This is a genomic window from Arcicella rosea (genome assembly GCF_014204325.1).
GTDB classification, from domain to species: domain Bacteria; phylum Bacteroidota; class Bacteroidia; order Cytophagales; family Spirosomataceae; genus Arcicella; species Arcicella rosea_A.
Genome location: NZ_JACHKT010000022.1, coordinates 1 through 57671 on the forward strand (window position 1 = coordinate 1; position 57671 = coordinate 57671).

A 57671-nucleotide genomic window follows, 5' to 3' on the forward strand; every position below is an offset into this window, starting at 1 on the left:
TTGATGATTTTTCTCATCCTTAAAGGCTGTTTTGATGCTTGGTCGCTCAAATTTCAGCCTTTTTGTTTTCAAGAACAAAATCTTCGGGTAGAGTAAAAATGTCATTGTTGGTTTGCAATGTTTTCATTTATAGCGTTTTATAGAATTTTGTAAATGAAAATCTCATAATTCATAATTCAAAACTCATAATTCACTCACACTGTTTCTACTTCTTCTGTTGCCAAAAGCGTTGTATATGCCTCTGTGGTGAGGAATAAATCAAAGTTTTCTTGCGTAACGAGTTTGTCGAAAAGATTGATAGCATCGAAGAATTTTCCGTTAAAGTACTGTTCATCGCCTACCATATCTTTGATTTTCTGGATTTCGTCAGCCAATAAAAACTTAAACATCGAAATATCAATCGTTACGCCATAATAGGTTTTTGCTTTGTGGTGAATCCACTGCCAAAGTTGAGCTCTCGAAATTTCGGCAGTCGCTGCATCTTCCATCAAGTTGTGAATGGCTGCCGCACCGATTCCTCTCAACCATGATTCAATGTATAAAATGCCTACTTGTATATTCATTCTAATACCTGCATCGGTAATTGAAGCGTCTGGAATGTTAAAATTGGTCAATTCTGAGGCTTGAATTACTTCGTTTTCAAGTAAAATATGTTTTTGATTCGGTTTGTCTCCTAAAGCTTCATTGAACGGAATCAATGCCACAGCTACTAAGTCTGGATGTGCCACCCAAGTACCATCAAAACCCGTTTTGGCTTCTAATTCTTTATCGGCATTTACTTTCTCGAAAGCAAGTTTATTAATATTTTCGTCCTTACGGCTTGGAATATACGCAGACATTCCGCCCATGGCATGAGCTTTTCTTCTATGACAAGTTTTTACTAAAAGTTTAGCATAAGCTCGCATAAATGGCACTGACATTGTTACTTGCGAACGGTCGGGCAAGATGCAGTCTGAAAAACGATGGAATTTTTTGATACACGAGAAAATATAATCCCAACGTCCAGCATTCAAGCCTGCAATGTGTTGGCGGAGTTCGTACAAAATTTCGTCCATTTCAAAAGCTCCCGTAATGGTTTCAATCAAAACGGTTACTTTAACCGTGCCTTGTGGCATTTCTATTGCTTCTTGTGCGAAAATAAATACTTCGTTCCAAAGTCTTGCTTCGAGGTGACTTTCCATTTTTGGAAGATAAAAGTATGGACCACTTCCACGTTTTACCAATTCCCAAGCATTATGAAAAAAGAATAAACCAAAGTCAAAAAGGGAAGCTGAAATTGGTTCTCCGTTAATCAAAACATGGTTTTCTTCCATGTGCCAACCTCTTGGACGTACTTTTAAAACCGCTACTTGTTCTTTCAATCCATAGAATTTTCCGTTTTCTGCGGTGAAATCTATTTGTTTTCTGATGGCATCGTACAAATTGATTTGTCCGTCTAAAACATTATTCCAAGAAGGCGTATTGGCATCTTCAAAATCTGCCATGAATACTTTTGCACCTGAGTTCAGGGCATTAATCACCATTCTGCGGTCAACTGGGCCAGTAATTTCAGTTCTCCTGTCTTGTAAATCGTTAGGAATAGGAGCAACCGACCAGTCGGCTTCACGAATGGCTTTTGTATTATTTAAGAAATCTAATTTTTTACCGTGGTTGATTTCCTCTTGCAATGACTCACGATTTTGTAAAAGTTTTTTCCTTTGTTTATTAAATATTCTGTGGAGGTCTCTCACGAAAGTCAAGGCTTCATTCGTGAGAATTGCTTCGTAGGGTAATGTTATTTCTGGTAATAGCACTACGCCTTCAATTGGCTTTATCATGGTTTTATTTTGTTTTGTTAAAATTGCTATACTTCTCTTAATGTTTAGGCTATTCTTTGAGCTATACAGTTTAGTTTTTGATAGGTATAAGTGTTTGTTTTTCTGATACAAACATAATATTGCGAAAAATATAAAACAAGCGAAATTTCGCTAAATTAAGAATACATGAGTTTCTATTGTAAAGTTTATATGTATTATTGATAAAGTTGAATTAATGACAGAAAGGTACTCCTTTTTTGGATTTTAGTATGAGTTGATTAGTTTTTGAAAACAAGCGAAATTTCGCTAAAAATATTTTTTTGTTTGTTCGTTATAGATAAATATCATTAGCTTTGTAAAAATTATATAGCTATGAGCGTTAACAGTGATAAAGTAAAAATAATATTCGGTCTTAAAATCAGACAATTGCGTTTGGATAAAAAACTTTCTTTGAGCGAGGTTGCCGAAAAATCAAGCCTTTCTATTTCTTACTTAAATGAGATTGAAAAAGGAAAAAAGTATCCTAAAACCGAAAAAATAATGGCTTTGTCAGAAGCCTTAGAAATTGATTATGATTCACTCGTTTCTTTGAAATTGAGTAAGCAATTGGAGCCAATAGCCGAATTGCTAAATTCTAATATTTTAACAGAATTACCTTTAGAAATCTTTGGCGTTGAACCTTCCGACTTCATCGAGTTGATGTCTGAAGCTCCTGCTAAAATCAGTGCATTTATCAGTACGATTATTGAAATTAGTCGTAATTACGATATGCGTGTGGAGCAGTTTTACTTTTCGGTATTGCGTTCCTATCAAGAAATGTATGATAATTACTTTGAAGATTTAGAACAATCCGCACAGCAATTCAGAAAGCTTTTTGAAATTTCAGCCACTACTTCGCCCAATGAAAAACTGTTGGCGGAAATCTTAGAAAATTTTTATGGCTATCATATTGAAGAATTTTCAAAAGAAGAACAACCTGAACTTGTTACAATTCGCTCGGTTTATAATCCATCTACTTCTAAATTGTTGATAAATAAAGATTTAAGTACTGAGCAAAAGACTTTTACTTATGGTCGTGAAATTGGTTATCAATTTTTACAGCTTAAAAAACGTTCGTTCATCTCGTCGGTAATTGAAGTAGATTCTTTTGAACAAGTACTTAATAATTTCAAAGCTTCGTATTTCGCTGGTGCAATTTTGATTAACAAAGACATTCTGATAGACAGGCTAACGTATTTCTTCGCATCGCCAAAATGGGATGAAAATATGTTTTTGAGTATCATGCGTTTGTTTAACGTTACTCCAGAAGTATTTATGCACAGGTTGTCGAATTTGATGACCAGTCATTTCAAGATTAATAATCTTTTCTTCTTACGTTTTAATAATCAGATTGATGACGATTTATTTTATCTAACCAAGGAAATGCACTTGGCAAAATTACATACGCCACACGGAACGGCTTTGAATGAACATTACTGTAGAAGGTGGATGTCGTTAACGATATTGAAGGATTTAGAGAAAATCCAGAAAGAAAAAGGCTATGATGCAGAGGAGGTTTTGTGTAAAGCACAAGTGTCTGAATATATAGATACGGGTAATCATTATTTAGTGATTTGTCTGGCAAAGCCATCGCCACCGAATTTGAGAATGAATAGTAGTGTTACTTTGGGTTTTGCGATTGATGATAACCTGAAAAGTATGGCACAATTTCTACCAGATTCGTCGCTGATTCATCGAAAAGTAAATGAAACTTGTGAGCGTTGTGGTGCGATTGATTGTGCAGAAAGAATGAAACCACCTTATGTACTACAAAAAAGACAAGCCAGAGAAAAAATAAAAGAATCGATTGCCAAATTAAGCTAAGTGTTCTTGGAAAATTAATTAAATCGATTTGAAAAATTTCAACCGCTTGAAAATCAAAATCTATAGAAGCTTTTAGGTTTGAAATCTTTGAAATGTACAAGGCTTCACTTGTTTTGTTGTACAAAAAGAATAAAATTTTGATATTCTGGATATTTCAGAATATAATTTTGAAATAAAATGATTTTAATCTTTTTTTAGCTTAAAAAATAAGTTTACTCAATGTGTTGTATTGTTGCTTAATTGATATATATTTGCTAAATATACTATATCGTATTATTTCTATGAAAAATCCAAATTGTCCTCGTTGTGACTCTCAAAATGTTACGAAAAGTGGTGTTATTAAAGAGAAACAACGTTTTAAATGTAAAGACTGTAATTATAATTTTACAGTTGAAAAACTAGGAAAAGGTATTTCGACATATTATGTCATAAAGGCTCTACAATTGTACATTGAAGGAGTAAGTTATCGTGAAATTGAGCGACTTTTGGGGGTTTCACATGTATCGGTTATGAATTGGGTGAAAAAATATCAAATCAAAATACCTAAAAATTCTGATTATTATCCTACCTATAAAATTATGAATCATAAAGAGTTAGCAGCTTTTTATGCAGACAGAGAGAATTTGAGGGATTCGGGAATGATTGTAACTGAGCTTGGTGATAAGTTTATGTTGATAAAGTGGGAACGCTTAAAACATTAATGATTTTGATATTGAAAAAATATACTAAATATATAAAAAAGGGTTCAGGAAAATATTCTGAACCCTTTTTTATATTTAGCTATACTTAAATAGCATTGCTATATCAAAGCTATTGACAGTATAGTTTTTTTTGTGACCTTTGGATTGTACTTGTGCAATAAAAACATGTTAAAGTACAAATGAGAAGCAAGACAAAACAAAACCACAAAAAACCATTGCCATGATAAAAACAGTGATAATCTGTTTGGTGGGCGGAGCGTTGGCTAGTCCCCAACTTTTTGCTCAACAAGCAAAACCTGCTGAACCGCCAGCAGAGCAAAAAGTAAGTTTATATGGGTTTATTAGGAATGACGTTTATTTCAATTCAAGAAGAAACTTAGATTTAAGAGATGGCGTGTTGAATTTGTATCCATTAGATGCAAGCAATTTACCAACAAGGACAGGAACAAGCCTGAGTGCTAATCCTAACGATGATGCAAATGCGATTTCTCAGTTGGGATATTCGGCTATTGTAACAAGGTTAGGAGTAAAAATTGGAGGAATTACCGCTTTTGGGGCTAAAGCATCTGGTATATTGGAAACCGATTTTTTCGGTATATCAAATGGGGCAGCTGGAACATCAGGAGGAGGTACAGAAAATTTACTTAGACTCCGTCACGCTTATGTAGCTTTAGATTGGACGAAAAGTCAATTATTGATTGGACAATTTTGGAATCCAAATTTTATTCCAAAGTGTTTCCCCGGAACAGCGAATTTCAATACTGGCATACCTTTTAATCCTTTTTCGTTTGTGCCGCAGGTGCGTTACACGCACAAACTTGGCAAGGCGATGACGGCTCAAGGAATGTTGTTTGGATATGATTTGGCTGGCTTTAGCCCCGCAGGAACTTTTGCCGTAGGTACAGGAGTAGATGCCCAAAAATTAACTGGCATTCCTTCTTTTTCAACACAATTGGGCTTCGAAAATAAGAAAGTACTGGCATCGGTTGGCATTGAAGGAAATGCGATTAGTCCAAGAGTGACCGATACCCAAAATGCAAGTTCAGGAGTATATGGAGGAACTGGAACAGGAAATGTACAACGTAATATCAATACAAAGATTCTTACGGTTAATTTTTTAGCTTTTGCTAAGTTGACAAGTACTAATACTACGCTGAAGTTTCATACTACTTATGGGCAAAGCTATACGCAGTATGTAGGAATGGGAGGTTTTGCAGAATATAGAGATGCTACCACAGGCGAATGGAAGTATGAAGCTCAAAATCAATTGAATATGTGGGGAGAATTTATTTCTACTTCTTCCAAAAAAGTTCAGCCAGCCATTTTTATTGGTTATTTAAAGAATATGGGATTAGCCAACGCCATTGATGTGAACAAAGTAAAGGCTGGAACTTTGGCTTTTCAAGGAAGAGGAATCAGTACTGCCACTGGGCGTACTTTTGATGATATGCTAAGAATCTGTCCGAGATTGGATTTTTATTCAGGGAAAATGAAAATCTCTTTTGAATATGAATTATCAATGATGAAATGGGCTGATATAGACGGAACTGTACCAAATACAGAAGGCATATTGCCAAGCACAGTTTCTTTTAAAGCAGGAACAAGCACTTTGGCAAGACCATTCAATGCAACCAATGGGCGTTTAGCCGCAGTAATGGTTTATAACTTTTAATACTAACAGTAAAAATATTCACTCAAAATAAACCCCTTATCTAATTAACACTATGAATTCAGTAGAACCCACAGTAAAGAAAACATCCACTAAAGCATTGGCTGCCATTATTGGAGCGTCGTCAGTAGGAACACTCATCGAATGGTACGATTTTTATATATTCGGAAGTTTAGCAACCATTATTTCAACTCAGTTTTTCCCGAAAGATAATCCTACAGCGGCTTTTCTTTCAACATTAGCCACTTTTGCAGCAGGTTTTGTTGTACGTCCGTTTGGAGCTTTATTTTTTGGTCGTTTAGGCGATTTAATTGGTCGTAAATATACTTTTATGGTTACTCTGGTCTTGATGGGTGGTGCTACATTTGCCATCGGTTTAGTGCCAAAGTACGAAACCATTGGTTTTTTTGCACCACTTATTGTATTAGTGCTTAGACTATTACAAGGTTTAGCTCTTGGTGGTGAGTACGGCGGTGCAGCTACTTATGTGGCAGAACATTCACCAGCAAATGCAAGAGGTTTCTGGACTTCATGGATTCAGATTACGGCTACCGCAGGTTTGTTTATTTCTTTAGGAGTAATCTTGTTGACCAAAAATTCGATGTCGAAAGAATCTTGGGAAGATTGGGGTTGGAGAATTCCTTTTATGGTTTCAATCATCATGGTGTATGTTTCGGTACTGATTCGTAAAAATATGTCGGAATCGCCTCTTTTTGCCAAAGCAAAAGCAGAAGGAAAAACATCTACGAACCCGCTAAAAGAATCTTTTGGAAATAAATTAAACTTCAAATTTGTATTGTTAGCACTTTTTGGAGCAACAATGGGACAAGGTGTAGTTTGGTACACAGGTCAGTTTTATGCACAAACATTCTTATTAAAAATTATGAATGTTGATTTTGACCAAGCTAATACATTGTTAATCATAGCCTTAATTATGGGAACACCTTTGTTCGTATTTTTTGGTTGGTTATCCGATAAAATTGGTCGTAAGCCAATTATGTTAGCAGGTTTGTTGTTGGCTATTTTCGCTTATCGTCCGATTTACGAAAAAATGTATCAAACCGCTAATTTGAAAAATAAAGAAGAAATCACGGCTCAAACAAAAGTAGAAGTAAATGCAACTTTACTCGCTAATTCAAGTACAGATTCATTAGTTACGACAACGACGAATAAAGTTTATACAGACGGAACTACTTATAAAGAAGTAAAAAAACAAACAATTTTAGCAGGAAAAACTGAACAACCAAAAGCAGAAGTAGCGAAAACCGTTAAAATCAATAATGGTGATTTATGGACACTTATTTGGCTAGTTTTTATACAATTGGTTTTTGTAACGATGGCTTATGGTCCAATTGCGGCTTTCTTGGTAGAAATGTTTCCAGTAAAAATTCGCTATACTTCAATGTCATTACCATATCATATTGGTAACGGAGTATTCGGTGGCTTGATGCCAGCTATTGCAACGTATTTAGTAACGAAAGCTAAAGATGCGAATGAAATTGCTGAAAAAGCAGGCGAAGCCATCAAAAATACACAACCATATTTAGAAGGTTTGAATTACCCAATTTTGATTGCTGGAGTATGTTTTATAATTGGTCTGTTATATATCAAAGAAGATAGAAGTATCAGGGATTAAGCATTTTAGTATCAAGTTTGAAATTTATTTTAAAACATTTTTTCATAAAAGACATGAACGGAATTAAAAAAATATTAGGTATCGTGTGGATAGTTTTTGGTTTAGCTACCGCTTATTTTGGAATCTTTGAATTGGGTATTCCTAACTTTACCTCGGGTAAACAAGACGATTTAGTGTTTGGTATCATCGTTATGATTGTACTTACACCAATCATTACTGGAGGATTATTGATTTTTGGAAAGTATGCTCTTTCTGGGGAATACGATACAGATAACTAGATAGAATTGTTAGGTAATTATGCTTTTAGTTTAGGCTATTAGTAGTTTTTAGGGATAGGTGTTTCAGTAAATGTATGCCATTGATGTAAGATATTATACTTGGCATACATTTTTTTAATGTCATATCTATAAATTCTTAGCAAGTATAGTTCTTTCTTTCTGAGAAGAGTTAAATTTTTACCTTAAATTGTGATAAAATTTGGTACATATTTAAAGTTAAAATCTTTTATCATTCATGAAAGAAAAGTTAAAAAATCAAAAGCTTTTGGTACTAGGAATCGTATTTATGATTCTTTTTAACTTTCCTATTTTGTCGATTGTCAATCATGATACAAAGATTAAAGGTATTCCAACACTTTATTTTTATGTTTTTGTAATTTGGATATTATTCATTGGTATAATTTACTGGAGCGTCCGTAACGAAGAGCAAGAAATTAATAAAGATGAATAGTATAGTATTAATATTAACTTCTTTACTCTATTTGGTCTTCCTTTTTGGAGTAGCCTACTGGGCAGAAAAGCGTTCGAAAAAGGGTAAAAGTATTGTTACCAATCCATACATTTATGCTTTATCATTAGCAGTTTATTGCACCGCATGGACTTTCTACGGTTCTGTAGGCAGGGCAGTTACCAATGGAATTGAATTTATTGCGGTTTTTATAGGCCCTTCACTAATGATGCCTTTGTGGTGGATTGTACTTCGTAAAATCATCAGAATCTGCAAAGTACAACGCATTACTTCAATTGCCGATTTTATTTCTTCTCGTTATGGCAAAAATGCCACCTTAGGTGTACTGGTAACGATTATCTGTATTTTGGGTATTTTACCGTACATCGCTATTCAACTTAAAGCCATTTCAAATAGTTTTTTAATCGTAGAAAAAGCCTCTGGAGAAATCAGCAGTAGTAGTTTTTTTACAGGAGATTTAGCTTTTTATATTACGATTGTTCTGTCTATTTTCACCATTATTTTTGGTACCAGAACTATTGATTCTACCGAACGCCACGAAGGAATGGTAGCCGCCATCGCAGCAGAATCAATCATCAAACTGGTTGCTTTTTTAACAGTAGGTATTTTTGTTAGCTATTTTATTTTTGATGGGATTCCTGATATTTTTCAGAAAGCATCACAAGTACCATCATTAAAAAATGTTTTTGTATTCAATTCAGAACAAGACATTTCAGGTTGGTTTTGGCATTTATTGTTATCGATGATGGCCATTATGTTTTTACCTCGTCAATTTCAAGTTTCAGTTATCGAAAATGTTGATGAAAAGCATTTAAACAAAGCACTTTGGCTTTTTCCTTTATACTTATTGCTGATAAATATTTTTGTAATTCCGATTGCGATGGGTGGCGTATTATTATTTCCCAGCCATACTATCAATCCAGACGAATATGTATTGGCAATTCCATTAAAATTCAATCAAGCATTTATAACTATATTTACTTATATCGGTGGTTTCTCTGCGGCTACCAGTATGATTATTGTGGAGACAATTGCACTCAGTGTAATGATTTCCAATAACTTAGTGATGCCAGTAATTCTAAAAAGTGCTTATCTACAAGACAAATTAGCTGGAAATCTGAGTTTGCTTGTAAAGACAATCAGACGTACTTCTATCGTCTTGATTCTTTTAATGGCATATCTATATTATAAAACCATAGCGGGACATTACTCTTTGGTTTCTAACGGAATGGTTTCTTTTGCGGCAGTTTCTCAATTTGCACCAGCCATTATTGGTGGGATTTTCTGGAAAAATGGGACACAAAAAGGAGCTTTAATCGGCTTGTTGGTAGGCGTTTTGATTTGGTTTTATACATTAGTTTTACCTTCAATGGTTGGTGCTGGTTTTTTCCCACAGTCTATAATTGACCAAGGTTTTATGGGCTTATCTACCTTAAAACCTCTAGCCTTGTTTGGTTTAGAAGGCATGGATAGTATTTCGCATGGTATATTTTGGAGTTTACTGTTGAATATTTTTTGTTATGTATGTTTTTCACTTAACAGTCATCAAAGTTCGATAGAACATAATCAAGCGGTCATTTTTGTCGATATTTTTGAATATTCCGAACAAGTAGAAAGTCCAACAATTTGGCGTGGAACTGCCTATTTGTCTGATATTCAGTTATTACTCAGTAATTTTCTTGGAGAAAAAAGAGCAGAAAAAATATTGAAACTTTATGCTCAAAAACATAAAATTAAGCTGATTGCTGATAAGGCAGATCCTCAAATCGTTAGTTACGTTGAAAAAATTCTTGCTGGAATTGTAGGAACAGCTTCTGCTAGAATCATGATTTCATCGGTTTCAAAAGAAGAAAAAATTTCTACAGAAGAAGTAATCAGTATTTTAAAATCATCACAGAGTTTATTGTCGGCTAATAAAGAACTCAAACGTAAATCAGTAGCTTTAGAAAAAGCAACCGAAGAATTAAAAGAAGCAAACGAAATTCTTCAAAAAACAGATAAACTCAAGGATGACTTTCTATCAACTGTTGCCCATGAAATCAGAACGCCACTTACTTCTATTAGAGCTTTATCTGAAATCGTTTTTGATAATCCTGAAATGGATTTAAGTGAAAGAGAACACTTTTTAGGAACAGTCGTAAAAGAATCTGACAGATTGAGTCGATTAATTAACCAAGTACTTGATTTAGAAAAATACGAGTCTGGAAAACAAAAATTGATTTTGGAAGATGTTGATATTCAAGAAATTGTAAAAGATTCTATTGATGCACTTTATCAACAAGCCAAAGAAAAAGAAATAAAAGTAGTTTTTATTCCCGACCGTTTTACACCAAGGTTTCAAGCAGATAAAGATAAATTAATACAAGTAGTCGTGAATTTGTTATCCAATGCCATTAAATATTGCGAACCACAAAAAGGAGAAATTATTTTGGCAACACATTATGTGGAAGGCTGTGTTTATACAAATGTTCATGATAATGGTGCTGGAATTGATAAAAATTTTCAGCGACTTATTTTTGATAAATTCTTCCAAGCTGAAGACCAAACAATCAAAAAACCTAAAGGAAGTGGTTTGGGGCTGGCAATTTCCAAAAAGATTGTAGAATTACACAACGGACAGATTTGGGTTGAAAGCCAAGTTGGTAAAGGTTCTAAATTTACCTTTATGATACCCATCGTTTAAATTACCTTAAAGAAAATCAACATTTACTTATTTTATACGATATGAAAAAGACAATAAAAGTATTAATCGTTGATGACGAACCTAGCATTTTGATGTCTCTTGAATTTTTAATGAAGAAAGAAGGCTACAGTGTTTTCATCGCCCGTGATGGTTCAGAAGCTTTAGAAATTATTGAAAAAGAAGTGCCTTCTATTATTTTATTGGATATTATGATGCCCCATGTAGATGGTTATGAAGTATGCCGACTTATTAAGGAAAGTATTCGTTTTCAACATATTAAAATCGTTTTTTTAAGTGCTAAAAATAAAGAAGCTGATATTGAAAAAGGGTATTTAATTGGGGCGGATTTATATGTTTCTAAACCTTTTTCTACTCGAAGTTTAGTCGCAAAAATTAATACTTTGGCATTGGGGATTGTTTCAACTTAAAGAAGGGAGAAATTTAATGATTTGATTTTAACTTATAGATAGTATCAAAAAACAAAATTCAGTAAAATAGTACTTAATTATAATAAAAGTTCAAAATATCAACAGAAAAACTATACTTTGTTTAGTAAGGATAGCTATATTATTTTAGCGTAAAACCTGTAAAACAGTATTCAAATAAAGAAAATGTCTTGTACTTTTACAGTAGAAAATATTACAATCTGAAGCGAATCAATACCAACATAATTTCTAATATCCAAATTAATCATGAATTTACAAATTAGCTCCTTTGATGATTACGAATCAGCATATAACCATTCGGTATCAGACCCTGAAAGCTTTTGGGCAGAAATAGCACAAAATTTTCAATGGCGTAAACCTTGGAAAAAAACGTTAGAATGGGACTTCACCGCAGGAACTACCAAATGGTTTGCTGGCGGTAAAATGAATATTACTGAAAATGCACTCGACCGCCATTTAGCTACTCGTGGCGACCAGCCTGCTATCATTTGGGAATCTAATGACCCACAGGAAGAGTCTATAACGCTTACTTACAAAATGCTTCATCAAAGGGTTTGTCAGTTTGCGAATGTGTTGAAAAAGCATGGAGCTAAAAAAGGAGATAGAATTTGTATTTATATGCCAATGATTCCAGAATTGGCAATTGCAGTATTGGCTTGTGCTAGGATTGGCGCTATTCACTCAGTAGTTTTTGGAGGATTTTCTGCACAATCAATTGCTGATCGTATCAATGATGCACAATGTAATATTGTCATTACTTCTGATGGTTCTTTCCGTGGGAATAAAGAAATTGGCTTGAAATCTACCGTGGACGATGCTTTAATTCAATGTCCATCAGTACAAAAAGTAATCGTTTCTACTCGTACACGTACACCAGTTTCAATGTTGAAAGGACGTGATGTTTGGTGGGAAAACGAAGTAAAAACAGTTTCCTCTGATTGCCCAGCAGAAGAAATGGATGCAGAAGATATGCTTTTCATTCTTTATACTTCTGGTTCAACAGGTAAACCAAAAGGCGTTGTACATACTTGCGGAGGCTATATGGTTTATACCACTTATACCTTTGCGAATGTTTTTCAATATCAACCCGGACAAGTACATTTTTGTACGGCAGATATTGGTTGGATTACTGGTCACTCATATATCGTTTATGGCCCATTATGTTATGGTGCTACATCTTTGATGTTTGAAGGCGTGCCGACGTATCCAGATGCTGGTCGTTTCTGGGATGTAATTGATAAACATAAAGTAGATATTTTATATACCGCACCAACAGCGATTCGTTCGTTAATGGGTTTTGGACTTGATTATGTCAATGGGAAAGATTTAAGTTCATTAAAAGTCTTAGGTTCTGTTGGTGAACCAATCAATGAAGAAGCTTGGCATTGGTATAACGATAATATTGGTAAAGGGAATTCACCGATTGTAGATACTTGGTGGCAAACAGAAACTGGTGGAATTATGATTTCGCCAATTGCTGGAATTACCAAAACTAAACCTTCTTATGCTACGCTACCTTTACCAGGTATTCAGCCTATTTTGGTGGATGAAAAAGGAGAGGAGATTGTTGGAAATGACGTTTCTGGAAATCTTTGTATTAAATTTCCTTGGCCAGGTATTATTCGTACTACTTATGGCGACCACGAACGTTGTATTCAAACCTATTTTTCGACTTACAAAAACTTGTATTTCACTGGCGACGGCTGTCTGCGTGATGAAGACGGATATTATAGAATCACAGGTCGTGTAGATGATGTAATCAATGTTTCTGGACATAGAATTGGTACAGCAGAAGTAGAAAATGCTATTAATATGCACTTAGGAGTAGTTGAATCTGCGGTGGTAGGTTATCCACACGACATCAAAGGTCAAGGTATTTACGCTTATGTAATTTGTGAAAAAGTACCAGATCAAGATGAAGATTTAACTCGTAGAGATATTTTAGCAACCGTTACTCGTGTAATTGGACCGATTGCAAAACCAGATAAAATTCAATTTGTAAGCGGTTTGCCTAAAACTCGTTCAGGTAAAATCATGAGAAGAATTTTAAGAAAAGTAGCCGAAGGAGAAACTTCCAATCTAGGTGATACTTCTACTTTGTTAGACCCAAGTGTTGTGGATGAAATCAGAGAAGGAGCTTTGTAATAGATTACTGATATATTGTAAAAATAGGTTTCGCTTTTAACGAAACCTATTTTTTTTGATATGACATTCAAAAGCCTTTTATGTTAATTTTTGTTAAGAGCAATTAGATTTAACATAATCCATACTTTTAACCTAAATCGTTCTATTGATGAGCCTTCTATTTTGTTAATGTAGGATTGAAAATTTGAAATGTGCTGATAATCAGCTAATTTGTGTAGATTTTGAAATAGACATTGTTGGAAAAATTATTTGTAAAGGATGATTTTAACCATCTTTTTGAAGTTCTGCATGGATTTTGGTTAAGTAATGTAAGGGATAGACCCTCAGTTTTTTGGATAAAAATGTGTAAATTGCACCCTTGATTTATCAAAAGCTATTTGAAAAAGTAGAATTTGATAAATTTTTCTTACAATTTTTTAAGGTTTAAGTTCACGTTAGCGTATCTGAATATTAAATGATTGTTTCACGAAACCCTTATTGTAAAACGATTTGATATAATCATTTTCAATATCAATTGTACTACATAGTTAGGCTTTTGCGGTAGGTTTCTAAATATGTTATTATGATTTTAAAAACAGTTTTCCTACTTTTTACTGCTACAATTACAGCATTTACGACTCCTTCCAAACCAAAAAGAACGATTAACGGAAAGATTTCGTATTATGCAAGTAAGTTTGAAGGACGAAAAACTTCTAGCGGTCAACGTTATAAAGCTAACCGCAGAACAGCTGCCCACAAATCGCTTCCATTCGGTACTTTATTAGAAGTAACCAACAAAGGAAATGGAAATGTGACCATCGTAAAAGTAAACGACAGAGGTCCACACAGCAGAGGCAGAATTTTGGATGTATCTTATGCAGCAGCGAAAGATTTAGGATTATTAGGCTCAGGAACAGCCTCAGTTACAATTAAAGTACTTTCTTTTGGTGATGGAGTTGTGAGTTTGAACGAAGAAGAAGATGTAATTCCAGTAGGAACTGATAGTACTAGCACCCAACAAGTATCAATGGTTGATATACTTCTCAGTAAAAAACCAATGTACATGATGGTTGTAAAAGATTCAAATGGAAGAATCAGGTTAGATTCAACAGCAATCAGACCTTTAAATCTTGCCATTAAGGAATAACAAAAAAGGCTTCGCAATTTGCGAAGCCTTTTTTGTTATAAGAATTAATTTTCGATAAGATTTTACTTTCCGCCAAAGCCAAAAGTTAAACCTGCATTTACCATAAAGAATTTAGAGGAGGTACTAAAGTCAGCATTGGTTGGCGAACCATTGTTTGAACCATCTTTATTGTCAAAAATAAAGTTATAAGAACCTTCTGCAAAAATCCCTAAATTCCCGATTGGAATAGCAATTCCCAGCTTTGGAGCAGCACCAAATTTAGAAGTAGTATTTTCAGAACTAACTCCCAAAACATTACCTTTTAAAGTGGATCTGAAAACACCAGCTTCAGCACCAACATAAGGACGTACAACTCCTTTTGTTAAATAATACTCAAACATACCAGTGATTGGCACAATCGTGTTGGTAAATTCATACCCTGTTCCCTTAAATTCTTCTTTAATGGATTTTACGCCTACACCCACAGCAAATTGTTCAGTAACAAATACTTTGGCCTGTAAACCCGCACCATAAAGCCCTTTTGCATCTTTTGAATCTGGCGCAAAATATGAACCATGAATTCCTAAAGAGAATTGTGCATTAGCTTTCTGAGTAGTAGCGATAAAAGCTGTCGCTAAAATGGCGAATGTTAAAAATAACTTTTTCATATCTTAATAATTTTAATGAAGAGATAGAATATTCTTCTGTTTATATCAACCAATGAAAAAAGCTTGTTCCATAGCTAATTTTGTTCTTTTCTGGGGTGTTTTTTACTCGTTTTAGTGTTCAAAAAGTTTTTTTGGTTTATAAAAAGCCCCAAAAAATAATGGGGAAAACCTAGTAGATTTTCCCCATTAAAATATCAAAAGAATGTTTTTTCTTATTTTGTGGCGATATAACGCTCAAAAAACTCGTAAATTCTAAGCATTCTATCTATTTTCTGACGAACATTTCCTGTTCTTGAAAGTTCATGTGTTCCACCTGGCATACGAACGTACTCAACTTCTTTGCCCATTATTTTTAATGATTTATACATCATTTCAGACTGAATTACGCCAGTTCTTAAATCATTTTCGCCGTGTTTAATCAAAAATGGCGTTTTGATTTTATCTACATAAGTATAAGGAGATTCTCTTTCTAAAATTGGTTTAATGTTACTTTCCCAAGGATAGCCGCCAAAATAATTTGGCGTAAGTCGCCAAGCGTTGCCTTCGCCCATAAAAGTAGAAAGTTCATAAACTCCACGCTGTGCAAAAGCAGCTTTAAAACGATGGTCGTGCGAGATAATCCAAGCCGTTAAATAACCAGCATAAGAACCACCTGTAATTACTTGTCTGGAAGTATCAACCCAACTTGCTTTTGCAGCATCGCTTGTTGCGGCTAAAACATCTTCCGTTGGCCCATTGCCCCAATCTTGATAATTTGAAAACTGGAAATCCTTTCCGTAACCACCTGAACCTCTGGGATTAGTATAAACCAAACCATAACCTTGTGAACAAAAGTATTGGAATTCATGCCACATTGATGCTTCGCCAGGTCCCCACATGGCAGTTGGTCCTCCGTGCATATTTAGTAATAATGGATATTTTTTACCAGCTTCAAAGTTGGCAGGTTTCATAATCCAGTACTCTACCGACTGACCTTTTGAGTTTTTATAAATTCTTTTCTCAGGAAAACTCAAGGCTTTATTTTGTAGCCATTCGTCATTATGAGCACTTAATTTAACAGCATTTTTCATTTGTAAATCTGCTGTATATAATTCAGAAGGGTTTTTTACTTCAGTTTTAGCAAAAAGGATTCGTTCTTTAGAAATATCAAAACTGCTGATTCCTGTATCATAATCACTTAGCTTTTCGATTTTTTTCGTCTGAACATCTAATTTATAAACAGGTACTCCACCATTTGAACTGGCTGTGAAATATACAAACTTACTGTCGTCTGTCCATTCAAAACTATTAGCAGCTCTGTCGAAAGTAATAGATGTTTTATTGCTACCATCAGCATTTGCTAAAATAATCTGATTAAAACCCAACCAATCAGTTTTAGACATCGTAGCAATCAACAATTTTCCATCAGGCGATGGCGAAGCACTATTATATGAAATTCCTTTTTCAGCAATAATTTGTTTTGAACCCGAACCATCTGCATTTAATAAGACAATCGAAGAATTCAATTCTCTGTCTGGATGTTGTAAACTATCTCTACCACTCGAAGCATAGATTTTTTGGCTATCTGCCGACCAACTTCCACCATTATACGACCAGAAACCTTTTGTTAACTGTACAGGTTTTGCTCCTTCTTTAGCATCAATCACAAATAAAAGATTGAAACGAATTTCTGGTTCAGTCGTCGATTCTCCTTGAAAATTTAAGCGGGTAATTACTTTTGCTTTTTTATCTTCCACATCTTTTTCAAGATATGCTCTGATTTCTTCGATACTTCCGTTTGGATTAGCCTTTACTTTTTTATCATTTTTCAAGAAATCATTACTTTTAAAACCAGCTTTTTCAATCGACCAAGAAGGCAATTTTTTACTAGGATTGATTAATGAATCTTTCAATAAATCTGAAAAAGTAACATTGGCAGAAAATAAAATTTTAGTGCCATCTGGCGACCATTGAGGATTACTCGCTCCGTATTTAAAATCTGTTAGTTGAAATGCTTCGCCACCATCTAAAGGCATTAAAAAGATTTGAGATTTACCTTTCAAATTTCTTGAAAAAGCAATCTGTCTGCTATCCGCCGACCAAGTAGCAGCTCCAACACTTTCAGTTCCACGAGTTAATTGTTTAACAGTCTGAAAATCAGTAAGCCATAGGTGAGTGCGATAGTCGAAATCCAATTTATCTGTTTCGCTACTTTCGTTGGTTCTTAAAGCATAAATGGCTTTTTTGCCGTCTGGAGCTATAGATATATTAGCAACTTGTTTGATTTTAGTCATATCTGTAACCAAAATCTTTTCTTTTCCTTTTTGAGAAAAGGCTATTTGTGTGAGGAATAATGATAAAAGCAGAAGTGTTTTTTTCATGGTTGATGAAGGATTATGAATTTTAAAATGAAAAAATAATTTTAACAAACAACATTACTAAAAAATCCACGAAAAGTTTGACTTTTGTTGATTTGCATATAGTTTTGCGTGAACTACTTAAATGCTAAATTTTTTGCAATATTCATTCAAAACAAAATTTCTACGGATTTTAGTGCTATTTCTTTTGTTTTCTATCGTTGGGTGTAATGAAAAAAAAACAAATAACTGGAATAGGAGAGTATTTATCGATTACAAAAACGGTAAATATACTCTCAAAAAAGATGGAAAACCTTTTTGTATAAAAGGAGCAGCTGGTTATACAAACCTCAGAGCACTTAAGAATGCTGGGGGTAACACTATACGTACTTGGGATACGACTAATCTAGCAACAATTTTAAATGAAGCAAAAGTATATAACCTTGCGGTTATAGTAGGTTTGTATATGCCTTATAATGAGCAGATGGATGTTTTCTACAATAATCCTAAACAAATAGAAGTTCAATTTAAAAGCTATGAAAGCTTAGTTCACAAGTACAAAAATCATCCTTCTTTATTATTCTGGTGTTTGGGTAATGAGCTCTCATTTCCACATAAACCTAAGTACAATTCATTTTATAGAACTTTCAATAATTTAGTTGACATGATTCATCGAGTAGATCCCGATCATTTAGTGACGACTACAATGGAGAATTTTCAGCGTAAAAAAATCTTTAATATCAAGTTTAGGACAAATATTGATTTTATCTCGTTTAATATTTTTGGCAAACTAAAAGAATTAGAGAAAGATCTTGAAGATTTTGAATGGTTTTGGGATGAACCATTTTTAATTACAGAATGGGGAATAGATGGGCCTTGGACACCAACTGAGCATACTGTCTGGGGGGCATATATTGAAAATACGAGTACTAAGAAAGCAGAACAATATTTATCTATCTACAAAAAATATATGCCTGTTAAAAATCCAAGATTTTTAGGTTCGATGGTGTTTTATTGGGGACAAAAACAAGAATATACACCAACTTGGTTTAGTCTTTTTGCTGAAAATGGGGCAGCTTCAGAAGCAGTAGGAACAATGCAATATATTTGGAAATCTCAGAAGCCTACTTTAAAAGCCCCTCAAATTAAATTTATGTTGGTCGATAAAAAAGGGGCAAAAGATAATATTTTATTTACTCCTAATAAGCTTGTATCAGCAGAGGTGTTAATGAATACACAAGAAAGTGAAAATAATGGATTATCGTTTTTCTGGGAAATTTTGCCTGAAGATTGGTATAAAGAAAATGATACTTATGGTAAAAAAAGACCAAAAGGTATTAAGGGATTATTTGTTGAACAAAAAACAACAAATGTTGTTTTCAAAACACCTTTAAAAGAAGGTCCATATCGTATTTATGTAACAGTCTATGACCAACATGGACAATTTGCAAGTTGTAACACACCTTTTTATGTAATTGAGAAATAATTATGAAATATAAACATGTTTTGTATCCGCCAACCCAAAAACAGCAAATCATACTTCAGGTAATGATTGCTATTGGCTTTTGTACGATGTTTTTTTTTCTATTTTTTTTTCTAAATAAGTTAGTAATTGTAAATGCTTTTCTATTTTGGCTTTTACTTATATCATTTTTATTTACTTGTTTGAAAGTTACTTACGAATGGTATCATTACTTATTTATTACTGTTAAGCCAGTGCCTCCGATAACCCAAAACTATACAGTAGATATTTTTACGACTTTTTGTGCAGGAGAACCTTACGAAATGATTGTAGAAACCCTAAATGCTTTACAAAAAATTACTTACCCGCACACCACTTATCTATGTGACGAAGCGGATGATGCTTATTTAAAAAAGGTTTGTGCCGAACTTGGGGTTCGGCATGTAACAAGAACGGATAAAAAAGATGCCAAAGCGGGTAATATCAACAATGCTTTAGCACAATCTACAGGTGAACTTTGTGTGGTGCTTGACCCAGACCACGTTCCGTCTCCAAGCTTTTTAAACCCAATTGTAGGTCATTTTGATAATCCTGAAATTGGGTTTGTTCAGGTAGTTCAGGCATATTCCAATCAAACTGAAAGTACAGTAGCAGAAGGTGCCGCTCAGCAGACATACCATTTCTACGGCCCAATGATGATGACAATGAACAGATATGGAACAGTACCTGCTATTGGAGCAAATTGTACTTTTAGAAGAACAGCTTTAGAGTCAATTGGTGGGCATGCTTCAGGGCTTGCCGAAGATATGCACACGGCTATGAGGTTACATGCACAAGGTTGGAAATCTGTGTTTGAGCCGTCAACGCTAACAAGAGGGCTTGTTCCAGCTACTTTGTCTGCTTATTATAAACAACAATTGAAGTGGTCGAGAGGAGTTTTTGAACTATTGGTGACAAGTTATGTAGAACTTTTTACTAAATTTAGTTGGCGACAAAAGCTTCATTATGGCATTGTGCCTTTGTATTATCTTTCAGGGTTAATCTTTGCTATCAATTTACTTTTGCCAATTTTATCTCTTTTTATGCAGACTTTTCCTGTCAAAATTGATTTTTTGGTTTTTGCTCAAGACTCTACTCCTTTTGTTTTATCGATAATACTTATTAGGCATTATGTCCAGAGGTGGGTTATAGATGATACCGAAAGAGGTTTTCACGTAGTAGGAGGCCTCTTATTAATTGGTAGTTGGTGGGTATTTAATCTTGGGTTGATTTATACGATTATCCGCAAAGAAGTACCTTACATCCCTACCGAAAAAAGCATTAAAGAAGGAAGTAATATCAAGATAAATTTGCCTAATATCATTATTTTATTGCTATCAATATCAGCTATTTTTTATGGTTTATCTCATGATTTGAATCCATTTACCATTATTATGGCTTGCTTTGCGGGTTTGAATGTACTGTTTCTTACTTTCACCTTGGTTATTAGCGAAGAACATAGATTGAAATCATTAATCAATCAATATTATTTGCTAAGAGTTTTATATGAAGTGATTTTCAAGTTTAGGTTGAAATTCTGGTTTTTGAGAAGAAGGATATATCATAATTTAAGAAACATCGCTCTTGTCCTTTTAGTCTCTTTCATTAGTTTTAATGTATTTATCAATGAGACACCTTTGGTAAATAATGAAGAAAATCAAGTAATACCAACAAAAAAAAGGAGTGCTTTTCTAACAGGAATATTCGCTCCAGAACAAACAGATGGATTAAGTTCTCTAAAGCTTGTCAGAAAATACCAATCTACTTATCAGTCACATTTTGATATTATTTCATTTTATATTTCTTGGGGTAATCAAGAAAAAAACTTTCTACCGTTTCAAAAGATTGATTCTGTTTTTCATAATAATTCTATTCCAATGATTACTTGGGAGCCTTGGCAAATTCATTTTGAAAAGATGAAAAATCTTCAAAATGGATTGAAAGAAAAGAAGGTTTTTGAAAATATCAGCAATGGCAAATTTGATGTTTACATTGAACAATTTGCCTTACAATTAAAAGCATTGAATCGTCCAGTATTTTTAAGGTTTGCTCATGAAGCAGATAACCCTTTTTACCCATGGTCAGTGAAAGGTAAAAACACGCCTGAGGAATTTAAAAATGCTTGGCGTTATCTTTTTATGAAGTTTAAAAAGATGGGCGTTTACAATGTTATTTGGGTATGGAGTCCTTGGAAAGCAACGGCTGTTGATGATTATTTCCCAGGAAAAGAGTTTGTCGATTGGATAGGTGTAACAGGGCTGAATTATGAACAATTCAATCCTCAGAATCAAAGTTATTCATTTGAGGAAATCTATCAGCCATTTCATAAAAAGGCAATTTTTAGATTGGGTATTCCTGTAATGATTGCCGAAATGGGTTCATTAAGGAAAACGGGAGAAAAACAAGAAATATGGGTAAAGACGGCTATTAATAAAATAAAAAGCAAATATCCTGAAGTGAGGGCGTATATCCTTTTTAATTCAAGTTTGGATAAAAATATGCCAGATGGTAGTATTGGGTTATTGGATTGGAAATTGGAAAATATGCCTAAAATCAAAGCTGGATTGCCCAAACAAAAATACACGCCTTTGATTCAGAGAAATATGATTACTGCGACAGATATTGTTTCCACAGATAGCAGTAAAATGTTTTTGGGAACAAAGGGCGTAAATTATTTGAAAGGAAAAAATTGGTTTAAAAATATAAACCCACTTACAAAAAAAGTCATTGTGAGCGATTTCGCTGCGATGAAATTGGTTGGTGTAAATACCGTTAAAATCTCTGGCCCTAATATTTACGACCGAAGTATGCTGGATGTGGCTAAGAATTCAGGCTTGAATATACATTATAGTTTTTGGATTCCTGAAGCATTACGGTTTATCAAAAATGAACGAGAACTCAATAATGTTTCCATGAATATCCTTGAAACGATTAAGACTTATAAGGATGAACCTCAAATTGTTTCATGGAATATCAGTAATAATACTTTACAAGAACTAGAATGTAATTATTACAAGCCCGAGTTACTTTATCAACAACAAGCATATTTTAGGTGGTTGAGAAATTTGATACAAGAAATCAAAAAGATAGACCCCAAAAGAATAGTCTCTGTTGATGTTGCCGTAACGAGTAATATTGCCGAAACTGTTAATATGATTAAAAGTCAAGTACCAGAGATTGATTGTTTTGGATTGATTTTATCTGACAAAGCAGATTTCAGGAAACACATCAGTAAAATATCTTTACCTTATTTTTTCAGCCATGCAAATGTAAAAGCATACCTCAAACTTTCAGAGTATAAGGTTGGTGTCATTATTGAAAATTGGCAAGATCAACAAAGTGCACATGGCACTACTTTTAATGGTTTGAAAGATGAAAAAGGTAGGAATAAAGCATCATTATTTCAATTGAGCAAATTGTGGCATGGGAAAATTAAAAAGAATGATTTACCTCCTGTGAAAATCTTACGACCAGCACTCACTACGATTACTGATGCCGATTTACCTTACTATGCACTTGTGTATAAAAATGAGCATTGGCATTTAGCCGAATACTTTAAGACAGGAATGAGTTTTGAATGGTATTTAGTGAAAACGGATGCCAATGGAGTTGCAATTTCTCAACAATCATTAGGAAATGGAGCTTATGTAAATGTAAAAATACCTGATAATGTATCTCGTTATCGACTGTACCTGATAGCTTCACAAGGAGAAAATATTAGGACGAGTCAATCAATTCTGAATATACCGCTTTAATTTTTTGCTGTGATGAATCCAAAATTGAAATATAGTTTATTAATCATTTTTGCAGTTTTTGCCTTAGCGATGTTAAAGCTGACAAAGCCTTTTATTCAATCATTTTTTGTAGATGAGTTTACAGATAGATTTTATGAACCTCTACTTGGTGTTTATGACAAAACGGACAATCATAAAAAACTAAATTTTGATAAGATTCAGCACGTTACAATTATTTGGAAAAATACAGGGGTTTGGTTTTATGAATCTGCCTTAGAAAAAACATTAAATACTGGTAATGATGTTTTTTTGACGATTGAGACTTGGTCTAAAAACGGTGTTTTTTCGGAAAGTGATGGCAATGTTATCGCTCAAACTATTGCAGGCGATTTTGACGAAAAAGTAGTAGCATTAGGCAACATCTTATCAAAATATCATCAACAAATTTTTATCCGTTGGAATCCAGCGATGGAAGTGCCAGAATATCGCTATCCTTGGCAATTTCAATCACCTATTTTATATATACAAGCTTTCAATAAGTTTGCTTTGCAGTTGAAAAAGATAGCTCCTAAGGTGAAAATCGTTTGGGGACCATCAGGTTATGCTGGTGATACAGAATATTGGCCTGGGGAAAAGTATGTTGATTTTGTAAGTATTACTTTGTCAGAAAATCAAGTAATGACTGATACTTCGTCTATTCATGCAGAAATAATAAAACAACTCAAGCAAAAACTACATCAAATGAGATTTATTAATAAGCCAATTGTAATACTTGGAGCTGTTAATAAAATGAAAACTTTATTTCATCAAGGATGGATTAATGAATCTGTTTTAGAGGTAGAAAGATTTAAAAACACTATTTATTCATCACAAAATTTTGTGTCAGAAACAATTACAAAACCGACAAGAGATAAGATGATTCTTGGTGTATATGACCCATTAGGGAAATTACTTCATCAGCCTAATGTTCAAGTAGAGCATATTTTTACCGATTGGGGTGAAATTCAAAAAGGAGAATTTACAAGAAAATTTAATGAAGTAATTCAGCGAAAACATGATGTAATTCTTACAGTTGAGCCGTGGAAAGGCACGACAAAAGTAGTAGATAAAGAAGTACTTCAAAATGTTTTGAAAGGTCGTTATGACCGAGAGATAAGTTTGTTGTATCACATTATTACAAAAACGAATCATACCGTTTATTTACGTTGGGCTCATGAGATGGAAATACCGATTCATCGTTATACTTGGCAAAGCCAAGACCCTGTTGTGTATATCAATGCTTATCGTTATTTTATGCTTTTTAATAAAAATCAAGCGACGAATATTCGTAGAGTTTGGGGGCCAGCAGGAGATAGAGGCTCAATAGATTGGTGGCCCGGCAATGATGTTGTTGATTTTATCAGTATTGCTATTTATGGATTACCTGATAAGAATATTACAGACTACAATAAGCAAGAGCTTTTTAGTGATATTTTTAGCCGAAAATTTTACAGAATGCGTTTTGCAGAAAAACCAATTTTTATTACAGAATTTGGTGTAAAAGGCCCAAAAGAGTATCAAAACAAGTGGATGAAAAATGCTGCAGAAACACTCAAAAATAATAAAAATGTATTTGGTGTAAGCTATTTCAATCAGCACGATACACCAGATGCTTGGGGGAAAATTAAAGCACCAGATTGGAGTATCAGCGAAAGCACATTCCAGCAGTTTAGTAAGGCTTTGGAGTAAAAATGATTTTATAAAAGTCCGTTTTGCTTAATACTTGAACAGGTTGGGATATTTATTGGGGTAACTCATGGCATGACTTCTAATTAATTGGCAGCTATATTAAAACTAGAAAAGTTATGCCATGAGTAATTTTGCTGGCAAGGAGGGAAAGGGATTTTCTATTCCGTCAGAGAAATCTTGCGAAGTAAAAAAGAAAACTTGTAACCCATGAAAAACAAAGAGGTGTCTCACATATCGTGAAACACCTCTTTTGTATATATCTGTCAAGAAAAATTATTTTCTTTCAGTAATATCAACATAAGCACGCTCAGTAGCACCAACATAAACTTGACGTGGGCGACCGATAGGCTCTTTGTTAGCTTTCATTTCTTTCCATTGTGCAATCCAACCCGGCAAACGACCAATTGCAAACATTACTGTAAACATATCAGTTGGAATTCCCAAAGCACGGTAAATGATACCTGAGTAGAAGTCAACGTTTGGATATAATTTACGAGCTACGAAGTACGGGTCACTCAAAGCAGCCGCTTCTAATTCAGCAGCGATTTTCAATACTGGGTCATTGATACCCAAAGCTGCTAATACATCGTCAGCCGCTTTTTTGATAATTCTTGCTCTTGGGTCGAAGTTTTTGTAAACACGGTGACCGAAGCCCATTAAACGGAAACCAGAATTTTTATCTTTCGCCATTGCAATGTACTTAGAAGTATCACCGCCATCAGCTTTAATAGCTTCTAGCATTTCAATAACTTCTTGGTTTGCCCCACCGTGAAGTGGTCCTGAAAGTGCATTGATACCTGCTGAAATTGACGCATAAAGACTTGCATGAGAAGAACCAACTAAACGAACTGTTGAAGTAGAACAGTTTTGTTCGTGGTCTGCATGAAGAATCAATAACTTATTTAAAGCTGCTGAAACCACAGGATTAACGTGATAAGGAGCAACTGGTAAAGCAAACATCATGTTCAAGAAGTTTGAGCAATAATCCAAAGAGTTATTTGGATAATTTACTGGATGTCCTTGTGATTTTTTATATGACCAAGTAGCCATTGAAGGCATTTTTGCCATTAAACGAATGATATTCAATTCATCAGCACCAGCTTTATCTCCTGTATAGAAAGCAGACATCGCACAAACCATTGCAGAAAGTACACCCATTGGATGTGCATTCACAGGGAAGCCTTCAAAAATTTTACGCATATCCTCGTTAACGATGGTGTGCATTTTGATTTCGTGCTCAAATGCTGCGTATTGTTCAGTAGTAGGAAGCTCACCGTAAATTAATAAATAAGCAACTTCCAAGAAAGTAGCTTTTTCAGCTAATTCTTCAATTGAATAACCTCTATAACGAAGAATTCCTAATTCACCGTCCAAAAACGTAATAGCACTTTTAGTAGCTCCAGTGTTTTTATAACCAGAATCAATGGTGATATGACCTGTTTCATCACGGAGTTTGGCAATATCAATTGCTTTTTCATCTTCACTTCCTGTTATTACAGGAAATTGATACTTTTTGTCACCTAACGAGAGTTCTGCAAATTCTGACATAACCTATATTTTATTGGGCTTTATCTTGAAAAAATATGTTTTTATTTTGTTGATACGAAATTAAATGAAAAATCCTCTTTCTAATGTTTAAGGTGGATTTTCTTTGCAAAATTTAGATAGTTGTTGAAAAAATTCTATTTTTAAACAAGAACCTTATATTCCGTAATAATCTCGGTGCAAGTTAATCACGAAATTTTAAACCTTTGTTACCTTTGTGAATAAATTACCTGTTTTATTAAACAAGATTTAATCATTGTAATAAATGCTAAAGAACTATAAAAACACTTCGACAGAACGCTTCTTGAAATATGTTCAAATCGATACACAGTCAGATTCAAATTCCACTTCACAACCATCAACCTTAAAGCAGAAGGATTTAAGTAAGCTTTTAGTTCAAGAACTTATCGAAATGGGAATTCAAGATGCCCACTTAGACGAATTCGGTTATGTATATGCGACCATTCCGAGTAATACCGAAAAGCCTGTTCCTGTCATTTGCTTCTGCTCGCACGTTGATACTTCTCCCGACTGTTCGGGCGAAGGCGTTAAACCAATTATTCATCAAAATTATCAAGGAAAAGATATTGTTTTACCTGATGATAATTCACAAATTATTCGACTTGCCGACCATCCTGATTTAGCACATCAATTAGGTAACGATATTATAACGGCAAGTGGTACTACTTTGTTGGGTGCCGATAATAAAGCTGGTGTTGCTGAAATTATTGATGCGGCCTATCATTTAGTCAATAATCCCGAAATAAATCACGGAACAGTAAAAATACTCTTCACGCCTGATGAAGAAATAGGCAGAGGAACAGTAGCGGTAGATTTAGAAAAATTAGGAGCAGATTTTGGTTATACGATTGATGGTGAAACTTTGGGTTCATTAGAAGATGAAACTTTTTCGGCAGATGGCGTAAAAATTTCGATTCAAGGAGTAAGTCAGCACCCCGGTTTTGCAAAAGGTAAAATGGAAAGTGCTTTGAAAATTGCAGCAGAAATTGTGGCAAATCTTCCGAAAGAAACACTTTCGCCAGAAACAACCGAAGGCAAAGAAGGGTTTATTCATCCAGTCGGAATTTCGGGAATGGTAGAAAATGCAACGGTCGAATTTATTGTTCGTGATTTTTCGGTAGAAAAATTACACGAACACGAAGCTGTTTTGAAAGAAATAATGGATAAAATATTGATAAATTATCCAAATTCTATTGCTATTTTTGAAGTGTTTGAGCAGTACCGCAATATGAAAGAAGTATTGGATAAAACGCCACAAGTAACTGCTTATGCTTTTGAGGCAATCGAAAGAAGCGGTATAAAGGCTAAACAAATGAGTATCAGAGGAGGAACAGATGGTTCGAGGCTGTCATTTATGGGTTTGCCCTGTCCGAATATCTTTGCAGGTGAACACGCATTTCATGGAAAACACGAATGGGTTTCTGTACAAGACATGGAAAAAGCTACCGAAACGATTATACATTTGTGCGAAATTTGGGAAGAAAAAACGCAATAATAATTACCGATAAATCAAATGATTAAGATTAAAAACGAAGCTGAATACGAAAAAGCCTCGGAACGAGCAGACAAACTTTACAATGCCAAAAAAGGCTCGTCGGATTACAACGAATTACAAGCATTATTAAAAGCCCTAAAAGCTTATGAAGATGATTTTGTAAAGATGTTGAAAGACGAGTATTGAGGCGATGTAAAAAACGGCTATTTTCTGTGATGAGAATAGCCGTTGTTTGTGTTACAGATTATCTATGAATGATTTTACTTGGTTGTGGAAATTTCTAAAGCTTTCCGAACGACTTTCAAGATAAGCTATGTCAAAAGTATTTGTCAAATCTTTAACAATTGGGATAGAAACTTTATTGGACGCTTTGATATTTCCATACACTGCAAGTTTTGCCTCTTTATTAGGCTTTGACTCTAAATCTTCATTTTTAGTGGATAAGGGATTTTCAAGGTTAATCTTTAAATACCAAAGCCAATGTTCAATACATTGTACAGGTATCATTAACATTGTTTTATTGATAAAATCATGCTGTAATTGGCTTTTCATTGTGGTGATTTTATCTTTAAATTCATTCGATGTGAAAGTATCTAAATCTCTACAAACGACAAAAAAGTCTTGTTGATAATCCACAAAGCCTTCTTGTACTGCTTGTGGAAAAATGTTATCAACTTCTGTTTTATTTCTTCCACGATATTTGTAGGTGAAAACTTCGTCGAATTCAAAAAGCATTTTTTCTGAATTTCCTGAATAGATTAATAATTGCTCAAGATAGTTGTGCAAGAAAATTCGATGAGCTTCGTCCTCACCAAAATAGCCATATTTCAGTATAGTTATATTCATTTTGGTACGCCTCCAATAAATCCAGTTACCCAGTGTGAACCTAAAGACTCAGTGAATTTTATTCTGGGCAAACCCAGCGATTCCATTTTAATATTTGAAGGTTCTATAATATCTTTTAGTAGATTTTTTACTTGAGTAGCTCCTTCTTCATCTTTATCAAAAACAATTACAGATTCAGGAATATCTTCAAATTCATCCAATACTCTTTCGCTATGAGTAGTCATAATTACTTGAATATCCTTTTCTTCCACTAATTGAAAAATAAAATCAATTACTTCTCGAATTCTTCGTGGATGAATCCCTTTTTCTGGTTCTTCCAGTAATAATAATTTTGGGGGATTGGGTTGATGGATAATACAAAGAAGGGCGAGAAAGTATAAAACGCCTTCTGATACTTCGTCTGCCCAGTAATCATTATCATCTTTGTCAAAAAACTTTAACCTTAACTTATTCCCTTCTGCTGGTGTACCGATTGAAACTAAATCTCCAACACATTTACCCAAATTATCTTCTAAGGTTTTAAATAGTTTTTTATGATTTTGACCTAGGTTAAATAGGAAAGGAACTAAATTTGAACAATCTGGTAATAACGAATCAGCAGTATCTAAAGATGCTGGTTTTGTGAAAGTGTTCGGGTCTGGTTTGTAAATAATAGATGTAAATTTTAAGTCCTTTAGATTAGGAATATGTGTTTTTGAATAGCTGGATGAGCCAGTAAATTGTGTATCCATTTTTTCTGACAACCAAATGTCTTTGTCAGGTGTCTTTTGGGATGTATTATAAAAATTAATATATGGAGTATTAATGTTAACACCGAGATAGTCAGACTTGTCGGCAATAATATGAATATAAATTATACTTTTACTTTTGAACTCTAATCTTGAACGAACTTGATTATTCATGGATTCAAAATCATAGTTCATAGATTCCAACCCCTTCAAAAAATTACTCTTCCCTGAATTGTTTGGACCAATCAGGAGGTTTACTTTTTGGAGTTCGAGCGTTACATCTTTAAGGCTCTTGAAGTTCTGTATTCTTACTTTTCGTAACATCTTCTTTTCATTTATTTACACAATATTAACCATCTTTTCAATCTTCGTGAAACAGAACCAATAGATTTTGGTATTTTTGAGGAAATCTTGTCTTTTTAGGCATATACTCTTCGTTACAATTAGATGAAAAAACTATTTCTTCTCGATGCAATGGCATTGATTTATCGAGCACACTTTGCTTTCCAGAAAACTCCTCGTATTACTTCTAAGGGTTTGAATACCAGTGCGGTATTTGGCTTTACGAATACTTTGTTGGAGGTGCTTACTAAAGAAAAACCTACGCATCTTGGCGTGGCTTTTGATACGCCAACTCCCACGTTTAGACATATTCAGTTTGAGGCTTATAAAGCTCAGCGTCAAGCTCAACCAGAAGATATTACGATTGCCATTCCATATATCAAGCGTCTTTGTACTGCGATGAATATTCCGATGTTAATCATGGAGGGTTACGAGGCGGATGACGTTATTGGTACTATCGCCAAACGTGCTGCTCGTGAACATGATGACATGGAAATTTTTATGATGACTCCCGATAAAGATTATGGTCAGCTCGTGGAGGAACGAATTTTTATGTACAAGCCTGCTTTTATGGGCAAAGGCGTTGAGATTTTGGGTGTGAAAGAAATCTGTGAGCGTTGGGGAATCCAAGATGTGTCGCAAGTAATTGATACTTTGGGCTTGATGGGTGATGCTTCTGATAATATTCCAGGAATTCCGGGGATAGGCGAGAAGACTGCCCAAAAACTAATTCAAGAGTATGGTTCTTTAGAAAATCTGATTGCCAACGTTGATAAACTAAAAGGCAAGCAGCAAGAAAATGTCAGAAATTTTGCTCAACAAGGTTTATTGTCGAAAGAATTAGCAACAATTCACTGTGAAGTGCCTGTTACTTTCGATGAGGAAGATTTAAAAGTTTGTGAAGTAAATAAAGAATTACTTTCTCCGCTTTTGGATGAATTAGAATTTAGAACTTTACGTAGAAGATTATTAGGAGAAGAAGCCGTTGTAGAACAGCCTACTGCCACTCCTGAAGCTAAAAAAGCGACTGCGGCTGGCAAAGCAAAAGCGTCTTCGGGTCAGTTTGATTTGTTCGGAAGTATTGTAGAAGAAAAGAAATTAGAGCTTTTTGATGAAACAGATACGCCTTCTGAAAGTAATCCAAAAGCTACGATTGATACTACCGTTCACCAATATCATTTGATTGATACGCCAGAATTGCGTCAGTCTTTGATTCATTTCTTGAGTTTGCAAGATGAAATTTGTTTCGATACGGAAACGACCAACGTTGATGCCGTAGAAGCCGATTTGGTTGGTTTATCTTTTGCGTACCGTGCTGGCGAAGCTTATTATGTGCCAACTCCTGCCAACCGTGAAGAAACACAAGCGATTGTGGATGAATTTAAGCCGATTTTTGCCAATGAAAAAATTGAGAAAATCGCTCAAAATATCAAGTATGATTTAATGGTACTTGCCCAATATGGCGTAGAAGTAAAAGGCAAAACGTATGATACGATGTTGGCACATTATATCATTGAGCCAGAAAAACGTCATGGAATGGATATTTTGGCGGAGGATTTCTTGCATTATACTCCTGTGTCGATTGATGAATTAATCGGTAAAAAAGGAGCGAAGCAAGGCAATATGCGTGATGTGGAATTTGAAAAAATCAAAGAGTACGCCGCCGAAGATGCCGACATTACTTTACAATTGAAAGGTAAATTACATCCAATTTTAGCCCAAAATCCAAGTGCGGTGAAATTGTTGGAAGAAGTAGAAATGCCTTTGACACAAGTACTTTCTGATATTGAAATGGAAGGCGTAAGGCTGGATATTGATTTCTTGAAAGATATGTCGAAAACTTTGGAAAAAGATATGTTGGAAGTACAAACCAAAGTGTTTGAATTGGCTGGACAAGAATTTAACATTGGTTCGCCAAAGCAATTGGGAGAAATTTTATTCGATAAATTGAAACTTGACCCTAAAGCTAAAAAGACAAAGACGGGGCAATATATGACGGGAGAAGAAGTATTGTCTAAATTAGAATCTGAACATGAAATTGCTCGTAAAATTCTGGATTTTAGAGAATTACAAAAACTTAAATCAACTTATGTAGATGCTTTGCCTTTGATGATTTCGCCAAGAACGGGTAGAGTGCATACTTCTTTCAATCAGGCAGTTACGGCTACTGGTCGTTTGTCGAGTACCAATCCTAACTTACAAAATATTCCGATTCGTACTGCTCGTGGACGAGAAATTAGAAAGGCTTTTATTCCTAAAAATGATGATTTCTTGATTCTTTCAGCCGATTATTCGCAAATAGAATTGCGTATCATGGCGGCTGTTGCCAAAGACGAATCTATGATTGAAGCCTTTAATCAAGGAAGAGATATTCACGCTACTACTGCCGCAAAAGTATTCAATGTCAGTTTGGATGAAGTGACTTCTGATATGCGTAGAAAAGCTAAAACGGTCAATTTTGGTATTATTTATGGTGTTTCGGCTTTTGGTTTGGCACAGCAAATTGCTATTTCAAGAACGGAAGCAAAAGAAATTATTGACAGTTATTGGCGAGAATTTCCAGCGATTAAACGCTATATGGATACGGCTGTAATTGAAGCTCGTGACAAAGGTTATGTAGAAACTATTTTGGGAAGAAGACGTTACTTGCGTGACATCAATTCAAACAATATGGTAGAACGTGGTTTTGCCGAACGTAACGCTGTAAACGCCCCGATTCAAGGTTCGGCTGCCGATATGATTAAGGTGGCGATGATTAAAGTAAATGATTTTATCAAGCAAGAAAAACTACAATCTCGTATCATTCTTACCGTGCATGACGAATTAGTTTTTGATGTACATAAATCAGAATTAGCATTGATGAAAACCAAAGTAAACGAACTAATGGTAAATGCCATTCCTTTCCCCGTAAAAATGGAAACAGGCATGGGCGTTGGTTTAAATTGGTTAGAAGCACATTGATTTTGAGTGATGAGTTTGGAATGCGGAGTTTGGAATGATGAGTTTTGAATGCGGAGTGAGGAATATAGTTTTGTCAAATTTTTAAATTTGACAAAACTATTCAACTATACTACAAGTTTTTATTAGCGGATTTGGGAGTGAAGATTTTCCCAACTACTATCAATTGGTCTTCACCCTATTAGCCTCTGTTTCTGAACCAGTTTTACGATTACGACTTGCTTTCAAGATGTCATTTCCAAATGAATAGGTGAATCCTAAACGTACGTTTCTTGATGATTCTCTGTGAAAATAACGGAGGTCTATATCTTGGTATTTAATTGTTCCTGTGTTCTTTTCAGTATATAAAATATCATTTACTGAGAGTGATATTCTACCTTTTCCACTCAAAACTTTTTGTTGTAAACCTATGGATAGACTTCCCAGTGGGTTTAAAGTAAGGAATTCTTGTTGAGATTTAGTCATATAAAATCCATTGATTTCTGCACTCAATGTTTTTGTGATTTTTGCATTTACATTGATATATGCCAACCAATTTACTCTTCCTTGATTGAAATTTCCACCTAAATAATTAGCATCATATAGATTATAAATCAACTGGTTACCACCAAATCCAGAGATTCTTTTTCCAATATTGATAGGGAAATTTAATTCCACAAAATAATTTTTATAAGTAGCTAAGTTCTCCGCCGTTGTAAATGTTCTTTTTGTTACATTATCTTGTTGAGGAGCATTTTCGATAATTACATCGTTTGTTTTGTTATATCCAAACGCAAAAAATGGTTGTCCATCGAATGTTATCTGGAATTTCAATTCGTTGGTTAATTGTGGCTTCAATAATGGGTTACCTCTGGTAAAAGTTAAAGAATCTAACTGAAATTCAAAAGGGTTTTGTTGCTGATAACTCGGTCTATCTATTCTTCGAGTAAAAGACGTAGTAATGCCTAAATTCTTACCAATTTTACGGGTTAAAAATACACTTGGGAACAACTGCCAATAATTTCTATCCAACACATTTTTATTTTCAATTTTGCTAAATCCCTCAGCCACCGTTTGTTCTGCTCGTAAGCCCGTTTGTAATTCCCAATTATTACCAAAACTTGTGTTGAATGTACCGTAGAGGGCATTAATGTTCTCTTTATAATTAAAAACATTACTTCGTTTTGTATCCAATACTGTTTCACGGTAGAAATTCAAATCATTATCAATGGTGGCAAAACTACTTTTTCCACCTACTTCCAATTTCGTTTTACTTGAAAAAGGATGAGTATAATCCAGTTTAAAGGTTGTGAAAACTACAGGATTATCAACACTTTGGCTTTGGTTTCGTTGTTGATTTCCATCAATAATCGTAATAATATTCTGATTTTTTAGTCGGTAAGTAACATAGTCAATATCAACGTTTAGGTCTTTACCTGTTGTATCGAATGAATGTTTCCAGTTGATATTATACCCAATATTCGTGCGTTTGGTGGGTTGGCTATTCATGGTTCTAAAACTATTAATCACGTTTCCACTTTCAACATCTGTAACTTTGGTGTTCGCATCACTCAAATTTTCCCCATCACGGGCAAAGCCAGTAATTAAAAAACCAAAAGTGTTTTTCTTATCAGCATAAAAATCCATTCCAGCCCTTGTGTTATGTACCTGAACAGTCAGCGGAGAAAATTGGGTATTATCAAAGTTTTGAGTACCAATGATTCTACCAATCCTTGTGAGTTCAAAAAGGTTTCTATTGGCATAGCTATAACTTCCAAAAATATTAACTTTTCCTTTGCGATGGTTGATAGAAAATGTAGGTGAGATAGCATTAAACATATCATTCGAGCTTCTGCCAACCTCGGTATTGTTAAAAACCGAGCCTCTAAGATTTAAACCGATTGAGCCATTTGTTCCTAAATTGGCATTGCGTTTCATTACAATATTGATAATTGCTCCACCCGCAGCATCATAACGAGCCGATGGGTTTTTGATAACCTCAATTTTATCAATATTAGTGCTTGGCAAGTCCTTCAATACTTCGTTCATATCAGTATATTGTGAAGGTTTACCATCAATCATGATCATCACCGAAGCCTTGCCTGCAATAGTAATTCGGTCTTGAGCGATAATCAATCCAGGCACTTTTCTTAGCACTTCCATAGCGGTTGCACCTGCGGCTGTTGGGCTACTTGCTACATTCACAACGAGTTTGTCGGCACGTTGTTCTAAGAAAGGTTTTTGGGCAGTTACTGTCACTTCATTTAATGCTGTAGAAGCAACAATTAATTGAATATCTGGTATTTGTATGGATTCAGATATTACTTCAAAAGGTTTAGAGAAGGTTCTTTTGTAGCCTACCATCGAAGTAGCAATTAAATACTTCCCTGATTTTATGGCTTCAAAAGTATATAAGCCCTCTAAGTTTGTAATGTCAGCTTTTACCATAGAGGAGTCTTTGGCATTCAATAAAGCAGCGGTTGCGAATTCGGCAGGCTTTTGTTTTTCGTCTAAAACTTTTCCAGAAATTTTACTTTGAGCCTGTACTTGAGCAAAAATTGTAACGGTTAAGAGAATGGTAATAATAAATTTCATATTTGTTTGATGTTTTATGTATGATGTTATGATGCAAAATATAGGCGAATGGATGCACGATGTACAAAATATATTTTCTCAATAAGCTGTGGATTTAATTTTGTCAACCGCACATAACAAATCGCTATCAAGGCTGTCGTATTTCTATTACTTTTGAAAAATCAATTAGACTATTCTTGAAAACTATGGACAAACTATTCAATCTTTACCTTACTGTACGACGTAATCAATACCTTTCGTTTTTTGTAATTTGGATGAGGTATTTAATTGGCTTCGCCTTTGTACCTTCTGGTTTAACGAAATTAATGGGCAATCGTTTTACCTCTATTCCTACCTCAAATCCTATCGGATTTTTCTTTGAAGCCCTTTATCAAACAGGTATTTATTGGCAGTTTTTGGGCTTGATGCAAGTAATGGCGGCATTTTTGCTGATGACGCAACGCTTTGCTACCATCGGAAATCTTATTTTCTTGGGTATTATTACCAATATCTTTCTGATTACTTTTTCCTTACAATTTCAAGGGACAGTTTATATCACTTTTCTATTATTTGTTGCTTCTTTGGGCTTGTTGCTATGGGATTTTCCCAAATGGAAAAGTCTTTTCTTTCCTGATAATTTCAAAATGGAAGTAACGATAGAGGAGTTACCAACCTACAATACTTGGTGGATTTACACAGGAGTCATTTTCTTTACAGAATCACTTATTTGTAGTTTTGGAGGAGGCATTTTTAAGAGTGCAAGCTCTGTTGTAGGCGTATTGATTTTAATCGTTGTAACGGCTATACTCTCTTTGCTTTTGTTTAGGAAGTATCATAAAACTTCTTAAAATACTTTCTTCTGTTTATGAAATAACATTTAAGCCTTCATAGCTGGGGAAAAAATCATCTGTAGAAAGTATGGGGATATTTTCAAGTAATGCTTGTGAAATAATCAGTAAATCAAAAGGGTCACCATGTGGTTTTGATTTTGAAATATAAACTTTGGGAACATTTGGTATATTATAATAAAACTCTTCTTTTGAAGGTATAAGCTTTATTTTTAAATTTTTCCTTTGTTCATTAATTACATTCATATTTATTGCTGAAAAGTTAGCTTTATCTAACCTTACCTTTATAGCAATTTCATATAAGGACGCTTCTGATAAAAAAAACGTATTATTTGAATCCTTCAAAATTGATTGCTGTTTCTTACTTAGTTTTTCATTCTGACTCAGCATCAAAATAATAAATATGTTTGTATCCAGCAGGTAATTCATTTTTTTTTGTCTTTTTTCGGTAGTTCATAAGGAGCTAAAATATTGATTAAACCGCTCCATCCTTCTGGAACAGTTGATTCATTAGCAAGTTCCCATAAGCTTTTTTTCTTCTTTGGTACTTTATGAGTCTTTTGCTCTGTTTGTGGTTTTGTAGCTTTCATTTTCTTGAAATTTATATTCAATAAAATTACAAAATAAAATGGATTTAGTGTTGCTATAATGTCTTTGATTTTATTTAAGAAGTATCATAAAACCTTTTGATAGCTTTCTGAAAATCTATCTATTCAAATTCAGAATATTATTTTGTTTTAAATTCACAATTGAATAAAAAACCAAAGGAATCCTATCTCCGAGATAGGATTTTCCATCTTTTTGATAAGTTGACCTATCTCCGAGATAGCTTGTCCTATCTCTGAGATAGGTGTTCCCTTCTTTTTGATAAGTCGTCTTGTTTTCGAGATAGGTTTTCCTGTCTTTTAGATGGGTTGTCTTGTCTCTGAGATAGGTTTTCCTTTGTTTTTGATAGCTTGTTCTATCTCAGCCATTGGTTTGCTCTTAGCGGATTCATTGTATCAACTCAAAAAACTATTTTAGTGTCTCTTTTTCGTAGTCATAAAACAAATTTGCCTCTTTGAAATTCTCTTTTTTATATCTGCTCAAAAAGTCTTTTCCTAAAAATGTACTGGCTATTTTGTTTAAGGGAATAATGAAAAGTTCGGCAGGGTCAGAGGCTACTCCGCCTACGCCAATGATGATAAATACCTTTTGGTTTTTATCGCTTTCGTATTTTTTATAATTCTCTAATTGACGTTCTGTGCAGCATTCTACGCCATTTTTATAGTATTCGCTTCTGTATTTACATTCTACGCCAAAACTTTTATCGACATCTTTCCACTGAAATCGCATGGTGAAGTCTGGGTTTGAATTACTTTCTGGATATACTCCATTGACGAATTTATCGCTCGTCCAATCGGTTACTTTAAAGTATTTTTTTGAAAATTTCTGCACAACAAATTTCTCAAAGTCATCACCTTTTTCTTTGTCGGTGGGTGCTTTGGGGCTTTCTTTTTCAAGGGGTTCAACATTTATTTTTTCTGGTTGAGCTGCTACGGGTGTATTTTCTTTTTTGTTAAGTACTACAACGCCAATGATGATGGACGCAAGCCCAATGATAATCAGTGCGATTCCTAATGTCATATTATTTTTCATGGTTTAATGTATGATTGTTTTATTCTACGCCTACCAAATCAATTTCTTTCATCAGTCGGTCGGTTTCGTTGAGTGCTACGATGATTTTTTGGTAATGTAAAATGTCTTCAAAATTTAGTGTTCTGTCTTTACGGTCTTTGAGCCACTTTTGGGCTGGTTGGTAGCCACCAATATAAAACTCCCAAGCAATTTTTGGTACTTTATCAAAATACTGACTTTCGTTGATATATACTCTTACAAAATGCTCTTCTGTGGCTTTGGCGACTATTTTACCTACTTTATCATCACCTGCTATCGGATATTCTGTAATATATTCTTCTACGACGGAGCTTTCTAATAAATGTATTTGACGGATTTGTCCACCCAGATTTACTAATTTTTGGAATGTTGGTAAATCTCTTGGATAGGGTACTCTCGGGAAGTCTATTTTCAAAAATTCTTTATACTTCTCTCGATAGTTGGGGCTATGCAATACGGCATAAATATAATCTAAGACATCAATAGGAGCAAAGGAGTTTTGAGTGTTGAATGAGGAGTGATGAGTTTTTTCTGCTTCAAATGCTATTCCTAAACCATCCACCATTTGTTGAATAATTGTTGGATTCAGATTTGGTGTTCTGGCTGTATTTGCTCCAAAATTTAATTGACCTGTTTGGTCTGGATATAAGTAAAGTGGGAAAACATTAGCTCTCTCTTTTGTCTGGATAGAAATTGAATTTCCATCAGAAATATTTTTAGTAACAAATATATGTTGGAAATCAAATGTACTCTGTTGTTTACAAACAATTAGGGAAATATTATTTTTTTCAAATAAGTTATTCATAACTTCTCCCCTTGGATATGCCATAAAACCTTTAGACTTTCCTGTAAAATATGTATCTCTTAAATCAAAAGGTCTATAAAATATTTTACAATAATTGCCTCCTAATTTAGTATCTGTTTTGGCTGTTTCAATTTGCCAGTCTCTTCCATCTTTATCTATTTTGTATTTCCTTCTAATATCATCACTTTGAATATTTTTGAAATCCATAACAATTTCTTTAATCTTTGATTTATCAAATTGTATAGTTACGGAATCTCTTTGAGTTTCAATACCAACAGAATAAATATTAAATAATTCTGAAAGAATTACTCCCTTGTTGTAGCCTTCAAATTCATCAAAATTCTTGGGGACAAAAAATAAATTTGGTAAGGTATATTCTAAATTCGTCCATTCTATTGTTTTAAATGAACTTTGATGTAAAAACTGATATTTATAGTCTCTTTTTCCTCTTAATTCATGATAAAATACTTTACCTAATTCTTTTTCTTTTTTCTTCCCTGTTTTTACAAAAATATTGATACTTACGCCCTGCATAATGTCAAATACATTTTGGTCGGCAGAACCGTCTAAAGCCACTTCTTTTTTCTTAGCGTTTCCGTGTAAATCAAGGATATAAACAGTATCAAAACTTTCTAATAAATGCTTTCTCATTTGGCGATGAGTAATCCCATCAATAAAGCTATTGTTAGAAATATAAGCCAAAATACCTTCTCCGTTTTTGTCAATAAAATGTTGCCCAAAACGGATAAACTTAATATAATCATCATCTAAATTTATTTTTCTTTCATTCAATTCTTTTTTATAGTCTGCAATAAGATTTAGAATCCATTCATTTTTATTGGTACTACTTACTGCATAAGGTGGATTGCCAATGACACACATCACAGGCGTATCACGTTTGATATGGTTGGCTTCGTTGGCTTCTGAACTGAGCCAATTGGCAAAAAGTGTACCTGTATCGGGATGATGTTCTTCTAAACTATTGGTGAGGAATATCCTCAAACGCTCAGTACTAATTCCACCTCTGGGGGTTAGGGGGCTTTTATAGCCTGTTTCAGTCAGGAGTAAATCCAACTGTAAATGAGCCATCGCATAAGAAGCCATCAATAATTCAAAGCCATTCAAGCGAGGAATTAGGTGTTCGCTCACATATTTACTCCAAAGTCCCGTTTGTCCTTTAAACTTTTTGTGGATGTGTTTTACTACTTCTGCCAAAAAAGTACCAGTACCCGTAGCAGGGTCGAGAATCTGTACTTTATGTACTTCCTGTTCAATCTCTTTATACTTTTTGGTTTTATTATCAAAGGTTTGGGTCTGTACTTTTATGCTTGTTTTAGAAGTATCAGCCAATCCTTGTGGTAAATTAAATTCCGTTTTCAGGATTTCATCTACGGCTCTCACGATAAAATTCACCACAGGTTTAGGCGTGTACCAAACCCCACGAGCTTTGCGGAGTGCTGGGTCGTATTCACTCAAGAAATTTTCGTAAAAGTGAATGATAGGGTCTTCCATGCCCGTAGTTTTGCCATAGTCTTTCAAGAGTTCGGCAACATTACAAGCCAAGAAAATTTCTACCAAATCATCCACAATCCAAAGAATACGGTCGTCGAGGTCGGGGCCAGCAATGTATCCAAATAATTTACGGAGAAAAGGATTTGTTTTGGGGATTAACTCTGCGGCTTCTTGTCGGCTAAAAGTAGGCAAAGTGGGGTCGTGCAAACGAGCGGCAAACAAACCATAAGTAATGGTTTGGGCATAAATATCTGCAAAGCCTTCGGGCGTAATATCGTGAATCAAAATATCCTTAAAAGCCTTCATTTGGTCTTTTAAAGTACTATCGGACGGCGTTCCGTTTTCATTATGCGTTTCATCAGAAGTTAAAGCCCTTTCGATGATATTTGAGAGTAATCGAGCTTTACCAGCCATCATTTCAGAGAGTTTTTTAGAACTCTTGATAGACTGCCCAATATTGGTACAGAAGGATTTTATTAAATCGGTAAACTCATCAAAGTTTTCTGGGAGTGCTTCAATTGTATTATTCTGTACTTTCCCGATGGCAATTTTCTTTACAAATTGTCCATCACGATAAAGGTGAAAAGCCAGATAATCGGTAAAAATAATATTATTAAGTGATTTATAACGGTCGAATTGTTCTTTGTTTCCCGACAGTTTTTGTCCGTCTAAGTCCTTATCGCCAATATCTTTTGCTTCGATATAGCCGAGTGTAATGCCTTTGTTATTGGTAAGAATATAGTCGGGCGAGCCACATTGTTGTCGAGTAGGCTCATTGGTAGCCATTACAGTAGGCATAAGGCTTACAATAAGGTTTTCTAAATTTCCTCGGAAAGTATGTTCGGTGGTGTTTCCTACTTTGAATTTTCTATGAATATTTTCGATGTATTGCTGTATAGTCATTGGTGGATTTTGAGATAAAATGCTGACTTGCAATTTCGCTAAAAAATTATAAAAATGAAAAGAAGATTTTGGATGTAATGGTTGGATGGGGTATCCGCTTAGGGTATTTTTCAATGGGCTATGCCCATTGTTGATAGATTATGCCCTTTCAGGGCTTTGGGGTTTATTACTTCTTCTGCTGCTTCAATGGGTGATACCCATTGTTGGTAGATTCTGCCCTTTCTGGGCTTTTTGATTTATCTTTCAATGGTCGATGCTCGTTGTTGGTAGATTATGCCCTTTCAGGGCTAAACGATTTTTTTAAACTCATAAGCAACTAGCTATTCCCAAACATATCGTTCATCAAATTCAACCTTATACTTTTTTAGAAATGCTCTGTATTCGTCTTGAAACGTCTTTTTGCTATGATGTTCATGTTGATTTTGGATGTATCGTATAACTATGTCGATTTCACTTGGATTAACCGAAAACGCCCCATAACCATTTTGCCAATAGAAATTTTTTAACGATTCATCTTTGGTTTTCATCCATTTTGAAGCGTGTGATTTAAGTTCTTCTACCAGTTTCATTAGAGCTATTTTTTTTGATAGCATACAAAGTATATGAATATGATCAGTATATCCCCCAACAATTATTGGCTGACATTCTAATTTTTTACAGATACCACCCAAGTAACTATGCAGTTCGCTTTCGTAGGGTGGGTGTATGAGTGGCTGACGATATTTGGTACTAAATACAATATGTACATAATTTTTTACAAGTGATTGTCCCATCTATTAATTCGTTTAAGGTTAAAACTACCAATCAAAAATATGCTCTTTACCTCAATTTTCCAAGCCCTGAAAGGGCGGAATCCCATAGCACAGGGCAACGCCCTGTGGTTTGTGGTCACGGGGTATAGACGACGTTCATGTGAATATGATGGTTCACATGATGTGTTTTCAATGGGTGATGCTCATTGTTGATAAATCGTTACCCATTGTTGATAGATTATGCCCTTTCAGGGCTTTTTTGATTTATCTAAGGGACTGTTGGGAGTGTTCATTAAACTGTGTTAATCTAATTCAGAATATTATTTGGTTTACTATTCATTTTTGAGAAAAAAACCAAACGAATCATATCTCCGAGATAGGATTTTCCATCTTTTTGATAAGTCGTCCTATCTTCGAGATAGCTTGTTCCATCATTTTGATAGCTTGTCCTATCTCCGAGATGGGATTTCCTATCTTTTTGATAGCTTATCCTGTTTCTGAGATGGATTTCTCCTTGTTTTTGATAGCTTGTCCTGTCTCTGAGATAGGATTTTTCATCTTTTTGATATGTTGTCCTGTCTCTGAGATAGGTTGTCCTATCTTTTTGATAGCTTGATGGATTTCAAAAAAAAACACATCCGCCCAAAGAGAACGGATGTGTTTGTAATAAAAAGAGTGATACGATTATTGCAATTTGAATGGTAAAAACCAGTTGTCTTTGTTCATCAGTTTGCTTCTTACGGCTGCTGCATTGGGGTTATTGGCTTTTCTTAATTTGTCATATACTTTGTCTGCCAAGAAAGTTGGGTCTTCTCTACGAAGTGCCACTCTTACTAAATCGCCCCAACGGTGTCCTTCAAAAGCTAATTCTAAAGCACCTTCTTCAATGATTGAGTTTTCAATAGCAATAGTACTGTCGCCAACTACGGTAGTATTTTTCAACATGGCTCTTCCTCTGATTCCCGTCGCTAAGTGCCAAGATGAACGATAACGTACTGGTGCATCGCCGTTTCTAGCATCAAAGTCGAATGGAGGAACATCAAAAGTATTCATCAAATTAGTTTTATCCGTGGCAGTACCGTTATATACTGTTGCAACTCCGCTGTTTAATAAAGCAAAAGCTAACTTTCTACGTCCTTCACGGTTGGCAGCTTCAGCAAATTTCAAGTGTACATTGGCTGCTCTGTTCAAGAACCAACGTCCATTTTTTTCTTGCAAACTTTTCCCTACTAACGAAATTACAGAACCCGTCAAGTTCGGATTCAAGTAGTTATAAAGGTATTTATACACTACTGGTTTGCCATTAACTGTTTTGTAAGACATCTTTCCACGAGCATCAAAATTGAAGTTGTTCGTTTGTGTTTGCGAATTCCACATATCTTGTACTTGTTGCGAAGGCTGTAATAAATATTTACCGCCTACATTCGAGAACAATTCTACGAAAGGATTTTCAGGTAAAAACTTATTGTCGAAAGGTAATAACCAAAGCCATTCTGGGTCACGAGAAATGTTGGAAGTATTCGATACGCCATTGTAAATAGTATTCGAGCGGTCACGGGCGAAGATTGAACGCCAACCAGTGTTGTTGTTATCAAGCAATCTGTTTTCATCATTGATGTTGGCATCATAACTTACTGCGATTTGCCCCATACTTGTGCTGACTTGTCCACGAGTAATTTTGTATAAATGATACCAAACGTTAATATCAGTTGCTTCAAAACCAAGGCGGTCGGATGTTGTCATAATGTATTTATACATCGTAGCCGCTTTGGTAAATTGATTGTCCCACAAGTACAAATCTCCCAATAAAATAGTTTTATTAATGAAGAAAGTAGTAGGCGAGTAGCCATCCACGTTGTTTGAAACGAAGGTATTATCCAAAGTATAAGGGTCAAGATATACACTTGGAATCGTTTCCATATCCGTAATAAGTTGCTTAATCATTTCCTTTAAAGGAATAGCAGGTTTACTTGCAATGGCTGATACATCACCAATTTTTTCAATTGATTCTGTGATGTATGGAACACTGTTGTAGTGAATTGCTAATTGTAAATAAATCCAACTTCTTAAAGCAATTACATCGGCATAACGTTGGTTGTATTCTGCTCTTTTGATTTTGTTGGTTTCAACCATTATCTTGAAATTCTTCAAGATGTCGTTACAGTTAAGAATTAATTCATAATACGGGCGAGGGTTCGCATAAGCATTACTTTCTGTAACATTATGGTTATTGATTTCACGCAAGGCTACGTCGGCATTATCAGTAACATCTAGCAAATCTGCACGGAGTTCATTTAATACAACATACTGTTTGGCAAGGGTCGAAAACTTACCATATAAGCCAATGATGGCAGCATCTGCATCGAAAATATCACGATACATTTGTTGGCTAGTGAGTGCTTCTTCAGGGTCGAGGTCGAACACTTCTTTACAAGAACTACCAACCCATACACAAGAAAGTACAGCTAGATTGAAGATTATTTTTCTAAACATTGATTTCATCTTATTTCGATAATTTTAACGATTAATTATGTCAGTTGACCGAGGGATTTTAGCTTGATATTATAAACCAATTCTAAGCCCTAAGTGAAATGATTTTTGGATAGGCTCTAAAGTATTGTCAACGCCTTGTCCTACTACTGCATTTGTTGAACTAAATTCTGGATCATAACCAAGGTATTTTGTGAAAGTCAACACGTTGTTTGCCGCAGCATATACTGTTAAATATTTCAAAACACTTTTGTCGATTGAGAAATTATACGACACTGAAACTGATTTTAATCTGAAATATGAACCATCTTCAATCCATCTGTTCGAGAAACGTGCATTTTGAACGGGGTCGCCATAAGTAGCTCTTGGAATATCCGTGATTTGTCCTTCGCCTCTCCAACGAGCAACCATCGCTGCCGATTGATTATTGAAGTTTGCACCAGATTCGATACTTTTACGAGTATAATTATATACTTCATTGCCAGAAACAAAGCTACAAAGAGCATCTAAAGTCCAGTTTTTGTAGATAATACGGTTGGTAATACCTCCGTAGAAATCTGGATTTGGATTACCGATAATCTTTCTGTCTTGGTCGTCGATTACTTTATCGCCATTCAAATCTTCAAATCTAACATCACCACCTTGGAACGGCTTCAAAGAACCATCTGGTAATATCGAAGACAAACCTTCAGCATTTGCCTCAGCATTCGAAGCATAAACACCTTTTGAAGTATTACCGAAGAATACATTTGGACTTTCGCCCACACGGCTCAAGAAAGAAGCCTGACCATAGTTAGAAATAATATCTGCATTGGCGTTTGGTAACTTATCTAATTTAGTTGTTGATTTAGCGATGGTTACACCCAAATCCCATTTCAAATCAGATTTGTTTAATAATTTGATGTTCAAACTTGCTTCAACACCCGAAGTACTCATGGCCGAATTGTTTGTCATGACATAACCTACACCTGCTACTGTTGGTAATTTCTCAGCGATAATCATGTCTGTAGTTTTGTTGCTGAATACATCAAGACTTAAACCCAAACGTTCGTGAAGAACGCTCATGTCTAAACCTGCATTGAACTTAGAGATATTCTCCCATTTCAAGTTTGGATTAGCAATGTTTCCACGCACAATTCCTTGAAGACCTAATAAGTTTTGACCAACATAATATTGTTTTGAAGCATAATTACCGATGTCATCATTTCCAACACGACCTGTAGAAACACGAAGTTTTAATAAATCGAAAGGTCCATCTGCTAAGAATTGTTCCGAAGAAAGTAACCAAGCTGCCGATACCGCAGGCATTACTGCAAAAGGAGTACCGCCAATGCTGACAGCATCGCTCGTAGAAACATCTTTCCCAAAACGAGAAGAAGCGTCCATTGCCATTGTGAAAGCCAAGAAGTACTTATCAGCATAAGTATAATTTAAGTTGAAATAAGTATTCAACCAGTTATAAGTACCGATACCACCTTGGATATTGTTGTATAAAACAGAACCATTGTTTACACTGATTAATTGGTCGGTTGCTGAGTTATAAGCCAATACTTTGTCTTGCTCTATTTTAGAGCTAATAAAACGTAAACCCACACGACCAGAAAGCTCATGAACGTTTTTGAATGTTTTATTGAAAGCTAAATACGTTTCGTTAGATACATTAAACAAACGTTTTGTTTGTGAACTCAACTGGTTTAATGCCAATACATTTTTAAGGGTATCACTTACTAAACCATAGTTAGGAATAAAGCGGTTTTCTTTGACTTTATCGAAAGTAACTGCAATGTTCGTTCCTAGTTTGAAAGCATTTGAGATGGCATATTGGAAATCAATCACCCCAAAGAAACGATAAGCTTTATTTCCACCCAAAGTACTCGTAGCAGCCACAGCAGGGTTCCCCACCGAGAATATATCTTCATCAGCCAAGAAAGGAGAAAAAATCCCTTGGCTTGAAACACTATAATCTGTTAAGATTGGTGCTTTGATTAAGGCTAAGTAAAGAGGATTTGTTTTAGAGGCAAATCCGAAATCTTTGGTTTCAGCTTCATTGTATGAGAAACTCAATTTAGCTGCGGCTGTAAGTTTACGGCTTAAGTTCATATCAGCATTGAAACGAGTACTGTATTTCTCTAAAGTTGAACCAGCAACACCATTTTTATTACTTAAATAGTTTACCGAAAGGGCATATTTTGCAATGTTATCACCACCCGTTACACGTAAATACATGTTAGTAAGCGGTTTACTTGCCATTACTTTTTTCTGCCAGTCGGTATCGTTATGATAAGTATAATAATCAGGGTTCGACTTGTTGTCATTCATGTAAGGCAAACTTTCCATTTGTGCATTTGAATAACCAGCCGAAGAAAGAATATCTGTTAAATAACTTCTATAACTATTGGCATTCATTACAGGCAAATTTTCAGGAGCAGCGTTCACTCCACCATACATAGCGAAGTCAATTTTTGTTCCTAATTCTTTTGCTCTTGAAGTCGTAATCATGATAACTCCATTAGCAGCTTTTGTACCATAAATTGCCGATGCCGAAGCGTCTTTCAGTACTGTAATATTACTGATGTCTCTTACATCAATATAAGACAATGGATTATCGAAGTAGTTGTTATTCAATGAACTACCATAAATACCAGCATCATAAATAACGTTATCAATCACATACAAAGGACGGTTTGTTCCTTGGATAGAATTTAAACCACGTAAAGTAGTGAAGCTTCCTGCATTTGTAGTACCTGAATAACGAGTAGCGTTTAAGCCTGCTACTCTTCCTTGTAAATAACTATCGGGAGAATCCGTAATTCTTGCCCAAGCGTCAGGAATTGCCAAAGCACTAGCAGCACCCACAACACGTTTCCCTGTTGAAGTACCAGAAGGTAATCCAAAAGATTTTTCAAGTCCTGATTGATCTTGAATCGTAATCGTGATTTTACTGCGTTTAGCAACTGCTATTTCAGTACTTTCATAGCCCGGACATTCTACAGAAATGGAAACTTTTGGACTAGGTACACTTAGTTTAAAAGTTCCGTCTTCAGCAGTAATGGCAGAAGTCATGTTTTTGAAATAAACCCTAGCACCCGTTACAGGTTTTCCAGTAGAAGCACTAATGACTACACCTGAAATTTCGGTATTATATCTCGGAAGAATTTTTACTACTTCCTGAATTTTAGTTTCCTGTGCCTGTACAGCAGAGCCGCACATCATGATTCCACAAAAAGACGCTAAAGCAACTGTCGTTTTGGGGAATGCTTGTATATTTTGTATGAAATACTTCATTTGAATCATCGTTAAATTATTATGTAGCTCACTAAAGAACTGGTACAAGTTTGATATAGTCGAGTGCCATCGCATTGACCCCGTTGGCAACCAAATACATATTCAATGTACCATAAGTACCGACGGTATATTCTCCTAGCAATTGTTCTGTATAATTCTTCGAAGGCATGGCAACCGTTGGATAAGCAAAAGTAGGAGAGCTTAAAGAACCCATTGCTAACTTTTGATTGATAAGGAAAGCTGCTGTTTCTCCTGTTGCAGTGTTTGAATTGTACAAATCGTTTACAGCTACCCAATACACTTTGTATTTAATAGATGGTGTTTCAGGAGCTACATATCTTAACCAAAAACCTGTATTAGCATGTCCTACCACAAAAACTGATTTGAAACTTGTATTGGTTAATGGGTTTAATAAGGTTCTTGTAGCGATGGCAGTAGATGCTAAACTTGAAGCAGTAGGCATTCTAGCAATATAATTTTCACCTTGAACGATGATTGGTTTAAATTTTTCACTAACATTCACGTTGATTTTTCCTAATACGTGAACTGTACCATTACTTACTTTGAAACTTTGAGTGATGGCAGATTTATCAATCGTATAGTTTACATCAAATTTAGATTTGATAGCCGTTGGAAGTTGCTCAAGCGAATATTCCCCTTCAATCACCAAATCTTTGATGGTTTCATAAGCTGCTTTTCTATAAGTACTATCAGCAGTACTTGTTTTGTAATAAGGCGATAGCTTATTTACTTCCTGCGTGAAAACATCATTCGGTAATAAGAAATAAGTATATCTTTTTGATTCATCACCTAAATCATATACTTTTTCGGTAAAGGAATTTACAGATTGAAAACCCGTTCCCGGACGATACACTGGCTGACCTGTTGTAGCACTGATACTATCAACAATCGCAGTGTTAGGGTTGAATACTTGTGTTGTAAGATTTACGATAGCCGAACTTTGTAATGAAGTTGCTTGAGTAGCATTTACATAAGCCCAAAGAGAAGGCAATACTTGAACTGCACTACCAATAACATGCAATACACCGTTTCCTACATATTTATTAGCAGAAGTAATGGCAGCTGTAGCAAAAACATCCTTGCCGAAGCTTGCATATTTTCCATTTAATAAACCTACTAATTCTGATGTTTGAGTTGATGGCATTACGTGGCTTTGCAAAGCAATATGATTACCCACAAAAGCTTTTAAAGCCGCTGTGTCATTGATAATTGTAATGCTTAAATTAGCCAAAGCGTCGTTTGTTGGTGCCCAAACAGTATAATTTTTAGAAGAAGAAATTACTTTATCGTAACCAGATTTTTCTAAAAGTTCTTTGAATTTACTCAAGTTGGTTTGTGTGCTAATTTCAGCATATAATGATTTTCCTAAATCATCATTTTCTGAAACCAAGCGGTCGTCCCAAGTCTTACATGAGGCTAGGATAATACCGCAAGTAGCAATGAGCAAAAAGTATAAATATCTTATTTTCATTTGAATTTCTTTTAATGTTTTAAAACTGACTGCAATTATTCAGCAATTAAAGTACCATCGGGTAAATGGCGTGGACTCAACTGGTTTTGATCGATAGGAATAAATTGAATCATATCGATATTGTTAGGTGAATGTGTACCATTGATTGCTGTCAAACGGAAAAGGTGTCTGTCGGTTGTTTTAATGTCAATTGTTCCAAGCAAACGACCCGCAGCGTTGATGTCAGTTCCAGGCGACATGTATCTTTTCCAACCTAATGACTCTAATTCTCCAGAAGATAAATTTGGAACTTGGTCAATAAATAAGAATGGACGAGTAAGCGTTTCGCCATCAACAGCACCCGTACAAGTAATGGTAAAACTGTTTGAAGTACGTTGACGTCTGTAGCACATCCATACTTTGTATTTTCCTTTTGGAATGATGGGTGTTCTCATTTCTAACCATAAGTTTCTACTTGGTACACCCATTGGAACTTGTAGATAATCTCTTTTGGCAGCGTTTTCAGAACCTGCATACACATAAGTAGGAGGGAAGGTGGCATTTGCCCATTTAATATCATTTAATACTGTACCAACTGGGAAACCGTAAGTTCTCTTTCCATAAAAACTGGTAAGTTTTTTGATTTCAGGGAAATCGCAAACATCCCAGTCGATTCTAATTGGCAATCTTAATTTTACGCCATAATGCCCTAAAGTGCTGTGGAGTACGCCATTAGTGGCAGTGTTGTCGCTTAATGTACGAGATAATTCAACGCCTAATTCTCTGACACCATTAAAAATATCATCGTTCAATAATACCGTTTGTCCTTCAAGTTTTGAACTTACAACAGTAGGTTCTGTCGATACTTTTGTGATGTGTGAAGTAGCAGTAATAATATCTCCTAGATATTTTGCACCGTCTAAAATATGATAAGCCACAAAAATATTAAGGCTGTCAGATTTTAATTTAGGGTTTCCAGATTTAGAATACCTTGCTTTTAATTGAGCATAATTTGTAAATCCTGCTTTTGTTAATACCGTGTTTGGTTCTGCCACTAAAGTCATAAAACGTTTATCCAAATTCTCATTGACTATATTCAAAGAATCAAAATATCCCGTTTCTTTTAATGCCTGAGTGAAAATAGAGTAATCTGCATTGGCTTCTATTAGTTGAGCAATTGTTTTGGTAGCTGGTTTTAACACGCCATCTAAAATATGTAACATTCCGTTACCTGTTCTGATGTTTGATTCAACAATATTTGCTTGGCGATTCAATGTATAACTTGAACCATTTGTTCCGTTTGTTACACCAGAAAGTAAATACTGACCATACATGGTAACCAATGGTAATTTGCCGTCTTTGAAGGAACTCGTAGTAAGCGTATCTCTAATCACATGGATTTTCACAATGCCTTGAGCTTCCTCTTTTGTAAGCTGGTCAGCTGTCTTTCCGATTTGTGTTAAATATGCTTTTACGGCTGTATTGTTTGGAGCAAACATGGTATATGCACCATAAGCATCCAAGAAACTGTCGTAACCAGATTTGTCAATAATACTTGCAAAATCAGAATACTTCTCTGGATACTTCTGTAAATAACTATAAAGGTTGGCATCACCTGTGGTGGTTTCAACAATAGTTATATCCGAACAGCTCATAATACTTAGTCCTAATAAAAGACCAAGCAATGGGAATGTGAGCGATTGTATTAACTTTTTCATTTGTTTATTTTTTTAATATCTCCAAAATCATCTTTAAAAAATAGCATACTACAATTAGAATAATTGGCTATTAATCAACCGTTTGTATTGTTATTCAGATGTTTACTTATAAAATGGATTTTGTACCAAGAGCGTATTGGTTTGAATTTCGTATTGATAAATTGGCAAATAATGGCTGTTGGGGTCTTTGATTTTTGCGATAGCCGATTGTTGTCTTTCACTAGGTACACTTCTTGCCGTTAGTTCAATCAATAAGTCGATACGTTTGTAATTACTTCTTTTCGCATTTCTAAGCATATCAAACCAACGTTTTCCTTCAAAAGCGAATTCTCTGGCACGTTCCTCTAAAATATATTCTAATACACCACCAGTACCATCAATATTAGTTGCGTCTGGAGATTTTTCAGTTTGCGGAATCGCCCATGCTCTTTTTCTAATTTGTGAAACAATGTCCAAGGCTTCTTGACCTCTGTTCAATAATGCTAAAGCTTCAGCTTTCATCAAGAGTACATCAGCATAACGATACACAATAAAGTTGAAAGGCGTATCACCTGAAAGACGGTTATACTTTGTAATTACACCTGTGGCTGTACTTAAAGAAGCTTCGTCGGCACGAGTATCAAAATTGGTTGGGTCAATAATATCTTCCGTAAAAAGTGTTTCAGTAACATAAGTAGTTGCTTGGTATCTTCTGAAACCACTCGAAGCCCCCGAACCAAAAATGGCATAGAAAGGATAAGTAGCGTTGATAAAGCGAATGGTATAATCGCTACCATATGCTAATTCAAAAATCCCTTCGTTTGAATTTCCTGCTTTAATGGTATTGAACCATGCCAAACTTCTTTCTTGGTTTGAAACCAAACCAAATTTTGCACTATTGATTACTTTGTTGGTTGCAGCAAGGGCTTCAGTTGGTTTTTCCATCCATAAATACACATCGGCTTGTAAGGCATTAATCATGTACTTTGTAATTCTGCTATGGTCTTTCTCTCTGTTTCCATAAGTTGTTGGAATGTCCTTTTCTGCTTCTTCCAAATCTTTTACAATTTGTGCTAAAACTTCCTCTTTCGTATTTTTAGGCAAAGGCACAATTTCGTCGTCACTACTGGTAGCAGATAATTTCAAAGGCACTTCACCGAATAATCTTACCAAATAGAAATACATCCAAGCTCTCATGGCTTTTGCTTCTGCCACATGCCCTTTCAAAGCTACTTCTGTATAAGTTTTATCTTTGTCTAAAACACTTGGTGCAAAGGCAATGACGGTATTACTGTAATTGATAATACGGTAGAAATCACGCCAGTCGGTCAAAGGGTTAGTCGGAAGAATATTACTATTAATAATATCTAATTCATTATTTGTAATTCTGAAAGAAGTTGTAATCATATCAGCTCTAATTTCGCCGAGGATAAACATTTTTTCAGGTAATCCATCAATCAAAGACGCATAGGTTCCACCAACGGCAGATTCTACTTGTTCTTTATTTTGCCAGAATCTGCTTTGCACGATTCCGTCTTGTGGGCTCAAAGCCAACCAACTATCGCAAGAACTTGCCATTAATAGTGAGCTTACACAAATCAGGTTATAAAATATTTTTTTCAACATTGTATCTATTATCTATATTGTTGTATCTATCTTGATAAAGCCTCGTTTAGAAAGTTGCTACTAAACCAAAAGTCACCGTTTTAGCTGGCGGAGTCATTGAGTTATCCGTTGCTACTCTGAATGGATCACTACCTCTCATTTGTACCTCTGGGTCTTGTCCGCTATAGTTTGTCCAAGTCATTAAGTTTTCTACCGTTCCATAAGCTCTCAATGCTGAAATGTTTAAAGTTTTTAAAACCTTTTTGGTGAATGTATAGCTCAATGTAGCTGTTCTGAAACGCACGAAAGAAGCATCTTCAACATATCTGCTAGAGCCTAACCAGTTATAGCCAGTAAGGTACAAAGCACGAGGAACCATTGTTTCATCACCTTCTTTTCTCCAACGAGACAATACTTCAGTACTTTGGTTTCCAAAACCAAACATACTTGTAGTTCCCATTCTAGTAGCATTTACTACATCGTAATCGCTACGGAAGTTGAAGAATGTTGTCAATTTGAACGATTTGTAAGAAGCACTTGCACCAAAACCACCTGTGAAGGCAGGGTTACTATTTCCTAAATACACTAAGTCCATGTAATTGATGTTACCATCTTTGTTGATGTCTTCATACATTGCATCACCCGGTTGGAAAATGTAATCTGTTTGTGGATAATTAAAACGCATGTAAACAGATTGTGCATCAGGTGTAATGATTGGCTCGCCATTTTTGCCTCTTGCTACAGTAGCTGCTTTGTCTTTATATACGCCTTTATAGCGATAGCCATAGAATGAACCAAATGGATTGTTCACTTGCATATAAGTCATGTAAGTACCGTTTTGTGTAGCAATACCACCTTGGCGAGGATATAAATCTGAGATTTCACGGATGACGTTTGTATTATGAGCAATGTTCATATTGAAATCAACCATAATATCTTTTGTTTTGTAAGCGTTCAAATTTAAGTTGAATTCCCAACCTGAGTTTTCCATGGTACCAACGTTCATTTGAACGGTGTTGAAACCTGTAAATGCTGGAATTTGTAGGTTTTCAAAGAATAAATCTTTTGTACTGTTTTTATAGAATTCAGCATCAATCGTTAATTTTCTATTACGAGTAATTAAGTTAATACCAACGTTTCTACCAATAATACGCTCCCAGCGGAGGTTATTCAACTGCATTGTTTGTGGCACTACAGCTGATGAGCCAAGGTATGACCAGCCCAATGTATTGAATCTTCCATAGTATAAATAATCTTTACGTGGGGCATTTCCACTTTGTCCGTAACTCATTCTTAAACCTAAATGCTCGATAAGGTTATCAAATCTTTTCATGAATGGTTCATCAGAAATAATCCATTTTGTAGAAATAGAAGGGAATAAACCATAACGATAGGCTGGCCCAAAACGAGAGTTTCCATCACCTCTGATACCTACATCAAAAATGTATCGGTCTAAAAATCCGTAGTGAACATTCATCAAAATACCAATATTACGGGTCTGTGAAACGCCTGAAGATAGTCTTGAAGTCGTCAAACGTGCAGGGTTAGTAACATCTGTTAAATCAGAAGATGCCGTGTTGGTTACATAAGCTTCTTGCCAAACAGATTTTACATCAGAAGTATTCAAAGCCCACAAACTGGTTAATTCGTGTTTTGTATTTTTGATTTTTGGCGTATAAATCAAACTTGTTTTTGTAGTAACAGCAAAACCATCAGCATCGCCATCGGTGGCAACGTTTACTGCTGGGCTAGTGAACGTTTGTCCAGTAGCTACTTGTGGTAAGAATGAATTGGTTTTATTGTTGTTGATATCAAACTGAATATCAAAAGTGGCAACCCATTCCTGAGGAACTAAATCGTATTGTACCTGAAAGTGTGGAATAATTCTTTCAGAAATGATATTGTTTTTAGCAGATTTAACCATCGCAACAGGGTTGTAAGTACCAGAAAACGTACCCTGAATATTAGTAAGTGGCGAGAAGTAATTGCCAGTTAATTGCCCCAAATCATTGTACTCAAAAATACTCATGTTAGGCATTTTGCTATAAGCTACTGAACGAATTAAATCTTTATTGCCCGTCAAATCTGAAACATAGTTTCTTGCATTATCCGAGTGAGTAAACGATAAGTCGGTCTTGAAACGAATTCTGTTAGAAACGTTATAGTCAAGGTTGATACGAGTATTGATACGGTTAAGTCCAGTTCCAATTGTTGTACCTTTTTGGTTAAAGTATCCAGTTGAAGCATAGTATTTCGCTTTTTCACCACCACCCGTAATTGAAACAGCATGATCTTGCGAATAACCTAATTGCGTAATAGCATCTACCCAGTTTACATTTTGTCCGTAGTTGTTGTACCAATATGGGTCATTTGGGTCGTATTGAAATTCTTTTACAGTTTGTGTATTCAAAGGAGTACCGTTTCTATTCATAAATGCTTCTGGAATCAACATAGAGTATTGGTCACCCGAAAGCATCGGAATAGCATTTGGTTGTTTTGAAACCGAACCTTTAAATGTATAAGTTACTTTTGGCGTACCCACTGTACCTCTTTTGGTATTGATAACTACAACACCATTGGCAGCTCTTGAACCCCACATCGCTGTAGCGGCAGCATCTTTCAAAACAGCAATATTTTTAATATCAGAAGGAGCTAAGTTCAATAAAGAAGCATAACCCATTTCGTCAGCAGTACCGAAGTTGAAGTCAGATGGAATCGACGTTTCATAAGGCATACCATCTACTACAATCATTGGTTCAACAGAAGAGTTGATAGATGAAGTACCTCTAATTCTGATTTGCATCCCAGTACCAGGGTCACCAGAAGCGGCAGTAATATCTACCCCAGCCAAACGACCTTGTAACATTTGGTCGATGGATGTTCCTTGCATATCTTCAACCATTTTCGCATCAATTTTTGCGACTGCAATGGTTGTATTTCTTTCTGATACAGACATCAAACCATTATCGGTTGGTCTTGCAGAAACAACTACTTCGTCAAGGTCAGAAGTGGTAGCTTCCATCCAGATTTTCAAAGAGCTTCTTCCTTTGATGTCAATTTTTTGTGTTGTATAACCGATACTCGAAAACGAGAGTCTATTATTAGCATTTGAAACTCTGATAACGAAGTTTCCTTCTACGTCAGAACTCACACCTTTGATGATACGATTATCACGGTCAAGCTCAGCAACCGTAACACCTATTACGGCAGAGCTATCTTTGAGGTCAACTATTTTGCCTCGAACGGTATGTAAAGTAGATGTTTGTGCTATTGAAATGTGTTGACATAATAGCAATACACCCGTTATGATTAGTAATTTGGTAAAAATTTTCATTGGCTTATTTGCAAATTTTTATACGAGTTGTGTGACCTAAAATCCACTTGGTTTTCCAAGATTGAGATTTAATTAGCCTTTAGATATCCATCAATCAAATGAATCATTGCTCTGTTAGAGAGATTGTTACTTTTATCGACCCTAACATTTGATTTTTTGGAAGTAGCATCAGCCAATTGCATTGAACCCACAGCATTTATTACAGATACTTTTACAGGATCACCTACAGCATCTTTCAATAAAGTTTCCATCGCTCCAGATTCCTTTCCATCTGTTGCTACAACTTTTTTGTTCAGAATATGATAATTAATGAAGTCTTCAACAATCTTTTTATCCAGTAAACTCGTCGGGTTAAAGTTGGGTGTTTTTACAGCTCCTGTACCTGTTCCTGGTAAAAGCCCAGCATTTACCGCAGCTTGAATTGCCGCATTGTCTGGTACGAAGAAAGTATAAAAACTACCTTCATTTACACCAGCAATAGCAAATGTTGCTGCCGTGAAAACCGTAGAGTTTTTAAGGTATTGATAGAAATTATAATAAGGCAAATCAGCGGTTGCACCTAATACAGAAAGGTCTTTCCCAATTGGGTCTGCAAGAGAGGTATTACTTGGTGCAAAATTTAACAAACCATTTGTATAATAAACTTTTCCATTTGTAGCCGTTTTAGCACTTGTTACAGTAATTGGGGCGTTTTTAATGCCTGTTGAATATATTTTATTGTTTTCAAATTTGATATATTCACCGTTGATGGCATCAATTACTCCTTTTCCTGATAAATCATTCAACTGATTTTGTGGTGTATAAATAATACTTGTAGCCACAATTCTTTGAAGACTTGCCAAAACTGAAGTACCAGGAGTACGAGTTGTAGAGCCGGGTGGAGTATAACCCCATTCGCTATTGGCAATGTTAGACACAAATTTTGAAGGGTCATAATCATAACCAGCAGCTTTAAATGCCTCATCACTAATCATGAATAGAGTATAATTTACTCTTGGATTAAGAATGGTATTTTTCCAATCTAAATCCAAGATTCTTGTCATTATACTGAATTTAGGGTCTAAATAAGTCTTTGAATAAACCGATGAAAACAGGTTAGATGCCTGTACTCGGTTTGTTCCATAAAACATGGCATTACTTAATACTTTTTTCTCAACTACATCTGCATTTGCATCAAATCGAGCTTCTTCACCCAAAGCATTAAAACTATTCCTGAATTTTGATGGCCAAACGGTAGTAGGGAATAAGTGTGCATTGATAAGGTCGATGATGATACCTGGAGGCATGGCATCTAAAGAAGTATAGTTTTCCAACAATACATTATTGATATATTGTGTCAAAACATCATTCGTAGGAACGAAGGCAGTCCACATATCTAATTGAGAATCATTTTCTGCATTTTTCAAGAAGTTTTCACAGTTTGGTGCAAAAGTTAAAAACTTACCGCTACTTGCTTGTTTGTTGAATGTTTTAACATATACTTTATCGCCTTTGCCAGTTAAGTTTGAGTACTTTATGGTCATTGGGTCATTCAAGGCATAAGTAGATGCGTATTTCTCTATCAAGTTTCTGAAAACGCTATATTGTGGTTTGGTACGTAAAAACTCATCAATTGATGGCTGTGGATTGAGTACATGATCAATCTCATGAATCATTCCATTTTCAGCAAAAATATCAGGGTTTACTACTTTTGCTTCCATCACATTGAAACCCGTGTAAGGTGTGTTTGGATAGAAGTAATTGTAATCGGTAGCACTTAAACCAATTGCAGAGAAGTATTCGCTAGTGAAGTATGAAATGTGCTTGTTGTTGTTATCTCCAACGATATAATTGTTGTTTGGACGATTGAGCGAAACGGCTTTCAGTTTAGTTCCTTCAAAGGTTGTTTCATCATAAAAGCCTGTATAATAAGCAGTTTTCCTTCTGAAAGCCCTAGCTTCTTGCCAACCTAAAGGGGACTGATAGTCTGGTAAACGAGTTTGGTCAAAAGCATTGAATACTAGCATACTCTGTACAATTTCTCTAGCTTTCACCGAATCAATTGAAGCAAGTGTAAGCCCAGTACTT

36 protein-coding genes (1 of these 36 running past the window's edge) are annotated in these 57671 nt (G+C 35.1%); 17 read left to right on the forward strand and 19 right to left on the reverse strand.

Going from position 1 to position 57671, the window contains the following annotated elements; all coding sequences use genetic code 11:
- Positions 1 to 194: 194 nt before the first annotated feature.
- Positions 195 to 1817, reverse strand: a complete 1623-nt coding sequence (aceB, locus tag HNP25_RS14420; RefSeq protein ID WP_184135205.1) for a malate synthase A — start codon at positions 1815 to 1817, stop codon at positions 195 to 197.
- A 351-nt stretch (positions 1818 to 2168) separates the two neighbouring features.
- On the opposite strand from aceB, the gene HNP25_RS14425 reads away from it, so the two are divergent.
- From HNP25_RS14425 to HNP25_RS14470, 10 genes are all read left to right on the forward strand, one after another.
- On the forward strand, positions 2169 to 3659 hold the full coding sequence (locus tag HNP25_RS14425; RefSeq protein WP_184135207.1) for a helix-turn-helix domain-containing protein: 1491 nt from the start codon (positions 2169 to 2171) through the stop codon (positions 3657 to 3659).
- A 281-nt stretch (positions 3660 to 3940) separates the two neighbouring features.
- A complete protein-coding gene (locus HNP25_RS14430; RefSeq protein ID WP_184135209.1) occupies positions 3941 to 4360 on the forward strand; it encodes an IS1/IS1595 family N-terminal zinc-binding domain-containing protein in 420 nt (139 codons plus the stop codon).
- A gap of 220 nt (positions 4361 to 4580) precedes the next feature.
- The gene (locus tag HNP25_RS14435; RefSeq protein ID WP_184135210.1) at positions 4581 to 6032 is read left to right on the forward strand and encodes a hypothetical protein; all 1452 of its coding nucleotides are present in this window, start codon (positions 4581 to 4583) and stop codon (positions 6030 to 6032) included.
- Positions 6033 to 6084: 52 nt separating this feature from the next.
- A complete protein-coding gene (locus HNP25_RS14440; protein WP_184135212.1) occupies positions 6085 to 7665 on the forward strand; it encodes an MFS transporter in 1581 nt (526 codons plus the stop codon).
- 53 nt (positions 7666 to 7718) lie between these two features.
- Positions 7719 to 7943: a DUF6814 family protein gene (locus tag HNP25_RS14445; protein ID WP_184135214.1), complete on the forward strand. Its 225-nt coding sequence runs from the start codon at positions 7719 to 7721 to the stop codon at positions 7941 to 7943.
- Positions 7944 to 8178: 235 nt separating this feature from the next.
- Positions 8179 to 8394: a hypothetical protein gene (locus HNP25_RS14450; protein WP_184135216.1), complete on the forward strand. Its 216-nt coding sequence runs from the start codon at positions 8179 to 8181 to the stop codon at positions 8392 to 8394.
- Positions 8387 to 11095 (forward strand): sensor histidine kinase, encoded by a 2709-nt coding sequence (locus tag HNP25_RS14455; protein WP_184135217.1) that lies wholly within the window; start codon positions 8387 to 8389, stop codon positions 11093 to 11095. Before HNP25_RS14450 ends, HNP25_RS14455 begins: the two co-directional genes overlap by 8 nt.
- Positions 11096 to 11136: 41 nt before the next feature.
- Positions 11137 to 11523: a response regulator gene (locus tag HNP25_RS14460; protein ID WP_184135219.1), complete on the forward strand. Its 387-nt coding sequence runs from the start codon at positions 11137 to 11139 to the stop codon at positions 11521 to 11523.
- 264 nt (positions 11524 to 11787) lie between these two features.
- Positions 11788 to 13686, forward strand: coding sequence for an acetate--CoA ligase (gene acs, locus HNP25_RS14465; RefSeq protein ID WP_184135221.1), 1899 nt, complete (start codon positions 11788 to 11790; stop codon positions 13684 to 13686).
- Between the two features lie 562 nt (positions 13687 to 14248).
- Positions 14249 to 14812, forward strand: coding sequence for a septal ring lytic transglycosylase RlpA family protein (locus HNP25_RS14470; protein WP_184135222.1), 564 nt, complete (start codon positions 14249 to 14251; stop codon positions 14810 to 14812).
- A 62-nt stretch (positions 14813 to 14874) separates the two neighbouring features.
- Here the strand turns inward: HNP25_RS14470 and HNP25_RS14475 are convergent, their stop codons facing one another.
- Positions 14875 to 15459: an outer membrane beta-barrel protein gene (locus HNP25_RS14475; RefSeq protein WP_184135224.1), complete on the reverse strand. Its 585-nt coding sequence runs from the start codon at positions 15457 to 15459 to the stop codon at positions 14875 to 14877.
- A 212-nt stretch (positions 15460 to 15671) separates the two neighbouring features.
- A complete protein-coding gene (locus HNP25_RS14480) occupies positions 15672 to 17819 on the reverse strand; it encodes a S9 family peptidase (protein ID WP_184135226.1) in 2148 nt (715 codons plus the stop codon).
- Positions 17820 to 17952: 133 nt separating this feature from the next.
- Between HNP25_RS14480 and HNP25_RS14485 the strand changes: the two genes are divergently transcribed.
- Genes HNP25_RS14485 through HNP25_RS14495 form a run of 3 tightly spaced genes read left to right on the forward strand, consistent with a single transcriptional unit; the run spans position 17953 to position 24758 of the window.
- A complete protein-coding gene (locus HNP25_RS14485) occupies positions 17953 to 19281 on the forward strand; it encodes a glycoside hydrolase family 2 TIM barrel-domain containing protein (RefSeq protein WP_229202874.1) in 1329 nt (442 codons plus the stop codon).
- A 2-nt stretch (positions 19282 to 19283) separates the two neighbouring features.
- Entirely contained in the window at positions 19284 to 23051 is a 3768-nt protein-coding gene (locus HNP25_RS14490) for a glycosyltransferase (protein ID WP_184135229.1), read from the forward strand.
- A 12-nt stretch (positions 23052 to 23063) separates the two neighbouring features.
- Positions 23064 to 24758, forward strand: a complete 1695-nt coding sequence (locus tag HNP25_RS14495) for a glycoside hydrolase family 26 protein (protein WP_184135231.1) — start codon at positions 23064 to 23066, stop codon at positions 24756 to 24758.
- Positions 24759 to 25031: 273 nt separating this feature from the next.
- Here HNP25_RS14495 and HNP25_RS14500 read toward each other — a convergent pair whose 3' ends face one another.
- Positions 25032 to 26306 carry a citrate synthase gene (locus HNP25_RS14500; protein ID WP_184135233.1) on the reverse strand — a complete coding sequence of 425 codons (1275 nt, stop codon included), beginning with the start codon at positions 26304 to 26306 and terminating at the stop codon, positions 25032 to 25034.
- A gap of 262 nt (positions 26307 to 26568) precedes the next feature.
- On the opposite strand from HNP25_RS14500, the gene pepT reads away from it, so the two are divergent.
- Both pepT and HNP25_RS14510 read left to right on the forward strand, forming a co-directional pair.
- Entirely contained in the window at positions 26569 to 27819 is a 1251-nt protein-coding gene (gene pepT, locus HNP25_RS14505; RefSeq protein ID WP_184135234.1) for a peptidase T, read from the forward strand.
- A gap of 18 nt (positions 27820 to 27837) precedes the next feature.
- Positions 27838 to 28005 carry a hypothetical protein gene (locus HNP25_RS14510; protein ID WP_184135319.1) on the forward strand — a complete coding sequence of 56 codons (168 nt, stop codon included), beginning with the start codon at positions 27838 to 27840 and terminating at the stop codon, positions 28003 to 28005.
- 51 nt (positions 28006 to 28056) lie between these two features.
- On the opposite strand, the gene HNP25_RS14515 is transcribed toward HNP25_RS14510, so the two are convergent.
- Positions 28057 to 28665, reverse strand: a complete 609-nt coding sequence (locus tag HNP25_RS14515) for a hypothetical protein (RefSeq protein WP_184135236.1) — start codon at positions 28663 to 28665, stop codon at positions 28057 to 28059.
- On the reverse strand, positions 28662 to 29717 hold the full coding sequence (locus HNP25_RS14520) for an AAA family ATPase (RefSeq protein ID WP_184135238.1): 1056 nt from the start codon (positions 29715 to 29717) through the stop codon (positions 28662 to 28664). Before HNP25_RS14520 ends, HNP25_RS14515 begins: the two co-directional genes overlap by 4 nt.
- Before the next feature lie 123 nt (positions 29718 to 29840).
- On the opposite strand from HNP25_RS14520, the gene polA reads away from it, so the two are divergent.
- Positions 29841 to 32696: a DNA polymerase I gene (gene polA / locus HNP25_RS14525; protein ID WP_184135239.1), complete on the forward strand. Its 2856-nt coding sequence runs from the start codon at positions 29841 to 29843 to the stop codon at positions 32694 to 32696.
- A 159-nt stretch (positions 32697 to 32855) separates the two neighbouring features.
- Here the strand turns inward: polA and HNP25_RS14530 are convergent, their stop codons facing one another.
- Entirely contained in the window at positions 32856 to 35267 is a 2412-nt protein-coding gene (locus HNP25_RS14530; RefSeq protein ID WP_184135241.1) for a TonB-dependent receptor, read from the reverse strand.
- 185 nt (positions 35268 to 35452) lie between these two features.
- Here HNP25_RS14530 and HNP25_RS14535 point away from each other — a divergent pair, with 185 nt between their 5' ends.
- On the forward strand, positions 35453 to 36094 hold the full coding sequence (locus HNP25_RS14535; protein WP_184135242.1) for a DoxX family protein: 642 nt from the start codon (positions 35453 to 35455) through the stop codon (positions 36092 to 36094).
- Between the two features lie 15 nt (positions 36095 to 36109).
- Here HNP25_RS14535 and HNP25_RS14540 read toward each other — a convergent pair whose 3' ends face one another.
- The 12 genes from HNP25_RS14540 to HNP25_RS14595 all read right to left on the reverse strand — a co-directional run.
- Entirely contained in the window at positions 36110 to 36523 is a 414-nt protein-coding gene (locus HNP25_RS14540; RefSeq protein ID WP_184135244.1) for a type II toxin-antitoxin system VapC family toxin, read from the reverse strand.
- Positions 36520 to 36684, reverse strand: coding sequence for a hypothetical protein (locus HNP25_RS14545; protein WP_184135245.1), 165 nt, complete (start codon positions 36682 to 36684; stop codon positions 36520 to 36522). The genes HNP25_RS14540 and HNP25_RS14545 overlap by 4 nt, the downstream gene beginning before the upstream one ends.
- A gap of 424 nt (positions 36685 to 37108) precedes the next feature.
- The gene (locus HNP25_RS14550; RefSeq protein ID WP_184135247.1) at positions 37109 to 37732 is read right to left on the reverse strand and encodes a hypothetical protein; all 624 of its coding nucleotides are present in this window, start codon (positions 37730 to 37732) and stop codon (positions 37109 to 37111) included.
- Positions 37733 to 37751: 19 nt separating this feature from the next.
- Positions 37752 to 40970, reverse strand: a complete 3219-nt coding sequence (locus HNP25_RS14555) for a type ISP restriction/modification enzyme (protein WP_184135248.1) — start codon at positions 40968 to 40970, stop codon at positions 37752 to 37754.
- Positions 40971 to 41290: 320 nt separating this feature from the next.
- Positions 41291 to 41743, reverse strand: coding sequence for an IS200/IS605 family transposase (gene tnpA, locus HNP25_RS14560; RefSeq protein ID WP_184135250.1), 453 nt, complete (start codon positions 41741 to 41743; stop codon positions 41291 to 41293).
- 663 nt (positions 41744 to 42406) lie between these two features.
- Positions 42407 to 44215 carry a RagB/SusD family nutrient uptake outer membrane protein gene (locus tag HNP25_RS14565; protein WP_221432477.1) on the reverse strand — a complete coding sequence of 603 codons (1809 nt, stop codon included), beginning with the start codon at positions 44213 to 44215 and terminating at the stop codon, positions 42407 to 42409.
- Between the two features lie 69 nt (positions 44216 to 44284).
- Complete coding sequence (locus HNP25_RS14570) at positions 44285 to 47497, reverse strand: SusC/RagA family TonB-linked outer membrane protein (RefSeq protein WP_184135254.1); 3213 nt, start codon at positions 47495 to 47497, stop codon at positions 44285 to 44287.
- 31 nt (positions 47498 to 47528) lie between these two features.
- Positions 47529 to 48989, reverse strand: a complete 1461-nt coding sequence (locus HNP25_RS14575; protein ID WP_184135256.1) for a fasciclin domain-containing protein — start codon at positions 48987 to 48989, stop codon at positions 47529 to 47531.
- 35 nt (positions 48990 to 49024) lie between these two features.
- Positions 49025 to 50686 (reverse strand): fasciclin domain-containing protein, encoded by a 1662-nt coding sequence (locus HNP25_RS14580; RefSeq protein ID WP_184135257.1) that lies wholly within the window; start codon positions 50684 to 50686, stop codon positions 49025 to 49027.
- A gap of 102 nt (positions 50687 to 50788) precedes the next feature.
- Positions 50789 to 52291 (reverse strand): RagB/SusD family nutrient uptake outer membrane protein, encoded by a 1503-nt coding sequence (locus HNP25_RS14585; RefSeq protein ID WP_184135258.1) that lies wholly within the window; start codon positions 52289 to 52291, stop codon positions 50789 to 50791.
- A gap of 46 nt (positions 52292 to 52337) precedes the next feature.
- Entirely contained in the window at positions 52338 to 55604 is a 3267-nt protein-coding gene (locus tag HNP25_RS14590; RefSeq protein WP_184135260.1) for a SusC/RagA family TonB-linked outer membrane protein, read from the reverse strand.
- A 68-nt stretch (positions 55605 to 55672) separates the two neighbouring features.
- Positions 55673 to 57671: the 3' portion of a fasciclin domain-containing protein gene (locus HNP25_RS14595; protein WP_184135262.1), read on the reverse strand. It continues 266 nt past the right edge of the window; only the last 1999 of its 2265 coding nucleotides appear in the window; the start codon falls outside the window, past its right edge; its stop codon occupies positions 55673 to 55675.

Bases quoted from the DNA above. Each gene is read 5' to 3' on its own strand.
- HNP25_RS14500 (WP_184135233.1), bottom strand. From the start codon at position 26,306: ATGTCAGAATTTGCAGAACTCTCGTTAGGTGACAAAAAGTATCAATTT.
- HNP25_RS14550 (WP_184135247.1), bottom strand. From the start codon at position 37,732: ATGAAAAATAATATGACATTAGGAATCGCACTGATTATCATTGGGCTT.
- HNP25_RS14470 (WP_184135222.1), top strand. From the start codon at position 14,249: ATGATTTTAAAAACAGTTTTCCTACTTTTTACTGCTACAATTACAGCA.
- HNP25_RS14445 (WP_184135214.1), top strand. From the start codon at position 7,719: ATGAACGGAATTAAAAAAATATTAGGTATCGTGTGGATAGTTTTTGGT.
- HNP25_RS14530 (WP_184135241.1), bottom strand. From the start codon at position 35,267: ATGAAATTTATTATTACCATTCTCTTAACCGTTACAATTTTTGCTCAA.
- HNP25_RS14510 (WP_184135319.1), top strand. From the start codon at position 27,838: ATGATTAAGATTAAAAACGAAGCTGAATACGAAAAAGCCTCGGAACGA.
- HNP25_RS14425 (WP_184135207.1), top strand. From the start codon at position 2,169: ATGAGCGTTAACAGTGATAAAGTAAAAATAATATTCGGTCTTAAAATC.
- HNP25_RS14535 (WP_184135242.1), top strand. From the start codon at position 35,453: ATGGACAAACTATTCAATCTTTACCTTACTGTACGACGTAATCAATAC.
- HNP25_RS14570 (WP_184135254.1), bottom strand. From the start codon at position 47,497: ATGAAGTATTTCATACAAAATATACAAGCATTCCCCAAAACGACAGTT.
- HNP25_RS14545 (WP_184135245.1), bottom strand. From the start codon at position 36,684: ATGAAAGCTACAAAACCACAAACAGAGCAAAAGACTCATAAAGTACCA.
- HNP25_RS14460 (WP_184135219.1), top strand. From the start codon at position 11,137: ATGAAAAAGACAATAAAAGTATTAATCGTTGATGACGAACCTAGCATT.
- HNP25_RS14450 (WP_184135216.1), top strand. From the start codon at position 8,179: ATGAAAGAAAAGTTAAAAAATCAAAAGCTTTTGGTACTAGGAATCGTA.
- HNP25_RS14455 (WP_184135217.1), top strand. From the start codon at position 8,387: ATGAATAGTATAGTATTAATATTAACTTCTTTACTCTATTTGGTCTTC.
- HNP25_RS14575 (WP_184135256.1), bottom strand. From the start codon at position 48,989: ATGAAAATAAGATATTTATACTTTTTGCTCATTGCTACTTGCGGTATT.
- HNP25_RS14515 (WP_184135236.1), bottom strand. From the start codon at position 28,665: ATGAATATAACTATACTGAAATATGGCTATTTTGGTGAGGACGAAGCT.
- pepT (WP_184135234.1), top strand. From the start codon at position 26,569: ATGCTAAAGAACTATAAAAACACTTCGACAGAACGCTTCTTGAAATAT.
- HNP25_RS14565 (WP_221432477.1), bottom strand. From the start codon at position 44,215: ATGTTTAGAAAAATAATCTTCAATCTAGCTGTACTTTCTTGTGTATGG.
- HNP25_RS14430 (WP_184135209.1), top strand. From the start codon at position 3,941: ATGAAAAATCCAAATTGTCCTCGTTGTGACTCTCAAAATGTTACGAAA.
- HNP25_RS14580 (WP_184135257.1), bottom strand. From the start codon at position 50,686: ATGAAAAAGTTAATACAATCGCTCACATTCCCATTGCTTGGTCTTTTA.
- tnpA (WP_184135250.1), bottom strand. From the start codon at position 41,743: ATGGGACAATCACTTGTAAAAAATTATGTACATATTGTATTTAGTACC.
- HNP25_RS14490 (WP_184135229.1), top strand. From the start codon at position 19,284: ATGAAATATAAACATGTTTTGTATCCGCCAACCCAAAAACAGCAAATC.
- aceB (WP_184135205.1), bottom strand. From the start codon at position 1,817: ATGATAAAGCCAATTGAAGGCGTAGTGCTATTACCAGAAATAACATTA.
- HNP25_RS14555 (WP_184135248.1), bottom strand. From the start codon at position 40,970: ATGACTATACAGCAATACATCGAAAATATTCATAGAAAATTCAAAGTA.
- HNP25_RS14495 (WP_184135231.1), top strand. From the start codon at position 23,064: ATGAATCCAAAATTGAAATATAGTTTATTAATCATTTTTGCAGTTTTT.
- acs (WP_184135221.1), top strand. From the start codon at position 11,788: ATGAATTTACAAATTAGCTCCTTTGATGATTACGAATCAGCATATAAC.
- polA (WP_184135239.1), top strand. From the start codon at position 29,841: ATGAAAAAACTATTTCTTCTCGATGCAATGGCATTGATTTATCGAGCA.
- HNP25_RS14440 (WP_184135212.1), top strand. From the start codon at position 6,085: ATGAATTCAGTAGAACCCACAGTAAAGAAAACATCCACTAAAGCATTG.
- HNP25_RS14585 (WP_184135258.1), bottom strand. From the start codon at position 52,291: ATGTTGAAAAAAATATTTTATAACCTGATTTGTGTAAGCTCACTATTA.
- HNP25_RS14590 (WP_184135260.1), bottom strand. From the start codon at position 55,604: ATGAAAATTTTTACCAAATTACTAATCATAACGGGTGTATTGCTATTA.
- HNP25_RS14435 (WP_184135210.1), top strand. From the start codon at position 4,581: ATGATAAAAACAGTGATAATCTGTTTGGTGGGCGGAGCGTTGGCTAGT.
- HNP25_RS14475 (WP_184135224.1), bottom strand. From the start codon at position 15,459: ATGAAAAAGTTATTTTTAACATTCGCCATTTTAGCGACAGCTTTTATC.
- HNP25_RS14540 (WP_184135244.1), bottom strand. From the start codon at position 36,523: ATGAATTACCTGCTGGATACAAACATATTTATTATTTTGATGCTGAGT.
- HNP25_RS14520 (WP_184135238.1), bottom strand. From the start codon at position 29,717: ATGTTACGAAAAGTAAGAATACAGAACTTCAAGAGCCTTAAAGATGTA.
- HNP25_RS14480 (WP_184135226.1), bottom strand. From the start codon at position 17,819: ATGAAAAAAACACTTCTGCTTTTATCATTATTCCTCACACAAATAGCC.